At 61.5% G+C, this 44,133-nt stretch carries 47 protein-coding genes; 32 read left to right on the top strand and 15 right to left on the bottom strand.

The features are described from left to right. The first annotated feature begins 464 nt into the window (after nucleotides 1-464). A complete protein-coding gene (locus VKV28_11585) occupies nucleotides 465-1,931 on the top strand; it encodes an oligosaccharide flippase family protein (protein ID HLH77438.1) in 1,467 nt (488 codons plus the stop codon). 650 nt (nucleotides 1,932-2,581) lie between these two features. On the opposite strand, the gene VKV28_11590 is transcribed toward VKV28_11585, so the two are convergent. After that, nucleotides 2,582-2,818, bottom strand: coding sequence for a DUF4911 domain-containing protein (locus VKV28_11590; protein ID HLH77439.1), 237 nt, complete (start codon nucleotides 2,816-2,818; stop codon nucleotides 2,582-2,584). A gap of 44 nt (nucleotides 2,819-2,862) precedes the next feature. Here VKV28_11590 and VKV28_11595 point away from each other — a divergent pair, with 44 nt between their 5' ends. Beyond that, entirely contained in the window at nucleotides 2,863-3,738 is an 876-nt protein-coding gene (locus VKV28_11595; GenBank protein HLH77440.1) for an ArsA-related P-loop ATPase, read from the top strand. Beyond that, nucleotides 3,738-4,808 carry an ArsA-related P-loop ATPase gene (locus tag VKV28_11600; GenBank protein HLH77441.1) on the top strand — a complete coding sequence of 357 codons (1,071 nt, stop codon included), beginning with the start codon at nucleotides 3,738-3,740 and terminating at the stop codon, nucleotides 4,806-4,808. The genes VKV28_11595 and VKV28_11600 overlap by 1 nt, the downstream gene beginning before the upstream one ends. Before the next feature lie 63 nt (nucleotides 4,809-4,871). Here the strand turns inward: VKV28_11600 and VKV28_11605 are convergent, their stop codons facing one another. Next, on the bottom strand, nucleotides 4,872-5,222 hold the full coding sequence (locus VKV28_11605) for a hypothetical protein (protein ID HLH77442.1): 351 nt from the start codon (nucleotides 5,220-5,222) through the stop codon (nucleotides 4,872-4,874). 29 nt (nucleotides 5,223-5,251) lie between these two features. On the opposite strand from VKV28_11605, the gene VKV28_11610 reads away from it, so the two are divergent. From VKV28_11610 to VKV28_11625, 4 genes are all read left to right on the top strand, one after another. Continuing rightward, nucleotides 5,252-5,548: a hypothetical protein gene (locus VKV28_11610; GenBank protein ID HLH77443.1), complete on the top strand. Its 297-nt coding sequence runs from the start codon at nucleotides 5,252-5,254 to the stop codon at nucleotides 5,546-5,548. 33 nt (nucleotides 5,549-5,581) lie between these two features. After that, nucleotides 5,582-6,505, top strand: coding sequence for an LLM class flavin-dependent oxidoreductase (locus VKV28_11615; GenBank protein HLH77444.1), 924 nt, complete (start codon nucleotides 5,582-5,584; stop codon nucleotides 6,503-6,505). 34 nt (nucleotides 6,506-6,539) lie between these two features. Further along, complete coding sequence (locus tag VKV28_11620; GenBank protein HLH77445.1) at nucleotides 6,540-7,466, top strand: LLM class flavin-dependent oxidoreductase; 927 nt, start codon at nucleotides 6,540-6,542, stop codon at nucleotides 7,464-7,466. A gap of 201 nt (nucleotides 7,467-7,667) precedes the next feature. Beyond that, nucleotides 7,668-8,522 carry a hypothetical protein gene (locus VKV28_11625; GenBank protein ID HLH77446.1) on the top strand — a complete coding sequence of 285 codons (855 nt, stop codon included), beginning with the start codon at nucleotides 7,668-7,670 and terminating at the stop codon, nucleotides 8,520-8,522. A 4-nt stretch (nucleotides 8,523-8,526) separates the two neighbouring features. On the opposite strand, the gene VKV28_11630 is transcribed toward VKV28_11625, so the two are convergent. The 4 genes from VKV28_11630 to VKV28_11645 all read right to left on the bottom strand — a co-directional run bounded on the left by VKV28_11630 (nucleotide 8,527) and on the right by VKV28_11645 (nucleotide 12,106). Continuing rightward, nucleotides 8,527-9,525, bottom strand: coding sequence for a hypothetical protein (locus VKV28_11630; GenBank protein ID HLH77447.1), 999 nt, complete (start codon nucleotides 9,523-9,525; stop codon nucleotides 8,527-8,529). 105 nt (nucleotides 9,526-9,630) lie between these two features. After that, a complete protein-coding gene (locus VKV28_11635) occupies nucleotides 9,631-10,287 on the bottom strand; it encodes a TVP38/TMEM64 family protein (GenBank protein HLH77448.1) in 657 nt (218 codons plus the stop codon). A gap of 355 nt (nucleotides 10,288-10,642) precedes the next feature. Beyond that, nucleotides 10,643-11,818 carry an aminotransferase class I/II-fold pyridoxal phosphate-dependent enzyme gene (locus tag VKV28_11640; protein ID HLH77449.1) on the bottom strand — a complete coding sequence of 392 codons (1,176 nt, stop codon included), beginning with the start codon at nucleotides 11,816-11,818 and terminating at the stop codon, nucleotides 10,643-10,645. Nucleotides 11,819-11,908: 90 nt separating this feature from the next. Beyond that, the gene (locus VKV28_11645) at nucleotides 11,909-12,106 is read right to left on the bottom strand and encodes a hypothetical protein (protein ID HLH77450.1); all 198 of its coding nucleotides are present in this window, start codon (nucleotides 12,104-12,106) and stop codon (nucleotides 11,909-11,911) included. A gap of 151 nt (nucleotides 12,107-12,257) precedes the next feature. On the opposite strand from VKV28_11645, the gene ada reads away from it, so the two are divergent. Next, entirely contained in the window at nucleotides 12,258-13,388 is a 1,131-nt protein-coding gene (gene ada, locus VKV28_11650) for a bifunctional DNA-binding transcriptional regulator/O6-methylguanine-DNA methyltransferase Ada (GenBank protein ID HLH77451.1), read from the top strand. Here ada and VKV28_11655 read toward each other — a convergent pair. Then, entirely contained in the window at nucleotides 13,369-14,154 is a 786-nt protein-coding gene (locus tag VKV28_11655; GenBank protein ID HLH77452.1) for an enoyl-CoA hydratase, read from the bottom strand. The genes ada and VKV28_11655 overlap by 20 nt on opposite strands. A 283-nt stretch (nucleotides 14,155-14,437) precedes the next feature. On the opposite strand from VKV28_11655, the gene VKV28_11660 reads away from it, so the two are divergent. The 8 genes from VKV28_11660 (at nucleotide 14,438) to VKV28_11695 (ending at nucleotide 20,868) form a co-directional block, all read left to right on the top strand. Next, nucleotides 14,438-15,724 carry a nucleotide sugar dehydrogenase gene (locus tag VKV28_11660; protein ID HLH77453.1) on the top strand — a complete coding sequence of 429 codons (1,287 nt, stop codon included), beginning with the start codon at nucleotides 14,438-14,440 and terminating at the stop codon, nucleotides 15,722-15,724. Between the two features lie 53 nt (nucleotides 15,725-15,777). After that, nucleotides 15,778-16,419: a protein-L-isoaspartate(D-aspartate) O-methyltransferase gene (locus VKV28_11665; GenBank protein HLH77454.1), complete on the top strand. Its 642-nt coding sequence runs from the start codon at nucleotides 15,778-15,780 to the stop codon at nucleotides 16,417-16,419. A gap of 222 nt (nucleotides 16,420-16,641) precedes the next feature. Then, a complete protein-coding gene (locus VKV28_11670; GenBank protein HLH77455.1) occupies nucleotides 16,642-17,199 on the top strand; it encodes a M23 family metallopeptidase in 558 nt (185 codons plus the stop codon). Between the two features lie 66 nt (nucleotides 17,200-17,265). After that, nucleotides 17,266-17,787: an adenine phosphoribosyltransferase gene (locus VKV28_11675; protein ID HLH77456.1), complete on the top strand. Its 522-nt coding sequence runs from the start codon at nucleotides 17,266-17,268 to the stop codon at nucleotides 17,785-17,787. 64 nt (nucleotides 17,788-17,851) lie between these two features. Then, entirely contained in the window at nucleotides 17,852-18,727 is an 876-nt protein-coding gene (locus VKV28_11680) for a cation diffusion facilitator family transporter (protein ID HLH77457.1), read from the top strand. Nucleotides 18,728-19,143: 416 nt separating this feature from the next. Next, a complete protein-coding gene (locus tag VKV28_11685; GenBank protein ID HLH77458.1) occupies nucleotides 19,144-19,458 on the top strand; it encodes a hypothetical protein in 315 nt (104 codons plus the stop codon). 147 nt (nucleotides 19,459-19,605) lie between these two features. Continuing rightward, entirely contained in the window at nucleotides 19,606-20,091 is a 486-nt protein-coding gene (locus VKV28_11690) for a hypothetical protein (protein ID HLH77459.1), read from the top strand. Nucleotides 20,092-20,214: 123 nt separating this feature from the next. Then, nucleotides 20,215-20,868 carry an isochorismatase family protein gene (locus VKV28_11695; protein HLH77460.1) on the top strand — a complete coding sequence of 218 codons (654 nt, stop codon included), beginning with the start codon at nucleotides 20,215-20,217 and terminating at the stop codon, nucleotides 20,866-20,868. Between the two features lie 40 nt (nucleotides 20,869-20,908). Here the strand turns inward: VKV28_11695 and VKV28_11700 are convergent, their stop codons facing one another. Further along, entirely contained in the window at nucleotides 20,909-21,751 is an 843-nt protein-coding gene (locus VKV28_11700) for an SDR family oxidoreductase (GenBank protein ID HLH77461.1), read from the bottom strand. Between the two features lie 140 nt (nucleotides 21,752-21,891). Between VKV28_11700 and VKV28_11705 the strand changes: the two genes are divergently transcribed. Beyond that, entirely contained in the window at nucleotides 21,892-23,331 is a 1,440-nt protein-coding gene (locus VKV28_11705) for an amino acid permease (protein HLH77462.1), read from the top strand. On the opposite strand, the gene VKV28_11710 is transcribed toward VKV28_11705, so the two are convergent. After that, nucleotides 23,321-24,232, bottom strand: a complete 912-nt coding sequence (locus VKV28_11710; protein HLH77463.1) for a L,D-transpeptidase family protein — start codon at nucleotides 24,230-24,232, stop codon at nucleotides 23,321-23,323. The genes VKV28_11705 and VKV28_11710 overlap by 11 nt on opposite strands. Nucleotides 24,233-24,504: 272 nt before the next feature. On the opposite strand from VKV28_11710, the gene VKV28_11715 reads away from it, so the two are divergent. The 14 genes from VKV28_11715 (at nucleotide 24,505) to rapZ (ending at nucleotide 36,592) form a co-directional block, all read left to right on the top strand. Next, nucleotides 24,505-24,981: a flavin reductase family protein gene (locus tag VKV28_11715; protein HLH77464.1), complete on the top strand. Its 477-nt coding sequence runs from the start codon at nucleotides 24,505-24,507 to the stop codon at nucleotides 24,979-24,981. Between the two features lie 169 nt (nucleotides 24,982-25,150). Beyond that, entirely contained in the window at nucleotides 25,151-25,882 is a 732-nt protein-coding gene (locus tag VKV28_11720) for a glycosyltransferase family 2 protein (GenBank protein HLH77465.1), read from the top strand. Between the two features lie 153 nt (nucleotides 25,883-26,035). Next, on the top strand, nucleotides 26,036-26,254 hold the full coding sequence (locus tag VKV28_11725; protein ID HLH77466.1) for a hypothetical protein: 219 nt from the start codon (nucleotides 26,036-26,038) through the stop codon (nucleotides 26,252-26,254). A 462-nt stretch (nucleotides 26,255-26,716) separates the two neighbouring features. Further along, on the top strand, nucleotides 26,717-27,331 hold the full coding sequence (locus VKV28_11730) for a tetratricopeptide repeat protein (protein HLH77467.1): 615 nt from the start codon (nucleotides 26,717-26,719) through the stop codon (nucleotides 27,329-27,331). 44 nt (nucleotides 27,332-27,375) lie between these two features. Beyond that, nucleotides 27,376-28,641: a serine hydrolase gene (locus VKV28_11735; protein HLH77468.1), complete on the top strand. Its 1,266-nt coding sequence runs from the start codon at nucleotides 27,376-27,378 to the stop codon at nucleotides 28,639-28,641. Beyond that, a complete protein-coding gene (locus tag VKV28_11740; protein ID HLH77469.1) occupies nucleotides 28,638-28,760 on the top strand; it encodes a hypothetical protein in 123 nt (40 codons plus the stop codon). The genes VKV28_11735 and VKV28_11740 overlap by 4 nt, the downstream gene beginning before the upstream one ends. A 32-nt stretch (nucleotides 28,761-28,792) precedes the next feature. Next, entirely contained in the window at nucleotides 28,793-29,539 is a 747-nt protein-coding gene (gene kdsB, locus VKV28_11745) for a 3-deoxy-manno-octulosonate cytidylyltransferase (protein HLH77470.1), read from the top strand. A gap of 1 nt (nucleotide 29,540) precedes the next feature. Continuing rightward, on the top strand, nucleotides 29,541-31,205 hold the full coding sequence (locus VKV28_11750; protein ID HLH77471.1) for a CTP synthase: 1,665 nt from the start codon (nucleotides 29,541-29,543) through the stop codon (nucleotides 31,203-31,205). Then, entirely contained in the window at nucleotides 31,202-32,035 is an 834-nt protein-coding gene (gene kdsA, locus VKV28_11755) for a 3-deoxy-8-phosphooctulonate synthase (protein HLH77472.1), read from the top strand. The genes VKV28_11750 and kdsA overlap by 4 nt, the downstream gene beginning before the upstream one ends. Before the next feature lie 57 nt (nucleotides 32,036-32,092). Continuing rightward, nucleotides 32,093-32,692, top strand: coding sequence for an LPS export ABC transporter periplasmic protein LptC (gene lptC, locus VKV28_11760; protein ID HLH77473.1), 600 nt, complete (start codon nucleotides 32,093-32,095; stop codon nucleotides 32,690-32,692). 76 nt (nucleotides 32,693-32,768) lie between these two features. Further along, a complete protein-coding gene (locus VKV28_11765) occupies nucleotides 32,769-33,359 on the top strand; it encodes an LptA/OstA family protein (protein HLH77474.1) in 591 nt (196 codons plus the stop codon). Nucleotides 33,360-33,382: 23 nt separating this feature from the next. Next, nucleotides 33,383-34,909: an RNA polymerase factor sigma-54 gene (rpoN, locus tag VKV28_11770; protein HLH77475.1), complete on the top strand. Its 1,527-nt coding sequence runs from the start codon at nucleotides 33,383-33,385 to the stop codon at nucleotides 34,907-34,909. Between the two features lie 183 nt (nucleotides 34,910-35,092). Continuing rightward, nucleotides 35,093-35,554 carry a PTS sugar transporter subunit IIA gene (locus VKV28_11775; GenBank protein ID HLH77476.1) on the top strand — a complete coding sequence of 154 codons (462 nt, stop codon included), beginning with the start codon at nucleotides 35,093-35,095 and terminating at the stop codon, nucleotides 35,552-35,554. A gap of 159 nt (nucleotides 35,555-35,713) precedes the next feature. Beyond that, a complete protein-coding gene (rapZ, locus tag VKV28_11780; GenBank protein ID HLH77477.1) occupies nucleotides 35,714-36,592 on the top strand; it encodes an RNase adapter RapZ in 879 nt (292 codons plus the stop codon). A 30-nt stretch (nucleotides 36,593-36,622) separates the two neighbouring features. On the opposite strand, the gene VKV28_11785 is transcribed toward rapZ, so the two are convergent. Further along, complete coding sequence (locus tag VKV28_11785; protein HLH77478.1) at nucleotides 36,623-37,297, bottom strand: class I SAM-dependent methyltransferase; 675 nt, start codon at nucleotides 37,295-37,297, stop codon at nucleotides 36,623-36,625. Nucleotides 37,298-37,363: 66 nt separating this feature from the next. Between VKV28_11785 and VKV28_11790 the strand changes: the two genes are divergently transcribed. Next, entirely contained in the window at nucleotides 37,364-38,743 is a 1,380-nt protein-coding gene (locus VKV28_11790) for a glycosyltransferase (protein ID HLH77479.1), read from the top strand. Here VKV28_11790 and VKV28_11795 read toward each other — a convergent pair. The 5 genes from VKV28_11795 to VKV28_11815 all read right to left on the bottom strand — a co-directional run. Beyond that, the gene (locus tag VKV28_11795) at nucleotides 38,671-39,453 is read right to left on the bottom strand and encodes an FkbM family methyltransferase (protein ID HLH77480.1); all 783 of its coding nucleotides are present in this window, start codon (nucleotides 39,451-39,453) and stop codon (nucleotides 38,671-38,673) included. The genes VKV28_11790 and VKV28_11795 overlap by 73 nt on opposite strands. Then, nucleotides 39,450-40,700, bottom strand: a complete 1,251-nt coding sequence (locus VKV28_11800; protein HLH77481.1) for a glycosyltransferase family 9 protein — start codon at nucleotides 40,698-40,700, stop codon at nucleotides 39,450-39,452. Before VKV28_11800 ends, VKV28_11795 begins: the two co-directional genes overlap by 4 nt. After that, nucleotides 40,697-41,647: a hypothetical protein gene (locus tag VKV28_11805; GenBank protein ID HLH77482.1), complete on the bottom strand. Its 951-nt coding sequence runs from the start codon at nucleotides 41,645-41,647 to the stop codon at nucleotides 40,697-40,699. Before VKV28_11805 ends, VKV28_11800 begins: the two co-directional genes overlap by 4 nt. 101 nt (nucleotides 41,648-41,748) lie before the next feature. Further along, nucleotides 41,749-43,230 (bottom strand): bifunctional heptose 7-phosphate kinase/heptose 1-phosphate adenyltransferase, encoded by a 1,482-nt coding sequence (locus tag VKV28_11810; GenBank protein HLH77483.1) that lies wholly within the window; start codon nucleotides 43,228-43,230, stop codon nucleotides 41,749-41,751. A gap of 82 nt (nucleotides 43,231-43,312) precedes the next feature. Further along, a partial coding sequence (locus VKV28_11815) for a hypothetical protein (GenBank protein HLH77484.1) occupies nucleotides 43,313-44,133 on the bottom strand: 821 nt, incomplete at its 5' end.

A 44,133-nucleotide genomic window follows, 5' to 3' on the forward strand; every position in this document is an offset into this window, starting at 1 on the left:
TCGGCCCATCCGTCGCCGTCAGTCGATCAACTGCCAGTCTGAAACGGGTCCTACGCTTTAGCGGTCTTTCCTTGGGCTTGGGCTTCGATGCGGTGGGCACTCAGCAGCTACTCGGGAAACACGCGCAACGCTGGCCATCGCCTACTTGTGTAAAACCTTGAACAGCAGCCCAACGCCCGTGGCCTCGACCAGCGTATTTGCAATCCGAATTTAAAATGGCAGTTAGGATGATAAATCGCCATAGGCACGCGCGGGGACCGGTGGCGTCTTATTTTGTACTTGCAAGTACGACACCCTGCGCAGCCCTCTGCGCCACCCACCCCAGTCTCTGGCGCTGAAACTTGTTCGCTGCTGACCGGACAACATGTCTGGCAGGTGCTCCTCCGCACTCCCCCCACCATGATTTTGCTCCAAGCTGACCTTTGCCCAGAAATCGGGGGGCCTGGGTCTGGGAGCACAAAACCATGTCAGTTGACAATCCCGGCCAGGACACAAATCAAGTTCTCAAGGCAGCTTTCGCGCTCGGAGTGCTCAGCAACAGCCTGGGAGAAGCCACCGCCCAGGCCCTGCGGCTGGTCGGAATGGCAATTCTCGCCCGCGCCCTGGATCCCAGCGATTTTGGCCTTTACCGATTACTTCTGGTGGTAATAGGCATAAGCCAACTGCTGGTGGAACTGGGCGTGCCAGAAGCAATGATTCAGCGCCGTGAATTGGAACCCGATCGTCAAGCTGCCGGATTCTGGCTGATCGGGGCTGGCACTATTTTAGTGGTATGCGGCCTGGCCAGTGGCGGCGGGCTGCTAGCCCGCATACTTGGCACCGCCGATCAGGCTTGGCAGTACCGAATTCTCGCAGTGCCCGCCGCTTTTTGGGGTCTGGGCGCGCTGCCCAGCGCCAATTTGCGCCGCCAGATGCGCTTTGGCGCGCTGGCCCTAGCCGAGGCCACCGGCGAGGCGGCCTTTTTGATGGCCGCCCTAGTCGCGCTTTTTGTGATTCATCGCCCGCGCGAGGCCTTGCTGACAGGCTTGTGCGCCCGTTTTATCACCGAAGCATCCATGCTGGCGATGGCCGGCGCAATGTGGCCACAGGTGCCCCCCAGCGGCCTGGGCATCCGGCAAATCGGAGCGTTTGCTGCCCCGGTCTGCGCCGGTCGACTGTTCGTCAACCTCTCGGCCAACCTCGATTTTGTGCTGATCGCGCGCCTGCTCGGCACTGGGCCACTAGGCTATTACGCTATCGCCTGGGACTTATTGCGCTTTATTCCCAACCGACTTTATCGAATGGTAGTGCGATTGACTCTGCCACTGTTCTCGCGCTTGCAGGACGACAACTCGGTGTTGCGTACCACCTATCGCAATTTTGTGGGCACGCTGGCACGACTGGAATTGCCCTTGATGGCTTGTCTAGCGATTCTCGCCGATCCTATCGTCAAGCTTATCTACTCAGCCCGCTGGGAACCGGCCGCGCCCCTTTTGCAACTTTTGACTCCGGGACTGACCTTCGCCGCGCTGTCATTGGCAATGGGCTCGGTGTTTTGTTCCAAAGGTCGCCCCGCCATGGATATCTACCTGAACGGCCTGCGTATCGCCCTGATTGCGCTGACCGTCGTCACACTAGCCCGCTTTGGCCTGCTCGCGATCAGCGCCGGAATGAGTACGGTAGAGGGACTGACCGGTCTAATGGGTCAGTTTGTGGCTTGCGCACTCATCGAAGAGCGGTTGGCGCGCTTGATGAAGGAAGTTCTTCCCGGACTAGGCCTGGCGCTGGCCTGTGGTGGGCTATGCTGGGGCGCCAGCACGCTATTGGGTACCAACGTTGGCGCCTGGGTGCGTATCCTGATCAGCCTAGGCCTTGCCGCAGCCGCTTACGGTCTGTTGCAACGCGCGGCGATTCGCCGTTTTGCCAACCGAATCAGTCCTCTGATCGCCTGATTGATCGCACCCCTCACATATGCCTTAAGCTGTTCCCCACAAACTAACTGCCATTGGCTCATAGCTGCATTATAATTTAGCGTAGGCATTGAGCGGTTTGTTCCAAGTCTTCCGGCCACGGGGTCACTCAATCCAATCCGGAGGTCGAAGCTCTTCACCTCCAACGCGAGCTCAGCCAACTCCAAGCCAACAGCAAGGACCTGATGGACGCACGTTATTATCAGCTCGATGGCGAGCGGAGCCTGGAGCGTGGCGACGAGCAAGCAGCCATGCACGATTTTCGCGCTTCCGAACGCGCTTTGAGCATAGAGCAGAGCCCGACCCAAACCAACCAGTCTAGTCAATAGCCACTACGCGTCGGGTAAGTTAACTATGATATGGAGGCTCCATAAGTGTGTATCCATACCTGTGACTGACTTAGTTGATTCGAAATGAGGCAATTATCGTCAATCAGAAATTCTGCGTGCAAATCCTCGACAATAAGTTATGTACGGCGTTCACACGTCCTGATGCTCACTTCTGTCATGCTTTGGGTGTAAAGGATTTTTTCGCGCGGGTAGGGCCGCAACTTTGCGTTGAATGTGGAGCGACGTGTAGTGAGGGTATGAAAGGGAGCGGCGCGCTATCCCGCAAGCCGAGTCGAGCGCATGCTAATTCGCCGCCTCGTCGGCAAGCTCCAGCCGTTGAATCATCTGGATCGGCCCCAGCGCCTTCAACTCCGAAAGTAAGGCTTCAATCTCGCCCTGCTGCTCGCGCCCATACCACAGCCGCAACCGATGAGTGGCTGGGTCCGCGGTGCGCAAAGTGGCCAGGTTGTCGTAGGACTCCACCAACGCCTTGAACAAGGCGATCTGTTCAGGTGCGATTCGCAGATCTATTCTGACCATCGGCCTCTCCGCTCCTCTCGGTCGATCCGCTAGGATTTTAGCCGATGAACTGGCCGCGCCTAATACTGACCCTGGGCAAGGGGGGTAGCGGCAAGACCACCGCGGCCTGCGCGCTGGCTTTGCATCTGGCGCGCAGCCATCCTACGGTGCTGGCTGGACTGGACCATCGCCGTTCGGCGGCACGCCTGTTGGAGCTTGAAGGCAACGATACGGGAGTGCTGAGCCAGGAGCGGCTTACGCTGATTACGCTGGACGCCCGTGGTGAATTGGAACGCTTTATCGAGCGATTGGTGCCGCTGGCCGCGGTCTCGCGACGACTGATCGCAAGCCGAACCTTCGGATACGTGGCCGCGGCCCTGCCTGGGTTGGAGTCCTTTGTGTTGCTCAGTCGAATGGCCACGCTGGCATGGCAGGCTGCGTGCGAGGATCGCTATGTGGTGGTCGACGGGCTGTCCACCGGCACTACCCTGGAACTGTTGGCAGTGGCACCGGGGATGCGCCGGGTTGCTAACCGTGGCACGCTTAATCGGCTTGCGCTTGACTTGGAGGGCTTCCTCGCTGATCCAGCACGCTTCGGTGCGGCGGTAGTGATCGAGCCTCAGGAATTGGCGCTCAGAGAAGGGCTGGCTGCGGTCAACCAGCTCCGCCAGCACTTAGGAGTTCAACGGGTGAGTGTGATCCTAAACGGCGTACCGGCCCCCTTGTTTGCCGCCGCCGATCTGCGCGCCGCGCGCCCGCTGGGAGCCTCTAGCGCTCGCCTGATGCGCCGGCGGACCCAAATCGACGACGCGGTCCGTCGTGCCCGCCGGCAATTGCGTGCCGCCGTGCCTGACCTGATCGAGCTGCCGCTACTCTTCAGTCCGAGCTTCGGCCAAGCCGAGGTCCTCCAGCTCAGCCGTGCGCTGAGCGCGACATCCTGATGTGGAAGCGCGAGGACGGGCGGGTGTTGCTGTGCCTGGGCGCGGGCGGGGTAGGCAAAACCACCACTGCCTGCGCGCTGGCTATCCAAGCCGCCTACACCGGTCGCGACGTGGAGGTGTTAACCGTCGATCCGGCGCCACGCTTGCTTGATGCCCTGGGCTTGGACCAGCGCAGCGCCGCGCCGCAAGCGGTCGAGCTTGGCGCCGGCGCCGGTCGCCTACGCGCGCTCAAACTCGATCCCAAGACCACCTTCGACGCTGTGATCAGGCGCCATGCGCCGTCGGTTGCCGTGGCTGAGGGGATTTTGGCCAATCGGCTCTATCGCGACCTCTCCACGGCCCTGACCTGGGTGGGCGATTTCATGGCGATGGAGAAGCTGCTGGAGCTTTATAGCGAATCCGCCACCGGCCTGATCGTGATCGATACTCCACCGGCCGAGGAGGCTTTTGCCTTCCTGGACGCACCGCGCCGCCTGCTCGACCTGCTCAATTCTCGCGCCACCACGCTGCTGGGCAGCGGCCTGGACCGAGGGCTACGGTTGTCCGACCTGGCCGCACGCGGGGTACTGAGCGCCTTCGACCGGTTCAGTCGCCTGCATCTGCTCGCCGATGTGCAGAGCTTTGTCCAGAGTTTCGCCGGAATGTACCAGGGCTTTGCTCAACGCGCTGCGCGAGTTGCCGAACTTTTGCGCAGCGAGCAAGCAGCGGTGCTGGTGGTGACCAGTGCTACCACGGTTCGGATTCAGGAGACTGCGGACTTTCTCAGCGCGCTACGCGCGGCAAATATCCGGGTCAACGGCGTGCTGGTCAATCGGATCACCGCGCCGATTGGCGATCCTCCACGCATGGCCGGTGATCTCGCCCCCGCGTTGCGCCGCAAACTTCTGCGTAATTGGCGTGACTTCGCGGCCCTTAAGCAGCGTGAAGAGCGCGCTCTGAGCGGGCTGCAGGCGCTCATTCCGTCCGATATTGAATTACTTTGCGCGCCTGAACTTGGACACCAGCTGAGCAACCTGGCGGATCTGGCGAAATTGGCCAGGGCGATAGCCCCGCTGCGGCCATCAAGCTGATGCGACGGGCAAAAAGTTTCCCCCAACGCAACACAGCATCCGTAGATAAACCAACCACCCTCTTCAGCTGGGTTTTTTGCGAGTACCGGCACCACCGCGCGGACGAGGCGCGCGCGGCCGCTCGCTGATCAGGCGATCGACTTTGAGATTTAGGTTGAGCAGTTGGCCGTTGAGATGATCGATGCGGGCCTTCAACTCGCGCAGGTCGCGTTTGGAGGGGATGTTGACGAAGTCCAACACCGTCTCGACGTTGCGATCGAAGCGCCCTTTATTATCCATCAGACGCTCGCCCGCGCTGGCCAGAGCCTGGCGCAAGGCGTCGCTGGCCATTACTTCGCCGAAGAAGCTGCTCAGCCCTTCTTCGCTCATTCGGCGCAACATTTCCACCAGCTTTTCGGCTTCCCGGCGTGCCATAACTGGCGTAACCATATAGCATAACTACCATGAAAGCGATCCAGACCTGGGCCACTATGGCAGGCTTGGCTTCAGGCTTTGCCCTGATGGGCCACAAGGAGCCACCGCTGGATCTGCTTATTACCTCGCTCGCGATCAATCTAACACTGGCGCCGCTGACCGCGATCGTGGCCAGTCGGCGTAGCCGTTCCGCCACCACCTGGGTGTTGCTCGGTTTGGTGTTCGGGGTGTGGGCTCTGGCTGCCAGCCTGTTGCTGGCGAGCTGGCGCAAGGCCCCGCGCGCACCTTCCGGGCCCGACCAATGTCAACCGCCGCGCGCGGCTTGAACGCGCCGATTTGTCCGCCATGGAGGAGCTGTGATGGCGCAAGCCAAGACCCAATTCGCAATTTTTCTGATCCAGACCGGCCGCTCCTTCGAAGCGATGCTGGAGGCGGCGCGAGCCAGCGAGCAGCTCGGCTACCATTCGTTATGGGTGGCCGACCATATGTGGAACCTGGCCAATCCCAATAGCGACTACCTGGAGTGCCTGTCCCTGATGACGGGCCTGTTAGCCAAGACCGAACGGGTGCGAATCGGCGCCCTGGTCATCTGCAGCCTGTATCGCAATCCAGCGCTGTTGGCCAAAGCCTTGGCTAGCCTGGACCATGTTGGCCGGGGCCGGCTGGAAATTGGTCTGGGAGCGGGTTGGATGCGTCCAGAGTTCATCGCCTACGGCTACGACTTTCCACCGATCGGGGTACGGCTCAAGCGACTGGAAGACACCTTGCGCATCGTCAAGGCGTTGTTCAGCGAAGAACCCGCCGCCACGGTGGCGGGGCATTTCCATCGCGTGACCGAGGCCTACAACTTCCCCAAACCGATTCAAAAACCCCATCCCCCGATTACCATCGGCGGCAACGGCAAGCGGGTGATGCTGCGAATCGTGGCGCAGTATGCCGATCGCTGGAATATTACCGCCGGTTACGACAATCTCGACGAACTGATCGCCATCCTCAAGCAGCATTGCCAGAGCGTGGGCCGCGATTTCGGCTCGTTGCAGCTCTCCGAGCAACTGCTGGTGTGCATCGGACGCGATCAGGCTGAAGTGGCCCAGCGCTGGCAGAGCGCTGCGCGCCTGCGACCGTTTTCGCTGACTGGGATCAAGGGCACGCCAACCGAGATCGTCGCCGCCCTGCGGGCTCGAATCGCCAAAGGAATTAGCATGTTCACGGTGATCCCGGCCGAACCCGTGGCCGATACCATGAAGCTGTTCGCGGAACAGGTAATGCCCGAATTCAAATAGCCGGGCGGACGATCAATTCAGGAGAACCAGTGCAGTGGCAGTACAACAACGACCAATCGAGTTCGGCCTGTTCCTCCATCAGATCGGTTACAGCGTGGACCAGGCCCTGGCCAAGGTGCAGGCGGCGGAGCGACTGGGCTACCATTCGGTCTGGTTCGCCGATCACTTTTGGGGTAGTGCGGATCCCAAGGCAGACCACCTGGAATGCCTGACTCTGATGACGGCGGCGGCGGTTCACAGCCAGCGGCTGCGGATCGGATCGCTGGTCATCTGCAATGGTTTTCGCAACCCCGCGCTGTTGGCCAAGACTTTGACTAGCATGGATCACATCAGCGGGGGCCGCATAGAAATCGGCCTGGGAATAGGCTGGAAGAAGGAGGAGTTCCTGGCCTATGGCTACGAGTATCCCGATAACCCCGTCCGCTTGCGCCAACTGGAGGATTCCCTGCGCATCATGCAGGCGCTGTTTCATCAGCCCAAAGCCACCGTGGAAGGCCGCTACTTCCGCATCGACGAGGCGCTCAACTTTCCCAAGCCCCTCCAGCAGCCCCATCCGCCGATCACTCTGGGCGGCGCGGGCAAGCAGGTAATGCTCAAGCTGGTGGCCAAGTATGCCGACAACTGGAACATCCCCGGCGGCCACGGCGACCTCGATGATCTGATCGCCACTTTGCGCGGCCATTGCCAAGCCGTGGGACGCGATTTCGCCTCGCTGGGAATCGCCGAGACCGTGCTGGTAGCGCTGGGCGAAAGCGAACGCCAGGCTCGCGACAAGTGGCTGGCGGTGCAGAAAGACCCCTTCGCACCCAACGCCATCAAGGGCACGGCGGAGCAGGTGATTGCGGCCTTCAAGGCTCGTATCGCTAAGGGAATCAATCGCTTTGTGATCAAATTCGCCGACGGCATGACTCCGCCGGTGTTTGAGGATTTCGCTCGCGCCGTGATGCCCGCCTTGCGCTAAGCTGGAATGCTTCCTGAGCAAATTTCACGGCGCTGGGATTGTCAGGCGGCAAAACCAAACCGCTCATCTTTGTGGACGGCGAGCAGAGCGATCTTGTGGGCTCGCGCAGCTTGGCGAGCCTGGGCAGCAGTACGCCAATTTGGTACATCTCACGACGGCGGCTCGATTGGAGCGGGCTGGGGTGAGGTGTAGACAACTCTGATGGAGCACTTGCTGTTTTATCCGTTGTGGGGCCAGATTCTGCTGGTTCTCCTGATTTTTTGCTTACCCAGCGTGCTTGGCTTATACCTGGTGCGCCGATTGGTCCCACTGGAGCGGCTTGAAGAAAATCACGAAGTCGCTGGTTTCACGTTCGGCGTCTTGGGTGCGTTTTACGGCTTGTTGCTCGCTTTTGTGATCGTCGCCGCCTGGGAACGCTTTGATCTGGCCAGTCAGGAGACTCAGAAAGAAGCGGTTTCACTGGCCGAATTGTATCGCCTGACCACCGAGCTGCGCGATCCGGCGCGGGCCGAAATCCATCGTGACATCCGCCAGTATATCGCCAACCTGGAAGATTACGATTGGCCGGCAATGGCCCATTCGCGTTATGAATTTTCCCAAGCGCGCGCCAATTCGTTGCCCATCTGGCACCTCATTTCCAGCTACAAGGCCACCAACGAGCGCGAGAGTCTAGTGTTGGACAAAAGCCTGGATCAACTCGACCAGATCACTGATTCCGGCGCCGATCGAGACCTGTTCTATGCCGAGAGCCTACCCACCATGGTCTGGCTGATCATCTACCTGGGCGGCATCATCGTGATCGCTTTCAGCTATTTTTTTGGCCTAAAGGCTTTCAAGTCGCAAGCTTTAATGGTGGCGATCTTTTCCGGGCTGCTCGGGCTGACCATCCTGGCGGTGCTGGAACTGGCCCACCCCTATCAAGGGCGCCAGACGGTTTCCATCATCCCGATGCGACACGCCCTGCTTCAGATCGATGCGATCGACGCCCAACAGGACGGCGCTAACCACTCGACCCAAAGTCAGGCTCAGCCGCAGCTCTCCAGCCCTCCCAGTTGATCGCCTAAAATAGGGTACGGCCGAAGATCGGATACAGTTCGTCCAACGCGATATCGATCAGCCCCATGAAAATCACATGGTTGAATGGGACGCTGGCTTGGTTGAGCGCGAACATGCTGGCGAAGCTGTATTGGAAGGCCCCCTGTGAGTAGGCGATGCCGGGCAGGAGCGTAAATTGCGGGGCCACTCCGACGCTGCCGTTGAATTCACCTGCGTAACTGAATTCTGCAAATGGCGTCAGCGCGCTCAACCATTGCGGCACGCCCGCCATGCCACGGACGAAGTCGTGCAGGTAGGAAAGCTGGTAGGACAGGTCGGCATCGCTATACACGATGTTAGCGGTGGCGCCAGAGGTCTTGGTCAGCGTGCCGCCATCGGCCTGCAGCGCGAAAGGGCGCAGGAAGCGCAGCCAACCGCGATCGGGAAGGTCTCCCATCCCCTTGGCTAGCATTAAGACTGGACCAACATAATTGTGGGTGTTGGCGCCCGCCTCGTAATTACCCGCGGCGATGATCGCGTCCACTCCAATCGCCAAACGCAATTCATGCCGGTCCGAGGCGTAAAAGGCCCATTTGCCAAGAAATTCGGGATTGCCGAATCCCGCGGCGAGTTCCTGCGGGTTGCCAATAGCGGCTTTCTTCTTGGTCTCCGACCTTTTGCGCGTGCGGGTGATTTTGCGATGTGAACGGCGGCCAATCGGGGTCGGCGTGCATCCGGTGGTGTGGGGGTTATCACAGGTCGGGTATACGTAATTGAACGCAGCGTCGATGCTCAGGTTGGCGCTGAACTGTTTCTCCATGTCAGCTTCCAAGCTGAAGGCATGCAGTTGGGCGTCGGCGTAGGCCATGGGGGTGATGTCCAGCTCGTTGCTGGGATTGGGATCCTGGGTAATTATCGGATCGATGAAATTTCGATTACCGACCTGAGCAAAGGCTGAATCGGCCCAAGCTAACATCGAGGCCAAAAAGCCACAGAACAGGATGCTGCGCCACGATAATTGCATATGCGAGCTTTAAATTGTCTATTAAAAGTGGGAAAAGCAACTCTCGCTGCTCGGGCGAAGCGGCGAAACTTGCTTTAGGGGGTGGGAATCAAGATTAGGTTTACTTCAGACCGGAGAGCGCACTAGCCTCCATCGCCGATAAAACTCACCTCCGGCGAAGCACAAGATGATCAGTCCGACGGCCAGCATGAAACGGGGCGAAGTGGGATGCCATAGCTCGTTGCCCAAAAAGGCAAACAGCACGGTGCCGGGAATCATCCCAATGACGCTGGCCCAGAAGTAATCGCGAAAGCGGATAGGCGAAGCACCGGCGAGCAGATTCAGGGCATTGTAGGGGATAACGGGGAAAATCCGCAGGTAAAAGATAATTTGAAAGCCGTTGCGGGCGATCCGTTCCAAGGCACCCTGAAAGCGCTGGCCAACTACTCGGCTAACGAAATCTTTGCCCAAAAAACGGCCGGCACCAAACGCCACCAGCGCCCCAACGTCCGCGCCGGCGACCGCGAACAACGCGCCCTTGATTGTGCCGAAAGCCAACCCCGCCGCCACCGTCATTACCGCTCCCGGAACCAGCAGCGAGGGACCAAAAGCATACAGCAACATGAATCCGACCGGACCCCAGGCACCCCAACCCACGATCTCAGTGCGAATTCGGCGGGGATCGCGAAACCACTCCTGATGCGCCACCAGCAAATAGGTGATTGCAGCTACAATGGCCGCAACCAACAGGATCTTTACTACGGCAAGCAACCGTTGATTCATGAATGCACGCGTTTTGCGGCACACCACCGCACCTACGGGCGGCGAGCCGGCTTTCCCCGCACCCGAAATTATAACCCCCTAGGATTGGGGTCGGACGAGGTGGAAGCAAGAGCTTGCTGTCGGCAACCTCAGCCAGTCGCCAAATCAGCCTGGCGTCAGCTCAGTCAGCGCTCGGCGGCACGGGTGGTTTTTTATCAAGCGCGACGCCATCACTTTATGCGAGGTGCGCTTTCAGCACCGCCTCGACTGCCTCCAAAACCAGGTTTTCAACATTTTTGTTAGTGGCGTAGGCCGCCCCGCCCGCGCCAGCCATACGGGGCATGGCGCCCCGTCCCACCAACCGTAAGCGCAACCATCAGCGAGCGCGCAGCTTATCGGGCAGTAGGGCCAAGCGTGCGGCGGCCTGGCGCAGCGTCTCTTCGCTCTTGGAAAAGGTAAAGCGCAGGAGATGGCGCCCGAGCTCGGGCCTGCTGAAGAAGCTGCTGCCCGGTACCGCCGCGATCCCGGCGCTCTCCAGCAGAAAGTTGGCGGCCGCAACGTCATCGGCAAAGCCCATCCCATCCACTTCCGCCATGATGTAATAGGCGCCCCGCGGCTGGCGGCAGCGAAACCCTGCGGCGCTGAGAGCCTCAAACAGGGCCGCGCGTTTGAGCGCATAAGAGCCGCGCAAGTCGGCGTAAAACGACTCCGGCAAGCCCATCGCCAGCGCACCCGCCTCCTGCAAGGGATGAGGCGCACAAACAGTAAGAAAATCGTGGACTTGGCGGATAGCGCCGGTGAGCCGAGGCGCGGCCAGCGCGTAGGCCAGCCGCCAGCCGGTAATTGAATAGGTCTTGGAGAGGCCGCTAATCGTAATCGTGCGGTCGGCCATCCCGGGCAAACTGCCCAGCGAGATGTGCCGCGCATCGTCGTAGGTTATGTATTCGTAGATTTCATCGGTTATCGCTAAGGTATCAAAGTGCTGGCACAGTTCGGCAATCAATTCCAGCTCGTCAAATGAGAAAACCTTGCCGCTGGGATTGTGCGGGGTATTAACGATAATCGCCTTGGTGCGAGCGGAAAAGGCCGCACGCAACTCCTGCGGATCGATGGCGAAGTCGGGCTCGCGCAAGGTCACATAGCGTGGCGTGGCACCAGCGATCAGGATATCGGGGCCGTAATTTTCGTAATACGGCTCGAACACCACTACTTCGTCGCCCGGATTGATCACCGCCAGCAAGGTGGCGATCATTGCTTCGGTCGAGCCGCAAGTCACCGTGATTTCGCGCTCCGGGTCATGCACGATACGGTTGAAGGCGGCAGCCTTGGCGGCGATCGCCTGGCGCAGTCTGGCCGTGCCGTAGGTGACCGCATACTGGTTATAATCCTCCTCGATTGCCCGTTTGGCTGCCTCCTTGAGCATCGTCGGGGCGGGAAAATCGGGAAAGCCCTGGGCCAGGTTGACGGCGCCCAGGGCCACTGCGCGGCGGGTCATGGTGCGAATTACGGATTGAGTGAAATGCTTGGTTTTGACGGCGATCTGAGTCGGCATTAGCGCGCGCTTGGCTCCCCTGAGAATTCGAGCAAAGCTTAGCAAGCGCCGATGTCGCAGTCGCCAACGCCCGCGTCGCTTAAAACTGGATTATCGGGCACGGCGCGGCAGTGCGGCTTGAAAATGGCCAACGGCAGCGCGGATGAGCCGTTGATGGAGCGGCAACTGAAAATCCTCGAAGCAGGCGCGCGGCAGCCGGGGCACGAAGTGTTCCAACCCAATGGTCAAGCACATCCGGCTCCATGGCCAGCGTGCAGTCCACCACTGATGTTGAGCGTGCTCGGTCACGATAGCTCCAGGCGCAGCACTCCTTCGCTATCGTAACGCCGAATCCAATCTCTCGCAGGGCAATTTGAGCGCAAGAACCGGAGTGCAGAGTATGCCGCACCGATCTAGATTACGGACCTGAAGGCGGCCCTCTGACAAAAGGACGTGGTGAATGGCGACATCGATGATATCCGCTCAATCCGAGGCGAGTGAGGCTGTAAGCAACGGTGATACAGAACGCTGGCAGGCAGTGGTCACTCGCGACCGTGAAAGCGACGGCCGATTTTTCTACGCCGTGCGCAGTACCGGAATTTACTGCCGCCCTTCTTGTCCGGCCCGCCGCCCGCGCCGGCCGCAGGTGGAGTTCTATGCCACTTGCGAGCAGGCCGAGCACGCCGGGTATCGGCCATGCAAACGCTGCCAGCCGCGCCATCGCGCTTTGAGCCAGCGCTGGAGCGAGATTATCGATGCGGCCTGCCGCACGATTGAGCGCTCGCCCACTCTCCCCTCGCTAGGCGAGTTGGCGGCTGATTCGGGACTCAGCCCGGCCTATTTCCATCGCTTGTTTCGCGCCGCCACTGGCGTGACGCCCAAAGCTTACGGCGAGGGCTGCCGCTCCCAGCGACTGGCGCTAGCATTGCAAGCTGGCGCCTCGGTGACCGACGCTATCTACGCCGCCGGCTTTAATTCCAGCGCTCGCTTCTATGCCGGCAGCAAGCAGCGGCTGGGGATGACGCCGCGGGTGATGCGCGCGGGCGCCGAGGGCGAGCTGATTGAGTTCGCGCTGGGACGATGCTGGCTTGGACGGGTGCTGGTCGCGACTACCGCGCAGGGGCTGTGCGCGGTCGCGCTGGGCAACAGCTCCGAGGAGCTGACCCATGACTTGCGGAGGCGTTTTCCTAAGGCCCGAATTCAACCCGGCGGCCCGCGCTTGCGCCAGCAGGTTGACGCGGTGGTGCGATCGATCGGGCAGCCCTCTTTGGAGTTGGCCCTACCCTTGGATCTGCGGGGCACTGCTTTCCAACAGCAGGTGTGGCGGGCGTTGCGCCACGTTCTTCCCGGCACCACCGCCAGCTACGGCCAGATCGCGCGTCAAATCGGGCGCCCAGCTGCGGCGCGCGCCGTCGCGCGGGCATGCGCGGCCAATCCCCTAGCAGTGATAATTCCCTGCCATCGGATCGTGCAAAGCGACGGCCAGGCGGGCGGCTATCGGTGGGGGCCCGAGCGCAAGCGGGATTTGCTCGCCGCGGAGGGCGCAAACCGCCGAGCGTCACCGCGGTACGCTAACGACCCTGGAAAGTGATTTTGCGCTTGGCAATAAAGGCGCTTACCGCTTGGTGGAAATCGGCGCTGCCATAGGCCTGCGCGAGCAGATCTTCATCAGCAATCTGATGGCGCCGATGGCGAAACAACCGCAGATGGGCTTGCTTGGTAATGGCTAGGGTCAGCGGCGCGCCGGCGGCGATTTCTAAGGCTACGCGCCGCGCGTGAGCGTAAGCTTCATCCGCTTCGACTACGGCATTGAGCAGACCGCTTGCGAGGGCATCGTGTGCGTCCAGGGTCAGGCCGCGAAAGATGATCTCTTTGGCCCGCGCCGCGCCTACCACATCGCACAGCCGCGCATAGTTGGCCACCGTTAGGCAGTTGGCCACGGTGCGGGCGATAGGAATGGCGAACTTGCTGCCCGCACCGCCATAGCGCAGATCGCAGGCCAGCGCGACCATCGCGCCGGCGCCGATGGCGTAGCCTTCGATTGCCGCGATGATCGGCTTGGGGAGCGCTTCCAGCGCCTCCAGTGCCCGCTCCAGGCGTCGTTCGTAAACCAATCCGTCCTCGGCGTCGTGAAAAGCTTCGAACTGAGTGATGTCGGTTCCCGTGCTGAAAGCGCGGCTGCCGCCTCCGCGCACGATCATGACTCGCACAGAAGGGTCGCGTTCAATTTGGCGGCACAGTTCGGGGAGCCAATCGTACATCGCCCAGGTAAGCGCGTTATGTGCCTGGGGGCGATTGAAGGTAAGTGTGGCCAGGGGTGGAGCGATTTCCAGTAAAATTTCGCTTGATTCCATCATCGACGCGACCCAATCCAGGCGCGATCCGAGTTGTAGCCGAGAACCAGGCGCGGGGGAATCGGGAGGGAGGGAGGGTGTGTAGGCCAACGGCTATTCAAAGCAGGCCAAAGGGCCAAAAAATGTAAATAAGACCACTTATCCAGCGCTATTTTTTTATCAACTCTTTCATTGCGCTCTTGCGTTCCCTTAGGGGATTACCAACCCTCCAAAAGACGCAACTTTTAACCGTTGTTGGCTTTTGCCCCCGCTATAAGGGTGAGGTCCGAGATAGGGCGGACCAGCAATGGAAGTAGCGGTAATCGGCTTGGGCTATGTAGGCTGCGTGACCGCGGTCGGCTTGGCCAGCATGGGTCATCAAGTGACCGCCTATGATATCGACCGCGAGCGGGTGGAACGGGCCACGCAGGGCGAGGCCCCGGTGCCCGAACCGGGGCTGGAGCGGGCGCTGTGGAAAGCAGTTGATAGTGGAATGTTGCGGGCACGCTGCGAAGCGATGCCACAGCCCGCGGAGCTGGCGTTGATTTGCGTGGGCACCCCTTCGGCCGGCGACGGCGCTCCCGACCTGAGCGCGCTGTTGGCGGCGGTGGAGGGGGCCGGGCGAGCGATGCGTAAGGATCGGGCTCGGCGCGTGGTGGCAATTCGCAGCACCGTGCTACCCCATTTGATTGGCGAGGTGTTGGAACCCGCCTTGCACCAAGCGGCGGGACGGCGCGAGGGGGTAGGTTTGTGCGCCAACCCGGAGTTTTTGCGCGAGGGCAGTGCGTTGGCGGATTTCAGCGACCCCCCTTTCACCTTGATTGGTACCGACGACAACTTCAGCGCGCCGATGCTGGCTCGCATCTTCGGCCATTTACGGGCGCCGCTGATTGAAACCACCCCCGGCCTGGCAATGATGGTCAAGTACACTTGTAACGCCTTTCACGCCGCCAAGATCAGTTTTGCCAACGAAATCGGTAACCTGTGCCATCGCGCCGGCCTGGATGGCCGTCAGGTGATGGCAATCATGGCGCGCGACACCCGGCTTAACCTCTCGCCTGCCTATTTGGCCCCGGGCTTTGCCTATGGCGGTTCATGCCTGCCCAAGGACTTGCGCGCGCTGCTTGCCTTGGGGCGGGCGCAGGCGCTGGAAACCCCCTTGCTGGGAGCCATCGAACGCAGCAATGACTGGCAGTTCCGCCACGGCCTCGGACTAATCATGGATAGCGGCGGACAGCGCATCGCGATGCTCGGGGTGGGCTTCAAGACACACAGCGGCGACGTGCGCGAAAGTCCTCTGCTGCGGCTTTGCCAGGAGCTGCGCGCACGCGCGCTGGCGGTGCGCGCCTACGACCCCGATTTGGCGGACAGCACCAATCCCGACCTCGCCCATCTAGGCGTCCAGTCTGATGGATTGATGGTGAAGGATCTCACGGCATTGCTGGAATGGGCCGACGTGGTGGTGATGGGCAAGCGGATGGCGTTGGGACCGGAGGCGATCGCTCGCTTGGCCACCAAGCCGACGGTTATCGATCTGGCTGACGCCGGCTTGCCGCTAGCCGCGCTGGCCAATTGCCAGGGCTTGTGTTGGTAAAGAACCGCGGTGGGGGCCTATGGACGCGCCCCGCGGGCGGGTATAATCGTCTAATGGATTGGACCCATGCGCGCGAGCGGATGGTGGTCGAGCAACTTCAGCGCCGCGGTATTCGCGACCGCCGCGTCTTGCAAGCAATGGCGCGCACTCCGCGCGACCGCTTCGTGCAGCCCCAGGACGCCGAACGCGCGTACGAGGACAGCCCCCTGCCGATCGGCGCGCAGCAGACCATTTCACAACCCTACATGGTCGCGCTCATGAGCGAGATCGCCGAGCTGGATGAAAACGCCAGGGTGCTGGAAATCGGCACCGGCAGCGGCTATCAGAGCGCTATCCTGAGCCAGCTCGCGCGCGAGGTTTACACCGTCGAGCGCATCGCCCAATTGCACAGCCGCGCGCTCGCAACGCTTAACGAAATGGGACTCACGAATTGCCACTTTCGTCTGGGTGACGGCGCCGAAGGCTGGCCCGAAGAGGCTCCCTTTGACGTTATCATCGTGACCGCCGCGATGTCGTCGATTCCGCGCCCATTGCTTTCCCAGCTTACTCCCGACGGCTGCCTGATAGCCCCGGTGGGCGAAGAAGAATTGCAGACCTTGGTGCGAGTGGAACGCGAGGGCGAACATTGGCGCGAAGAATATTTCGGCGAATGTCGATTCGTGCCTTTAGTAGGGAAATACGGCTTCCAAACTTAGAAGACGGACGCCGGCGGAGGCTTTCCCGCTCAAGCGCCGGAGCCACGCTTGGCAAAGTGCCGGCGGGAAGGTGACACAAAGGAACAGTCGCCGCACACCCTCCTCCTTTTCTCCAGCGCGAGGGAGGCGAATTAGAAGCGGACGGCGTGCTTTTTTTATGAATTAGCGAACCTCGCAACCGCGCGGCCGCTTGACCTTCCAGAGTAGCGGCTGGCGAGGCGGATGATAGAGGTGGTTGTGGTGGGTGGGGCGAAGCTGAACTGGCATACCGGGCTCGCGTTGAGCGCGCTGTTGGTCGCCGTAGCGACCTGCAGTTGTGCCACCCGTCACCCCGCCCCTTACTCCTACGCCACGCCAAGCGCGCGCCCGCACCTGGCCTGGCCGGTCCCAAATGGCACCTTTTCCTCGGGCTTCGGCCTGCGCCATGGAGTGATGCACGAGGGCATCGACATCGCCGCGCCCAGCGGCAGCCCGGTTGAGGCGGCCGCCGCCGGCCAGGTGATTTTCGTGGGACGCCTGCGTGGCTATGGCAAGGTCATTATCGTGGCCCATCGCGACCATTACGCTACCGTATATGCGCACAACTCCGTCGATCTGGTCGAGCGCGGACAATGGGTGGCGCGCGGTCAGATGATTGGGCGAGTGGGACGCACCGGCCATACCACCGGTGCCAATTTGCATTTCGAAGTGCGCCACAACAATGTGGCTACCAATCCATTGGCCTATCTCTCGCCGCCCCGAACCGAGCCCACCCGGCTCGCGCGCCGACTCGGCTTTTAGTAAGGATCGCCTTCTAGTATCTTGGCGGGACGAGTCTGCTTTGCACAAAAAGGTGAACTTGGATTTATGACGAGCCAACAACTTCACAGCTTGGTACGCGATATCCCAGACTTTCCCAAGCCCGGAATAGTTTTCAAGGACTTAACACCGCTGTGGGCCGATCCACGCGCACTGGCGGCAATCGTGGACCAGCTGGCCGAGCCCTTTTTAGGCAAGGTCGATAGCGTAGTCGGCATCGAATCGCGCGGCTTCATCATGGGAGCGCCGGTGGCCTATCGGCTGGGCGTCGGACTGGTAATCGCGCGTAAACCGGGCAAGCTGCCCTATCAGTGCATATCGCAGGAGTACCAGCTTGAATACGGCACCGACAAGCTGGAGATGCACAGCGACGGCATCATCGCCGGTCGCCGGATCCTGATCGTCGACGATCTGCTGGCCACCGGGGGAACGGCAAAAGCGGCGGTGGGCTTGGTCGAGCAACTGCACGGCGAGGTGATTGGGTGCGCCTTCGTAATCGAGTTGAACGTGCTTAAGGGGCGAGAGTTATTGGCTCCGATCCGATGCCATTCGCTGCTCCAATATGACTGATCCACGAGGGTGGCCGCGACCGGCCGCGGCATGCGAGCTACCGCCCTGAAGCGGATCTAGTGCAGTGGACGCCAATCGCGCGGATTCTCGTCGGCTGACCATCATCTTGCTGGTGACGCTGAGTTATTTCGTCATCGAGCTGGTTGGCGCCTACTTTACCAACAGCTTGGCCTTGCTGACCGACGCGGTACATCTGCTGACCGACATCGGAGCGATCGGGCTTAGTTTGCTCACCCTGCGGATCGCTGCCCGTCCGCCCGGCGCGGGCAAGACCTTCGGCTACCTGCGCGCGGAGATCCTAGGTGCGGTAGCCAACGGCCTGTTTTTGTGGCTGCTGGTGGCTTTTCTGCTGGTCGAGGCGGTCCATCGCCTACGTGTGCCCGAGCACGCCCGGGGAGCCGGAATGATGGCGGTAGCGGCGATCGGGGTGGGGGTCAACTCGCTGGCCGCCGCCCTCAGCAATCAGCACACGGAACGCGGGCACGGCATGGCGCTGCGAGCGGTCTTCGTCCACGTGATTTCCGACCTGATGGGTTCGCTCGGCGTATTGGCGGGCGGCGCATTGATTTACTTTCTGCATTGGCAAGCGGCCGACCCGATCGTCAGCTTGGCTATTGGAATCCTCATCCTAGTTAATTCGTGGGGCCTTATTCGCGAAGGGGTGGACATCCTGATGGAAGCGGTCCCGGCCCACGTCGACGTCGAGGAGATTCGCCACGAACTGTTGCTGGTGGCGGGCACCAAAGAGGTCCACGACTTGCACGTATGGTGCCTGACCGCGCGCGAATTCGCCCTATCTGCGCACGCGGTGGTGATGGAGCAAGCCGATTCCGATCGTGTGCTGTCGGATATGTCGCACGTTCTGGAACGTTTCGAGATCCGTCATATGACGGTCCAGTTGGAGCGCGATAGTCGGCGCTCTCGCGAACCGCACTACTAAGGACATCGTCTGCTCATGACACCTCTGCCGTCGGCGTCCTAAACCCCAGTGCTTGTGCTCGTCCCGCCATCGTGGGGATTCGTCCCTGCCCCGCTTGGCGACGCTCGCGCTGGCTTAGAATGCTTTCACAAGCCGTCGCTATCCGGTTAAGGACGTCCCCAGATTAAACCAGAGGTTCAATAAAGGCACCGACCGTTTAATTCCGGGGGGATCCCCCGCGAAGCGGGAAAGAGATTCGTCGTTTCGCTATGCAGGTGGGACGCCCACGGCTTCAACATACATACAAGGGAATCCGAACAGTCTGGCCTTGTCGGGAACCCGCTTGCGCCCTGTAACCAAACCAACCCGTCGAGCGTCTTTATCGGCAGAATGAAGACTTTGACCGGCCCGAGCACAAAGACGGGAGGACTCGATTCATGGCAGATGAAACGGATGGCAATCGCGATCGCGGTTCTCAGGAAGCGCGGCTACGGCGCCGACTCAAACGAATGCGTCGGCGCGTGCGCAACGAGGAGCGCTGGTGGCGAGGGGCGATGATCGCGGCGCTGGTGCTGATCGCAATCGCGATTTTCGTCTCCGGCCACCACCATAGGCGCCATTTCCCGCGCCCGCCCTTCGCGCTTTCGTTCATGGGGCCGCAGCCAGTGCCGCCATGGTACTGGCGCTCACGCCCCTGGGAAGGTCCTGGTGGCGGCGGCCGCCCGGTGCCTCCTCCGCCACCCAACGGCTAGGCCGTCCGTCTGCGCATAATGCGAAGTAGATTGGCAAAAGTTAGCCGAGAGAGGTAGCGGTCGAGTGCGGTATATTGGACGATTATGTTCAATATTACGTTTATTTGGAATTAAACTACTGGCACACAGATTGCTGGAGATACACTCATGATAGTTCCAGCGATATCACTCGGCCACTACCTGCGCTTAGGACGGCATATCGTCGTTTTAGGTTTGGGCTGGTTGTGGCCGGCGATTGACAGCCGGGCGGCGGTGCGCCGCACCGCCGCATTTGGTTCCCTGGCCTGTGGTCTGATCGGCGCTGATTATCTGGGAGTGCGCGGAACCTGGAGCGAACAGTTGACCGGCAGCTTATACGCATTGGCTCTGATCCTGCCCTTCGTTAGCGGCTCGCTGTGGTTGGCCCTGGGATGGAAGATTTACAGCCTGTCTCGGCTGGCCTCATTGGGCGCGCTGGGGTTGTACATCGGTGAGCGGGCCGAGGTGGTCGGGTTTCGCTACTTTAGCGGATTGCCCCTGATGACCACGACCGAGTTGCTAACCAGCGCGCTTATCACTGTCATGCTGCTAAACGGCGTGCGGGCAACTTTTGCCAATTGGCGTCGCCACTTCGTCCCTATCGAAAGCGCATAGCCGCAACCCAACGCGGCGGGGGCCAGCTCCTCGCCGCGCTCCCTGGCAAAGCCGTATTTCCGCCGACGAGCAGGCTTTCTATATTATTAAGTTGATAGTAAAGCCTCTTTCGAGGAATGGGCGATGCCAGCCAAGCAGCTTGCTCCCAATCGTATCTTCTTTTATGACGTCGATACCCAGCGCGATTTCCTCCTGCCCGGCGGCGCCTTATATGTGACCGGGGCGGAGCGGATCGTGCCCGCTTTGGAACGTTTGACCCTCCTGGCCCGCCGTCTTCATATACGCCGACTCTGCTCCACCGATCGCCACTTCGCGGGCGACGCCGAATTGAAGCGCAACGGTGGCGACTGGCCCGATCACTGCATGGACGGGACGCCGGGTCAGCTAAAAGTAGAGCAGACCGCTCCCATCCACCCCAGCATTCTGCCTAACGAACCTATCGAGGAGGCGCGCTTCAAACAGATCCTCGAGGCCGACGGCGACTTGGTGATCGAAAAACAGGATGTCGATTTGTTGCGCGGCAACCGCTACGCCCAGCGAACTTTGGAGTGGCTGGTGCGTCGCTACGATCAGGCCATCGTCTATGGGGTGTTCACCGAGATCTGCGTCGACCGCGCAGTGCAGGCTCTATTGCTATGCGGCCATCGCCCACTCGTGGTCAACGATGCCATCTATCCAGTCAACGCTCGCGCCGCGCAGGGCGTGCTGGCGCGTTGGCAGCAGGCTGAAATCAAGGTGCTCTCGATAGCACAACTGGAGTCGCGCCTGGCGCAATGATTTACCCCAGCCCCGAGGCTATGCTTTTTGGCGAAAGAGCTTACTGTGGATTGACCGCCTGACGCCCCAACTGCGGCCAAGCCGCCGGCGCGCTGGCGTTGGCCAGCCGCTGGTCCAGCGGCAATTTCTCATCCCAGCGCTGGGCGATAATTCGGCGGCCGTTGAATTGCGCCGCAGCGTCCGAACATAGCCACACCGCTGGTGGGCCCATCACCGAAGGTGCGATCAGCTTGCTGCGATCGAATTCGGTGTTGTGGGTGAGCAAGTTGGTGTTGGCCGCGCCACCTGGTACCAGCACGTTGGCGGTGACTCCCGAGCCCTCCAGTTCTTGCGCCATCACTGCGATGAAAGCTTCATGCCCAGCCTTGGAAGGACCGTAAGGCGCAGTGCGCGGCCGGTACATCGTGTCCAGACTAGTGGTGACGCCGATGATCCGACCCCAGCGTTGAGCCCGCATATGTTCGGCCACCGCCCGCGCCATCAAAAAGGGGCCAGTAAAGTTGATCGCGATCACCCGTGACCAAGCCTGCGGCGAGAGTTCCCAGAAGCGGCTCGTATGCTGGGCCAGGCCCAGCACACTAGGATTGGCGCCGGCATTATTGAACAGGATGTGCAGGCCGCCCAGGCGCTTTATGGTGGTTTGCACGGCCTGCTCAACGGCCTCGGGATCGGTGACGTCGGCAGCCGCCGCGATGGCGCATTCGCTACCTCCCAGGGCATGCATTTCGCGCAGCCGCTCCTGCAGCCATTCCTGATTGATATCGACCATTGCCACCCGCGCGCCTGCTCCAATCAAAGCCAAGGTAATCGCCCGCCCCAGTCCAATTGGACTGCCGGCCCCGGTAACAATCGCGACCTTGCCCGCCAAGACTCCCTGCGACATTGCTTTTCCTCTAGTTCGTGATTCGAAATCCTATTTATTCCGCTTGCGCGCGTTTGTCGAATTGTCGGTGCCTAAGATAACGTGAATGCTCATCCAAAGGCCGCTTTAGCAAGCGAGCCTGGCAAGAAGGATCTATTTGCTTGGGAATTGCAACTAAATTTTGCGCTGATACGGCGCAGTTGAAGCCGGATTTGACCGCGTTCAACGCCGCGATGATCGTGGCGGGCTCGATGGTGGGTTCGGGGATATTTATCGTTCCCGCCGAAATCGCGCGTCAGGTTGGCTCTCCCGCCCGCCTCCTGCTGGTGTGGCTGATCAGCGGTTGCATGACAGTGATGGGGGCATTGGCCTATGCAGAGTTGGCGGCGATGATGCCCCAGGCAGGCGGCCAATACGTCTATCTGCGCGAGAGTTACGGCAAGCTGGTCGCCTTCCTGTTCGGTTGGACCCTGCTTTTGGTGATTCAAACCGGCACGATCGCGGCGGTCGCGGTCGCCTTTGCTCGCTTTGCCGGGGTGCTCTTTCCCGCCGTCGCGGCCGGCGCGGTTACGATGCATGTGGGCCTATCGCGCGAACGAGGCCTGGCGTTGGCGGTAATCGCTTTACTGACTGCCAGCAATTGGTACGGACTGAATTACGGACGACTGGTACAAAACAGCTTCACCGCGGTCAAACTCCTGGCCTTGGCCGCCCTGGCCGCGGTTCTGCTGATGCTGCCCGATCACGCCGCCATCACCGCCAATTTCGGCCACTGGCCAAGCTTTTGGGGCGCGCAGGGATGGTCGAGGGTGGGACTGATGGGCTTTGGCGCGGCGATGGTTGGTGGCTTGTTTTCCGCCGACGCGTGGGCTTCGGTCACCTTTGTGGCCGCCGAGCTGCGCCGGCCCACCCGCGATCTGCCGCTAGCGTTGGTAGGAGGCACTCTGGCGGTAATCGTTTTGTACCTACTGGTCAATCTGGGCTACCTGGCTCAGCTTCCGATGCATGGCCACGCCAACGCTCTTTCAGTCATGGGCCAGGGTATCGCTCATGCCCAAGCCGATCGCGTGGCTGCCGCCGCGATGCGCCAAGTGTGGCCCGCGGGGGGTGGTACCGCTGTCGCGCTGCTGGTCATGATCTCCACCTTCGGTTGCGCCAACGGTCTGATCCTCACCGGCGCGCGGGTCCTGTACGCGATGGCGCGCGACGATGTGATTTGGCCGGCGATGGCGCGGCTCAACCGGGCTCAAGTGCCTGGCTTGGCTCTGCTCGCACAAGGGGCATGGGCGGGGATGCTGACCCTATCGGGCAGCTATGGCGACCTGCTGGATTATGTGATCTTTGCCCAGCTGCTCTTCTACCTGCTCACGGTGATGGCGGTCTTCAAGCTGCGGCGCGCTAGCCCCGACGTCGCGCGACCTTACCGAGTCTGGGGTTATCCCTGGCTGCCTGCATCGTACATCGGCGCGGCCGCCGTGCTGATGGCTGATTTGCTGGTAACCCGACCGCGCTTTACCTGGCCCGGGCTGCTAATCGTGCTGGCAGGAATTCCAGTTTACGCCTTGCTTGGCCTAACCGCGCAGGCGCGGGCTACGGCTTAATTACAACCAACGTGCCCACCGGCAGCAGGCGCTCCAGCACGTCGATGGCATCGTTGTCAATCGAGATGCAGCCCAAAGTCCAATCCAAGCCCAGTTTGTTGAAACGCGGTCGATCGGTACCATGGATTCCGATATCGTCACCCACCGGGCGGCGTCGGCCGCCGACCACCGGCACCTCGCCTGCGCGTAGTGCCGCGCGATAGCGTTGGAGATCCAAAGCGTTGGGATAGTTGATCCGCAAAAACCATTTCCAGCGGCTGCTGCGGTATTTGGAAATCAATTGGTAGACACCCTCAGGCGTCTTCAGGTCACCCGCCCAGCGCTTAGCCCCAGGTTCCCGGTTACGGCCGAAGACGGCAGCATAGCTGGCGAACAGGTAGCCCCGGTAATACACCCGCATCACGTGCGCCGATTTATAGGCCATTACCGACCACATCACCGGATCGCGAAAGCTTTCATCCCGGGTGCGGCTGAGCGCTTCGACGCCTGGGGTTAGGGTATGCAGCAGGCCCAGACTGGCCAGCAGAGCGGCACCCGGGGTGGCCTCTTGAGGCGCACTAGGCAAACTGGCGCTTGCCACGGTCAATGGCTTGGATGAGGCGGCGGCGCCAACTGGAATAATGAGCTGGTGGTCGATCGGCGAGAGCGTTGGCGGGAGTTTGGCTGGCGACGAGCCCGCGGCAACAGGGGTCAGCACTAGAACGTGATCGATGGGGGATAACGGCGGGCTTGTAGTCACCGCCGCTGGCTGTGCCGAGAGCGTCGTAGCCACCGCATCGCGCGACTGCCGAGCGGCCAAGTCAGTCGGCGGATGGAGCTGAGCCTGCACCGGAAGGGCGATGCCAATGACCACGGTTGCGGCCGCACCCGTCAACCACCGCAATCCACGCTGCCTGTCCATCGAATTCCTTGGTCATTGTGAGGCTTTGGCCCAAGTTTGGTCAAGTCTGCGGCCGACGGTAAGTTAGGAGCAATTCCTTGCCACCGAGTTAGCTCCACGCGTTTTTCCCACCGATCTTCGCTCGGGCTCACCGCCGGCTTTATCAAGGAGTAAGATTAAATTGGCGGGAGGTAGCCGTGGCTTTATTTGCAGCCGGGATGGCCTCGATAGCCGTTGTAATTGACCCTGAGCGGTGGCGTTGGTAGCATCGGGCCGCTTAATAGCCTAAGCCGATGCCGATCGAAAGGAACGAATTACGCCGCGTGATGGGGCATTTTGCCACCGGCGTGGCGGTCATCACCACCTTCTCATCGGAAGGCGTACTGCATGGCATGACCGCCAATTCTCTAACCTCGGTATCGCTCGATCCGCCCTTATTACTGGCCTGCGTGGACAAGCGAACGGAAAGCTACCCCTGCTTCGAGAGCAGCCGCGTATTCACTGTTAACATCCTGGCCGAGGATCAGGAAGACCTTTCGCGGCGCTTTGCCACCAGCGGGACCAATAAGTTCGAAGGGGTGGCTTATCAGCGCGGGGCCAACGGCTGCCCGATTATTCACGGCGCGCTGGCCTATCTGGAGTGCAAGCTTTACGGCGCCTGTGACGGTGGCGATCACACAATTTATATAGGCCAGATCGAGCAGGCCGAAACGCGCGAAGGGCGCCCGTTGTTATTTTTTCGCGGCGGCTACCGGTCCGTGGGTGACTAATCCCGCATAGGCTCCGACACGATCTCCATGGCAGGGCGATCGATTATTGGCGTAGGTTTGTGGGGATGTCCTCAAGGAAAGCTGGGCACGCCTGCCTAAAGGCGGCCTCGGATCACGTTGAGGTAAGCTCCTTTTCGATGGAGATCAAGCTATGAGTGGGGCGCCGCCCATGGCGGAATGGACAGCGGTCCGGTTGCCCTCGCTCAGCGTCTTCCTGCCCTGTCATAATGAAGCACTTAATCTGCGCCGAGTGGTGGATAATTTCCGGGCCGAGCTACCCAAAGTAGCGGACCGCTACGAAATTATCGTGGTCGACGACGGCAGTCGCGACCAGACTGGCCAGATCGCCGATCAGTTGGCCACGGCCGACTCCCACTTGCGTGTGGTTCATCATAGCGTCAACCGCGGCTATGGCGGGGCGGTGACCTCGGGCTTGAGCGCGGCGCGGATGGCGTGGGTGCTGTTGTGCGACGGCGATGGTCAATTCGATGCCGCCCAGATCGCGCGCTTGGTAGCTCAAACACCGGGAGCCGATGTGGTCGTGGGGCGGCGCATCCGGCGTGCTGACCCTTTGATGCGTCAAGTCAACGGCAAGGCCTGGACGATGCTGGTGGGTTTGTTGTTTGGTCTGCGCCTGCACGACATCGATTGCGGTTTCAAGTTGTTTCGGCGGGAGTTTATCGAGTCACTGGATTTGCGCTCGCAAGGGGCGATGATCTCTACCGAATTAATGGTTAAGGTGGGAGCGCGGCGTGCTCGGATCGTGGAAGTTGAGGTCGATCATCTGCCGCGGCTGGCGGGCGAACAATCGGGGGCCAGCCTGAAGGTCATCGCGCGCGCCTTCGGAGAATTGTTCCGGCTCTATCGGCAATTGCGTAATACCCGTCCACCAGAGCAGTGATTTGAGCGCTCCCCGGCGAGGGGCGGGCGGCTAAGCGCGCGGATTTTCCTTTAGCTGATTAATAGCTCGGGTTTGCCAATCATCTTCAAATGGCTATAGTGTTGCCCTGACCATCGGCATTTCGTCGACGGCGGAGGAAAAGGGACAAAGATTATGAAACGGCTTCTAGCAATCGCGGCGGCATGTGCATTCTTGACGGCCTTGGCGACACCGATGTTGGCGCAAGAGGGCAGCACGGCGGGCAGTGGCACGATGTCGGCGCCGACCACGACCAAGGCCAAGACCAAAAAAACCAAACACCATCACGTGGTCAAGCGCAAGCATCGCAAGTCCTCTAAGACCGGGAGCGGTTCGGCCAGCAAAGCCTCCTAGTAGTCTGTGCTCAAACGGCTGTTCCGAAGGCCACCAAGGCGGTGCTGAAACGCAGCACGCTGCATAAAGGGCTTCTTTCCTTAATTGTCTCCTCCTGACCAGGTGGGGATCAAAAGAAGGGGAGCAGGCTGCGGAGAGGCTTTCCGCAGCCTGCCGGCATGAGCAGGCAGCGCGGCGGCCTGGATCGGGCCGCCGCAGGCCTTGAGCAAGTGTGTCGGCAAACCTAAAGTTGTCATTAGGGCTGGCGAAATTTTCACCCGATTGAAAGAAATAGCTGCCGGTTAGGTGATCGTGGCATTCTAATCGCCGGACAGTCCTGCTACACTAAGCCCACGAGCGCACGAGGGTAGTTGAGCTCCGGCTACAGTGGGTAAACGTCTCTTCGCGTGGGGCTTGATATGCGCGTTTTTGGCGGGGCTGCCGGCGGCGCGTCCCCTGCAGGCGGCCATCGCGGAGCTTCCAATGGCTAACGCGGATAGCGAAGTTTGCAATCCGCTGGCTGATTATTTTCTTGGCATGGAGGATTACCCCGAGGCGATCCGGCGCCACCGTGAGGTTATCCGCGAGCATCCCGACAACGCTTTGGCCCATTACCATCTGGGCTTTGCCTATGGCATGCTGGGCGACCACGAGGCTGAACTGACCCAATATCGGGATGCAATCGACCTGGGGCTCAGTGACTGGGCGCTGTTTCTGAACCTGGGGTTGCTTTACTTGGAAAATCACAGCTTGCGCGCAGCCACCGACGTGCTGCAGTTAGCGACCTTGCTGGGACCGGATAGGCCCGAAACTCATTTCAACTTGGCACTAGCTTATGAACGGCGCGGGATGCTCGGGCAAGCGCAGCAGGAGGTGTTGCTCTCACTCCAGCTCGATCCCGCGCAGCTGGACGCTCTCAATACCCTGGGCGTGATCTACGCCGAGCAGGGGCATTATGAGCGCGCCCGCCGAGAATGGAGCGATCTGGTACGGTTGTGGCCGGCGTACCAACCGGCACGCGACAACTTGGCGATCCTGGAGCAGGCTCAACACGACCAGATTAAGAAGGTTAAGACGAGCTTTTCACATCCTCGCTGAACGGGCGCCGTTCGGCGAGCAAACCGCAAGCAGGAGATGGGGCCGTGTGGCGGAGGGTATCGGTTTGGTTGACAAGCCTGGGCAGCAGTGCCGTGCTCATCCTGGCGGGGGCGGTGGGCGCACCGGCCGCGATAAGCCAGACGCATAAACATCACCATCATCATCACCATGCGGCAGCTAGCGTGGCGCCCTTCAAGGCGGCGCTGGTGGAGGATGCTGATACCGGCCAGGTGCTGTACGCCTATAACGCCGACATGCCCTGGCCGCCAGCCTCGATGGCGAAGATGATGATGCTGCTGGTAGCCGAGCAGCAGATTCAAGCCGGCCGCTTTTCCCTCAACGATCCGGTGGTGATTTCCCCTCTGGCCGCTGCCACCGGCGGCACCGGGATTGCGTTGCGGGCAGGCCAGGTCTACCCACTGGGCGAGTTGATGAAAGCAGCGCTGATTCGCTCGGCCAACAATGCCGCGGTCGCGGTCGGGGAAAAGATCGGCGGTTCGGTACCCGGCTGCGTACGCCTGATGAATCAAGAAGCGCGTCGGCTGGGGCTGACCTCCACCCATTACAACACCGTCAATGGCTTGCCGCCCACTCCCGGCCACGATGTCGATGTAACCGACGCGCGCGATCTGGCGATCGTGGCGCGTGCGCTGATCCATCGTACCGATTTGCTGCGCTGGTCCAGCCTGGAAAGTTGCCCCTTCGATCACGGCGAAATAATGCTCCACAACACCAATCATTTGATCGGCCATTTCGAAGGCTGCGATGGCCTCAAGACTGGCTTCACCTTTCATGCCGGCTTCGGTCTGACCGCCACCGCCAAACGGGGCGATTTGCGCCTGCTCAGCGTGGTTTTGGGCGCGCCCTCCAATCCCGAACGCTTTCGTCAATCAGCGCGCCTGCTGCAGTGGGGCTTTGACAATTGGACCGCGGTCACGATGTTGCGGCGCGGGCAACCGTTACCGGTCACGGTGCAGGTCGCCTCGGGAATGCGGATCAAGCCGGTGGCAGGCCAGTCGGTGCGCTTGCTGGTACCAAAGCGCACGGCGTCGGATCTGCATCTCACTTATGATATACCTCCAGTCATCAACGGTCCGTTGTTGACCGGCAGCCCGCTGGGAGTCGTGCAGGTGCGCGAGGGCGCGCGGGTTCTGACCACGGTGGCGGCTCTCTCGCCACTGGCGGTCGGGGTCAACGACCAAATGATTCCGGCGACCGAAGCGCGGGCCGCCGAGGGACGCAACCCGGCGCTGGACGGTTATCCAAAAGCGGTGGCCGCGGTTCGGGGCGCAGTTGAAGGAGCACAATGAAGATAGCCGCTCGTCAGCGCAATCGGCGCAACGCTCGCTTGGGTCGCAAACGACGCAGCAGTCCGCAGCAGGTCAAAGCGCGCCAACGGCGCCTGCGCCGCAACCGCACGCGCGCCTGAAGCCGAAGCAGGGCCGGCGCCGAGAGCAGACGATGGCGGTAATCGCGGTGATTCCCGCCCGCTACGGCTCCAGCCGCCTACCGGCCAAGCCGTTGCGCGAAATTGGCGGCGTGCCGATGGTGGTGCGGGTCTGGCGCAGCGTGTGCGCCTGCTCCGCCATCGATCGAGTCGTCGTCGCCACCGATCATGACCAGATCGCGGCGGTAGTGCGCCAAGCCGGCGGCGAGGTACGCATGACCTCGCCCGATCATCCCAGCGGCACCGACCGGGTGGCCGAAGTGGCGCGCTCGCTGCGCGCCGCTATCTATCTCAACGTCCAAGGCGATCTGCCTTTCGTGGCGGCCGCCGACCTCACGGCGCTGGTAGCGCCGATGCGGGCCGAGCCGCGCTTGGCGATGGCCACGCTGGCTACTCCGTTGCTGAATCAGGCGGAGTGGAGCAATCCCAACGTGGTCAAGGTGGTGTGCGACAGCCGTGGCAATGCCTTATACTTTTCTCGTGCCGGGATCCCCTTTCCTCGCGAGGGCAGCCTGCCTGTCAACGCCCGCCGGCACCTGGGGGTATATGCTTACCGGCGCGGCTTTCTATTGAAGTTTGCTAGCTTGCCCCCCGGAGTTCTGGAACGCATCGAGATGCTGGAACAGCTGCGCGCGCTGGAAAACGGCTTTGCGATTCGGGTCGCGCCCGCGGCGCACCCCTCGTTGGAAATCGATACCCCCGAAGATCTAGCGCGCGCCCAAGAAGCGGCCCGCCCCAGCGAGGGTAGAAACGGAGCTTAGGATGGCGGAAAAGCGCAGCACGACCAAATTTATCTTTGTCACCGGTGGAGTGGTCTCCTCCCTGGGCAAAGGGCTGGCGGCGGCCTCGTTGGGAGCGCTGTTGGAAGCGCGCGGATTGAAGGTAAGCTTCCTCAAGATGGACCCTTACATCAACGTCGATCCAGGCACCATGAGCCCGCTTCAGCACGGCGAGGTCTATGTTACCGATGACGGCGCCGAGACCGACCTGGACTTGGGCCACTACGAGCGCTTCGTGCAGACCGGAATGAGCCGGCGCAACAACTGCACCACCGGTCAGATTTACGACACCGTGATCCAAAAGGAACGCCGGGGCGATTACCTGGGCGCCACGGTTCAGGTCATTCCTCACATCACCGACGAGATCAAGCGACGGATCGACGAGGCCGCGGTCGGCGTCGATATCCTGATCGTCGAGATAGGCGGCACGGTGGGCGATATCGAGAGTTTGCCCTTCCTGGAAGCGATTCGGCAGTTTCGCTGGGATCGCGGTCGTGAAAATGCGCTGTACATCCATCTGACCCTGGTCCCCTTTATTCCCGCCGCAGGCGAACTCAAAACCAAACCCACCCAGCACAGCGTCAAGGAGCTGACTGGAATGGGAATTCAACCCGACATCCTGCTCTGTCGCAGCGACCGCGCGCTGGAGAAGAAGGTCAAGGCCAAGATCGCGCACTTTTGCAACGTCGAGGACGAGTGCGTGATCGCGGCGCGCGACGTGGAAACCATCTATGAAGTGCCGCTGGCCTTCCGCGAGGAGGGACTGGATCAGCGCGTCGTAGACAAGCTCAATATCTGGACCGGAGCACCCAATCTGGGGCGCTGGCGGCGGATCGTCAAGGTGGCGCAAAATCCCAAGCTGGCAGTCAATATCGCGGTGGTGGGTAAATACGTCAACTTGGTCGATTCCTACAAGAGCCTGCACGAGGCGATCGCCCATGGCGGGATTAGCAACGACGCACGGGTCAAGATAGACTACATCGATGCCGAGGAATTGGAGCAGGGCGATCCGGTCGCGCTTTTGCGCAATGCCGACGGGCTGATCATTCCCGGCGGTTTCGGCGAGCGTGGGATCGAAGGCAAAATCGCCGCGGTGCGCTGCGCGCGCGAAAACGCACTTCCGATTTTGGGCATCTGCCTGGGCCTGCAGGTGATGGTGATCGAGTTCGCGCGCAACGTGCTGGGGCTGCGCCGCGCTAACTCACGCGAGTTTGACCCCAACGCTCCCGAGCCGGTGATCGATTTGATGGAGGCGCAGCAGAACTTGACCCAAAAGGGCGGCTCGATGCGGTTGGGAAGCTATCCCTGCGCCCTGCGGGCCAACTCGCTGGCGGCCCGCCTCTACCGCCGCAGCCAGATCTCCGAACGCCATCGCCATCGTTACGAGGTCAACAATCGCTACCGCGAGGCCTTGGAGAAGGCCGGCTTGGCCGCCACCGGAACCGCGCCCGACGGCAGCTTGGTCGAGATTATGGAGCTTACCGGACATCCCTGGTTTTTGGGCTGCCAGTTCCATCCCGAGTTGCGCTCGCGCCCGCTGGATTGCCATCCCTTGTTCCGCGGCCTGGTGCGAGCCGCGATTGAGCGACGCGCACAGAAGTCCGAACCTCCCAAGGTGCGCCAGTTGCGGCCGGTGGCGGCATCGTGAGTATCACCCCGGTAAAGGCCGGAAGTGTGCTGTTCGGCGGTGAGCGCTTGGCGATCATCGCCGGTCCCTGCGTGATCGAGAGCGCTCAAGCCTGCCTGCGTCACGCCCACAAGCTTAAAGAAATTGCCCGTCAGGCCGATTTGGAGCTGGTCTTCAAGTCTTCTTTCGACAAGGCCAATCGCACCAGCCACGGCTCCTTTCGGGGACCGGGCCTGGAGGAGGGGCTGCGAATCCTGGCCGCGGTCAAGCGTGAGACCGGACTACCGGTGCTGACCGACGTGCATGAGCCCTGGCAAGTGCAAGCGGCGGCGGCGGTGGCCGATATCCTGCAGGTTCCGGCGCTGCTGTCACGTCAGACCGACCTGGTGCAGGCGGTTGGGCGCAGCGGTTGCGCGGTCAACCTCAAGAAAGGACAATTCTCTGCGCCCTGGGACATGCGAGCGGCGGTGGCCAAGGTCGAAGCCACCGGCAATCGGCGCATCATCCTGACCGAGCGCGGGGCCAGCTTCGGTTACAACAATTTGGTCAGTGATTTCCGCTCCCTGGTGGTGATGAGGGAGCTGGGTTACCCGGTGGTGTTCGACGCCACTCATTCGGTGCAGTTGCCCGGCGCGGGCGGAGACCGCTCCGAAGGCCAACGCCAGTTTATCGCGCCGCTGGCGCGAGCTGCGGTGGCGGCCGGGGTGGACGGGGTATTCATGGAAGTGCACGAGGAGCCCGAGCGCGCGCTCAGCGACGGGCCCAATTCGCTCGCCTTGGCCGAGTTGCCGGGCCTGCTGGCGCAACTGCGCGAGTTGGACCGGGTAGTCCGCGCGCACTGCTTGCCCTGAGTCAGCCGCGCGGGCCCAGTTTACCGGGGCTTGAGCGGCCTGATAGCTTTGTTACCAATGAGCCCGCGCTCCATTGCCAAGGCCTTGGCTGGGATCGGAATCGGCGCACTGCTGGTGATAGTCATCAGCGCGGTGTGGGTAGTGGGCAAGCGCGACCGCCAACAACGATTGTTGGCGCGCGCGGTTAAATTGGTACCCGGAACTCTGTTGGACGCCCACAATTTCCACTGGACGCAGATGAAAGGCGATCACGAGCTGTGGCAGTTGCAGGCCAAAGAAGCGGCCTATAGCAATGACCGCGCCTCAGCCCGCCTCAGCGGGGCCGAGCTAAGCATGAAATTAGATGATGGCAAGGACATGTCGGCACATGCCCAACGCGTATTGCTCAAGCTGCAAGGCAATCACGTGCTGCAAGCCGACTTCTCCGGCGGACTGGTGCTCAATTACAAAGGGATGGTGATTACTACCGACAAGGCCACTTTCTTTCCCGATCGCGACGATCTGCAAGCCGCCGGGCCGGTTACCATCGACGGTCCCCAATTCAGTGTTCGCGGAGTGGGTCTGGACGCGCATCCCCGCGCACAGACGTTTACCTTGAAGGCGCAGACCGATACCCAGGTCACGATCAAACAAAATGGCGCAGCGCAGCCCTCGTAGCCCACAGACGAAAGCCCCTCGGGGGATTGCAAGCATACGTGGAAGGAGCTGGCTGCTCGCCTGCGTAATCGCAGGCGTGTTGTGGACGCCCGCGATCATTCCGGCCGCCCAGGGCTCGCCGGCCTCGGCCAAGACGAACGCGGTTGCGAAAAGTGCCGTGGGTGCTGTCTCCAAGCCGGCCCGCGGGGCCGATGCGGCGTCGATGGTGGCCACCCAGCAGGCGGCAACCGCGCCGTTCAGCCCTTTTCGCTTTACCGCCGGTAACGGCCCCGTCAGGATCAAGGCTGACACCCTGAGCGTCGATTATAAGGCCCGCTCGGTGCTCTTCAGCGGAAAGGTTCAGGCCACCCAAAGCGGCGCGACCTTGACCAGCCAGACCTTGCGCGTGTTCTATGCCGACAAATTTACCGGCATCGACCGCATCGTGGCCGAAGGCGACGTACGTGTGCGTCAAGGCGGACGCTGGGCCACCGGTGAGCGAGCCGTGCTGGACGAGATCCATCACACCTTGGAAATGACCGGACAACCGGTTTTGCACGACGGTCCCAACCAAGTGGCTGGCAACCGAATTATCGTATATCTTGATAGCCAGAAAAGCGTGGTCGAAGGAGCCAACGCGGTGATTTTTCCGCGCGCGGCCGACCAGCAACAAGTCAGTACCCCCTGAACTGAAGCGATTGATTTACCCAGATGGCCCTTGAGGTAAAGCTCGGACAAGATTTACGCCTGCGTCAGCAGCTGGTGATGACGCCGCAACTCCAGCAGGCTATCAAGATCCTGCAGTTGGCGGTGCCGGAGCTGGAGCTGGTGGTCCAACGTGAGCTGGAACAGAACCCAATGCTGGAGCTGGCCGAACCCGGCAGCAGCGAGAGCCCGGTGGAGAGCGGCGAGGCTGCGGTCCACGGCGACGGCGAACCACTGAATGAGCTTCCCTCCGAGGCGGAGGAGTCGAATTTGCCCGCGCCTGAGACGCCGACGGAGGCGCCCTCACACGACGCGGCGGTGGAGTTGCGCGAGCTTGGGGCGCTGGAGAAGCTGGACTGGAAGGAGTATGCCGAGAACTATTCCAATAACTGGCAGGAAGGTTCGCTAGGGGGTGGCGAAGACGAGGAACGGCGGCCAACGGTGGAGAACACGCTGACCCGCAAAACCTCGTTGGAAGACCACTTGATTTGGCAATTGCGGTTGGCCTCCTTCAGCCCCCAGGAAAAGCAGATCGCCGCCGCCATCGTGTATAACCTCAATGAGGACGGTTATCTGGAAACGCCGCTGAGTGAATTGGCCAGTTTACTGGAATGCGAGCCAGCTCGGATCGAAGCAGTGCTCAAGCGGGTTCAGCGGCTAGACCCGCCGGGAGTGGCGGCTCGCGACTTGAGCGAATGCCTTAATTTGCAACTGGCCAACCTGGGGATGGAGGACTCGCTCGCCGCCCGCCTGGTGCGCTCGCATCTGGATCTGCTCGAGCGCCATCGGTATGCCGAAATCGCTAAGGCGCTCAATGTGCCAGTGACCCTGGTATCCCAGGCTGCCAAGGTGATTTCGCTGCTGGAGCCCAAGCCGGGGCGCGATTATGGTGGCCAGGAAGCGGTCTATATCGTCCCCGACGTAATCATCCACAAGATCGATGACGAATACGCGGTCTCGCTCAATGAGGAGGCGGTGCCACGGCTGCGCCTGTCGAGTTACTACCGGCGGGTGCTGCAGGATGGCGAGGCCAGCGCCGAGACCAAGGGCTATTTGCAGGAGCGGCTACGTTCGGCACAGTGGCTGGTCAAGTCGATTTATCAGCGCCAGCAGACGATCTACAAGGTCGCCTGCTCGATCGTGAAATTTCAGCGCGATTTTTTCGATCACGGCATCAGCCATCTGCGCCATCTGGTGCTCAAGGACGTCGCCGACGACATCGGGATGCATGAGTCCACCATCAGCCGGGCCACCGCCAACAAATACGCGCACACGCCCCAGGGAACTTTCGAGCTGAAGTTTTTTTTCACCTCGGGGGTCAAGGGGGCCAGCGGCGAGGACGTCAGCGCGGAGACGGTCAAAGACAAGATTCGGCAGATGGTGAGCCTGGAAAACCGGCGCGACCCGCTCTCGGACCAGGCCATTGCGGAAAGTTTGCGCCAGTCGGAGATCAATATCGCCCGCCGCACGGTGGCCAAATATCGTCAAGCCCTGGGCATTTTGCCGTCGGCACGGCGCAAGCAAGTCGATTAGAGGAAACCGCGCGAGGTAGCGGCACAACCACCAGGACGCCGAGCGATCGGGACCAGGGCGCCCCTTGCCTCATGGCCGCACCCTAAGCCAATGTATGAAGAACCGAAGGGCCTTGGGCTGCGAGCGCAGCGACGCCGAGCGTCGCGGCCGCGGTCGACGCAGGTCTGAACGGCAACTCAAGCGATGAAGATAACTGAAATTCTTTCTGCTGAAATGATCGTTCCCGAACTGCGCGGCACCACCAAAAACGAAGTCCTGGCCGAATTGTCCGCCTGCCTATGCACCGCCCATAAAGAAGTAACTCCAGCGCAGGTAACAGCGGTTTTGAGCGAGCGCGAAAATCTGGGCTCAACCGCCATTGGCGATGGCATTGCTATCCCTCACGGCAAGCTTAAGGGACTGAACCAAATCCTCGGGGTGTTTGGCCGCAGCCGCCAGGGCGTTGATTTCAATTCGCTGGATGGGCAACCCTCGCACCTGTTTTTTCTGTTAGTCGCGCCCGAGGACTCTGCCAGCTTGCATCTGAAGGCTCTGGCACGGGTGTCGCGCCTACTGCGCGATCCGAGTTTCCGCAGCCGTCTGATGGAAGCCGGGAAGCGCGAGGAATTGTTCGACCTCATCTGCGAGGAGGACAGCAAGTACTAGGTTGCGTTAAGGATCGCACTAGATCGGAGGCCCGGCCACCGCGCCAGTCACCCGCACTCTACCACTGCAATGTCCCTCCCGCGGAGCTTGACCAGGTGAACTGCGGCATCTCACCGCTGCCCTTCGCGCCCGAGTGACCGTAGCGGCTTTGCGTAAGCCATGGCGCAGGAGAAATATCCCAGGGTCCTGATCGTAACCGGGGTCGCCGGCTCGGGCCGCTTTACCGCGCTGCGGATGCTGGAGGATCTGGGGTTTTACTGCATCGATAATCTACCCGTGGTGCTGATGCCCTATGCGTTGGAGCTGGCCTTGCAATCCGGTCTGCCCCATCTCAAGGGGGTAGCGCTGGGGATTGACGCTCGGGAGCGATTGTTTTTCCCGCAATGGCCGCGGGTCTTCGCCGAGCAGGAACAGCGCGGCTATCGCCTGGAGGTGCTGTTTCTGGACGCCGCCGACGAAGTTTTGCTGCGTCGCTATTCAGAATCGCGCCGCCCTCATCCCTTGGCGGCGGGAGAAGTCAATCCGGCCCAGGGCATCCGGCGCGAGCGGACCGCCTTGGCCGAGTTACGCGAGCGGGCCACCCGAGTGATCGACACCAGCACGATTAGCGTGCACGAGCTGCGTGAGCTGATCGCGGGTCTGGCCGTGGATGCACCGCCGGGGTCGCGGATGGCGACTGAGCTGGTCTCCTTTGGCTTCAAGTATGGCATGCCCATCGGTCTGGACATCGTGCAGGATGTTCGTTTTATCCCCAATCCCTATTTCCGTGACGATCTGCGTGCGCTCAATGGACTGAACGAGCGGGTGAGCGCCTTCGTGCTGGCACAGCCTGCCGCCCAGACTTTTCTCACCCAATTCGAGGGGTTGTTGCGCAACCTCCTACCGCTCTACGAGCGCGAAGGGCGCAGCTACCTGGCAATCGGAGTAGGTTGTACCGGCGGGCGCCATCGCTCGCCGGCGCTGGTGGCCGAACTGGCGCACAAGCTAGGCGAATGGGGCTACAAGCCCAGCGTTCGCCATCAGCATATAGCCTTGTAAAACACCCATAATACGCCCGTGTGAATTTCCTTAGCGGCGCTGGGCCAAAACGAAATTCGCCATCCCTAAAAGATCCCATAATCCGCGCCCATAGAGCTGGCGGTGCAGCGGGTAGTAGCCAAGATTGAAGAGAATCACCGGCGGCGCCATCAGCATAACTCGCCGCCAATCACGGCGACGCCCCCAGCGTTCGATGCGGTATCCCCCGGCGGCCAGCCGATCGATAATCGCGCGGATATCGTAGACCCGCACATGGGTGGGATCGTCGTAAAAGTTCAGCACGCCATGGGCAGACGGAAGATTGTAGCTGCGATAGGAGGGGGTCTCCAAGTAAAACCAGCCCTCGGGCTTGAGTTTGTCCATCAGCCGTTCAATCACGGCCAGACCGTCGTGCAGATGCTCGACAACATGGCTCATGACGACGGCGTCGTAATAGACCGCGGGAATTTCCGCCAAATCGGATCGATCCAGGTCAGTAGCGAAAAACCGATCCATCGCGGCGCTCGCACAATTCGGTTGGCGATCCAAGCCGTGATATTCGGCAACATTAAGCCAGCGCCGGGTCAACCCACATGACTGGGTCCCACAGCCAACGTCAAGCAGCGCCAGTGGCCGTCGCCCGCAGCAACGGGCCAACATCCGCAAACCGAACGGACTCAGCCGGCGGCGTAACAGATTGCCCGTCGGAATTATCAGCTTTGACAATTCGGCTACTTGCCTTGGCGGTCAAGAGGTCGCTTAATCGACCAATCCATCGAACCTTCTTGAGCAATGGCAGCTCAAAGCCCCAGCATCACGGCGCGCGAAAGGCACCGCCCCCGCCTGGTCCTGATCGCCTCGCGCGATCTGTTCGAGCCCGGGATCCCCACGGTCTGCGCCCTGATGACCCGCGCGACCTGGCTGTGCCGCTTCTATCAGGTACATCTGGTCTCGCTGAATACGACCAAGGCCGCGCCCGCTTGCGCGCCGGTGCCCTTCGCCAGTCTGACCCTGGTTCCGCCCGCCACGCTTTTGCGCATGGTCGTTAATTGCGCACGCGCGCGGCTCGCGGGACAACCGATGCAGGAATGCTTTCATGGCAATCGCGTGGCGAGAGAGCGGGTCGGCCAACTGCTGGACTGGCTGATGCCCGACGTGATCATGCTTGATACCTTTCGCGCGCTTGCCTTTTTGCCCGCACGTTGGCGTGGGCGCGGCGCGCAGATTCTGGATCTTCACGACCTCCTCTCGGAGCGCTATCGTCGATTTTTAGAATCCCGGACCAGCGCCAATTTTTACGGCAAGGCGCTGGAATCGCATTGGGCGCCGTGGAGCGCTGTCGCCAACTGGCTCGCGCGCCCAATCCTGAGCCATGAGGCACGCGCACTAGCGCGGCGCGAAGCCATCGCGCCCTCGCAGTTTCGCGCGGTCACCCTGTGCTCGCCTCAGGAAGCCGAGGCGTTGCGCCGGCGCACCGGCGCCAGCAACATCCGGGCGATCCGACAGATGCTGGCCGAACTGGATTTGGAACAACCCGTGGCCCCACCCGATTTCGCCGCACACAGCGCTTACTTCGTGGGGATTCATCGCTATCCGCCCAATCTTGCGGCGTTGCGCCTGCTGCTCGACGAGATCCTGCCCGAAATCGCGCGGCACCATCCTGATTTTGTGCTGCATGTCGTGGGCAACGGCCTACCCCCCGAACTGGCGCATGCGCACGCGCGCAATCCCAACCTCCGCTTCGAGGGTTTTGTCGCCGATTTGAAACAGCATCTGCGCGCGATCCCGCTTTTGATCGCTCCCTTCGTCTCGGGCAGCGGAATCAAGACCAAAGTGGTTGAAGCGATGGCATGGGGCAAGGCGGTGGTGTCCAACGAAATTGGCTTCGAAGGACTGGAGCCGCGGCCCGATCACGAAGCCTTTCTGGCCGGTGACAGCGCGTCTTTCGCCAGCGCCACGCTGCGCGCGCTGGCCCATCCCAAGCGCACCGCGGCGATCGCCGCGCGCGGCTGCGCCATGGTGCGCGAAATGTACAACTGCGAGCGGCTGCTTGCGCAATGGCACGACCTGATCGAAACTGCGCGCCTGCCGCCGTCCACTCAACCCTCGCCGCAAGCTGCCTCGCCTTCGTCTCGACCCGGCTGGGGCAGAAACACGAACATGTTGGCATAGCCGCGGCCGAGCACACGCTGTTCGAGCGCGGGATCGAACAGCTCCAGCGCGCGCAATGCACCGCCCGCGCCCAGCAGAAAACCGCGGTACCCGCTGCGGGCGAGAAAGGCGAAGCGCGTTGCAATGGGTTCGCGCGCGTGGCGCTGCTCGATTTCAACCAGCAACACCGGCCGCGCTTGCGCCATCAGCAGGCGCGCGCCGCGCATAACTTCCAGCTCGTGCCCTTCAACATCGCACTTGATGAAAGTCGGGCGCCCCAGGCCGTTCAGCAAACTGTCCAGTCGCTGGCAGCGGACTTCGAGGGCGGCGCTAAGACTGTGGCGATGGATATCCTCCAGCGAGCCCAACGCATCGCGCAGCCGGCCGTTGGACTGCGCGGGAACGCGCATGGTCGCCCAGCCCTCGCGCGAGGACAAGGCCACGGAATGCAGCACCACGCGTGAATCGCGCGCAAAATTGGCGCGCAGCGCGGCCAGATTTTGCGGCAAGGGCTCGAAGGCATGTACGCAGCCGGTACGACCCACCAAAGCGGCCAGATAGCCGGTGAAGAGGCCACGACGAGCCCCGATATCGATCACCGTATCGCCCTTACGCACATACTTTCGCATCACCGCCATCTCGGCCGCGCGACCCAGTCGATACTTGAGCAGGCGCAGCTTCAGGGCCAGGGTCGGAACGCGATCATCAAGCACGGCGAGCAATGCATTCATGGGTCGAGCACCGAGCGGCGGGCGCTGATCGCGCGCAAGTCGGGGACATGGGCAAATTTTCCCCGCCATGGCGGGCCGCCACCTGACGCATCGGGCGCCGGCGAGCGCAGCTTGCGTAGCGCCGCGCCAATTACTTCTGCAACGCCAATCTCGGTCAGGCAGCGCTGATGGGCACAGCTGGTGCGATTGCAGGAATGGCACTCCACCCAGCGTTTGAGCACGGTATGCGCCGAACCCCACGGATGCCAGGTACCGTGCAGATCGGCGAAATGGAACACGGCCACGCAAGGCGTGCCCACTGCTGCGGCCAGATGCTGCAGGCCGGAGTCGTTGCAAATCAGCAAGCTCATATGCTTGAGCGCGGCTGCACTTTCCAGCAACGAGCACCGCCCGGCAAGGTTGAGCGCGCCCGCACCGATAGCCTCCGCTACCGCCCGCCCCAACTCGGCTTCTTCCGCACTCCCCAGCACGACCACTCCGTAGCCGACCTTGGACAATTCGCGTCCCACCGCCGCAAAGCGCGCCGCCGGCCAGCGTTTGAGCGCGACCAAGGCGCCGGGTGCGAGCGCCACCAGCGGCAGACCCTCCAAACCCGCTTGCTCCAGCCAACCACAAACGGCGCGGTGATGTTGCGAACGCACCGGCAGGGGAAAGCGAGGCGTGCCAATTCCGACCCCAGCGTGGGCCAGCACCGCGAGCAGGCGCTGGGACTGATTGGGAAAATTCAAGAACTCCGATTGCGCGGCCATTGCCCAGCGAATTTTCGCCAGCCCAAAGCCACCAGCCCACCGCGGCCGCGCCAGCCGCGCCAGCGCGATCGCCAACAATACTTGACGCAAGGTGTAATGATGACGCGGGAGATGAAACCACAAGTCGAACCGACGCCGGCGCAGCGCCACAATCATACCAATCAGCGTTCGGGCATTTTGGGTAACGTCGGGCGGATAGACCATGAATTCATCGATCCAACCCGCCCCCTCCAAAAGCCGCCAGCTTTCGGCCTTACGCGTGCGCTCGGGCCAAGTCAGCAGGCACAGGCGGGCGCCGGGATAAGCCTTGCGGATAGCGTCGAGGGCAGGCAAGCCTACTACGAAGTCGCCCACTCCGGCGGGGTAACAGACACAGATGGTGTTGACGGAGGCGGGGTGACGACGGGGCCACAGCGATCGGGCCAAAAGCCAAAGCCCGCCATTGGCCAGCAGGTATAGTAGCCGGATGCAGGCGGCGATTTGTCGCCGCGGTTTCATGCCAATGAGTGGCCGTTGGCGCTTAGAGAAAGCTCTTGGCGCAGGAGAGCGCGCGTTAGCAAAATGGCGGCGGCAGTCAACAGAGCAAGCAGTCCAGCCGCCACCGTATCGACACCGCGACGTGGACGAACAGGGGAATCCGGCGCGACTGGAGCCTCCAGCACCCGGAAGGCGAAATTAGCTTCGGCCTGAGCCAACTCCTGGCGCTGGATCTGGGCCGCTATCAACTCCTCAATCTGATTGAGCAATAAGGGGTCCACCGCGCCGGTGGCATCGCCCTGCAACACCGTGACCGCGGTACGTGCCTCGTCGGCCTGCTCGCGGCTCAACTTCATCCGCAAATCGTCGATGTAATAGCCTAGGATGCGCTCGGCGTCGGCCACGCTGAGGTCGTCGTAAGTGATGGTCAGGTTGCGGGTCTTGAGTGAATAGTCGCAGCTTAACCGCCGGCTCATCAGCTTGTATAGCCGGTACTGGTCATGCCAGCTCAAGCTCGACGGTCGGCCATTTTTTGCCCCATTCCCACCGGCGAGCAGATGGCCGGTCAGATGATGTTTATGGATCAATGCGCTGGTGAACTCATAGCTTTGCAAGATGGCGATGTATTCTTCGGCGTCGGCGGAATTGTCCGAACTGCCACGACCCTCCAAACCCATCAGGGCGGTCAATTGCGCCGAGGCCTGGCTGCCCAGCGCCGCGCGATCCAGCGGCCGCAGCACCGCGGTGGCCCGATACTGCCGGGCAATCGCGAAGGAAGTGACAAACCAACTCACCAGCATCGCCAACCCTGCCGTCAGGCTTAGCGCGCGCCAATGGCGCGCGAGGTAGATCAGATGGGGGCGTAGGTCAAGCGTTACTTCGTTTAGCGGGGTCGCCAAGCTCGGCGCAGGGGCAGCGCTCAGATGCGCGGGTTGGGCGCGCGCGGTCTCCTTAACATGTTGGCTCATGAACGTTAGGTCAGAAATCAGCGATTTGAGAAAAAATCGCGCGGCGCACTAGCGCCGCATCGGCCAGAGGAAAAGAAGGCTAAAAACTTGCGGTCTGACGGTCAGCCCGTGGCGCGGCTCAGTCGCGCCACCGTGTTGCTGGTGGCGCGGCCATCCAACAGCGGCGCCAGCACCACGCGGCCGCCGTAGCTTTCGACAAACTGAGCACCGTCGAGAACTTGGCCGCGGTAATCTTCCCCCTTGACCAGCACATCGGGGCGCACCAGGCGAATGATGCCCTCGGCCCGCGGATGATCGAACAAAATGACGTAGTCAACGGCGGCGAGTGCCGCCAACAGGCGCGCCCGATCCAGTTCAGGATAAACCGGCCGGCCGGGTCCTTTGAGCTGCGCCACACTGCTGTCGCCATTGAGCCCCACGACCAGCAGGTCGCCCTGCGCGCGGGCGAATTCCAGCAATTCGACGTGCCCAGCGTGAAGCAGATCAAAGCAGCCGTTGGTAAAGCAGATGCGCTGGCCAGAGCGTCGATGCTGCTCCAGGCGCGGCGCCAGCTCCTCGAAGCCCACGATCTTGTGGACCGAGGTCTGGTGGTTGAAGTGCAGGGCCCGTTCGATATCCGCACGCGATATGATTGTCGCGCCTTGGCGCGACACCTGCACCCCGGCCGCCACGTTGGCAATCCGGGCGGCGTTAAGAGCGCCGCCACCGCCGACCATCAGCAGGCCAAACACCGTCAGCACCACGTCGCCCGCCCCCACCACGTCGTAGACCTCGCGCGGCTGAGTGGTGATATGGCCACCTTCACCGGTGCGCGTGCCGATATACATGCCATCGCGATCCAAGGTGATAAGGCAGCAGTCCAGCTCCAACTGCTCGATCAAGCGTGCCGCTGCTTGCGGCCATGCCGCAGGTCTGGATAAGTCCAGTCCGGTAGCACGCTGCGCCTCGAAGCGATTGGGAGTAAGCGCAGTGGCCCCACGATAGATGGAAAGGTCGTCACTCAGCCGAGGATCAACGATCACCGGCTTGCCCGCACGCCGGCCGCCGTCAATCAGAGCGCGCAGCAGCGCGGGGGTCAGCAGTCCCTTGTTGAGATCCGACACCAGCGCGCCGTCCATGGCGGCGATCTCGGCCTGGAGTAGTTCCAACAGGCGCGCCTCAATCGCCGGTTCAATGGGACGAACGTCTTCGCTGTCCACTCGAAGTAGTTGCTGCGTGGCGCGCTGAGCCGACATTACCCACCCCAGCATTCGCTCCTTAACGATGGTGGGTCGGCGCCGATCCTGCAGCACCGAGCGGGTGTCAACGCCTAAGTCCTGGAGGGTTTCGACAATCAGACTGCCATTAAGATCTTCACCGGTCAGACTGAGCAGCGCGGGCTTGGCGCCCAACGAAACCAAGTTGGCGCACACAAAGGCGGCGTTACCAGGCCGCTCCTCGCGCCGCTCCACGCGCAGGACGGGAATGGGGGCTTCGGGCGAGATCCGTTCGACGCTGCCCCACAGGTAGCGATCCAGCACGCTTTCGCCCACGACCAGCAGACGCAGCGGCTGGACCGCGGGCAGGGCAATCCCGCTGCTCATAGCGCTATACACCGCGCTGCGGCGACCATTGCTCTACAATGAGCGACCTTAAAAGCACGCGCAAGGGCGTTTGTGCCGCATCTCATCGGCCCAGTTCCGTCGCCACGGCTGCGGCCAATAGAGGAAACATAATCTCGTGATGGCCGGTAAGCGCGATCGCGCGCCCGTCACCGGCGGTGGGACGCTGCAGGACGTTGACCCGGGGCCGATACTGACGAATGAAGTCCAGGTCGGCGCTGGTCAGGCGCTCCACTCGCCGGCCCAGATTACGGGCCAGATTGAGCGCTTTGACAAACACCTCGGGCAGAATCACCGCTGAACCCAGGTTGAGCACCACGCCGCGCGAAAGCGTGGCGACCACCTCGGTCAGGCGATGGAAATCCGTAAGGGTGGCTTGTCCGATGGCACCACCGTCAGCCTTGGGATGCATATGGATGATGTCGGTACCCAAAGCCACGTGGACGGTTACCGGCGCGCCCGCTTCATAGGCCGCAGCCAATACGCTGAGAGCACGGAATTTCAGTTTGGCTGCGACAATTTCGCGACCAGCCACTTCGCCCAAACCGCGTCCTTCTGCTGCCGCCTTCTGCGCCACCGAACTGAGAAAGGCGCCGGTCTCCTCCGCCATTCCGAAACTGCCATCGGCTAACCCCGCACCGACATCCTCTGAAGTACGCCCAGCCCAGGCCAACTCGAAATCGTGAACCATGCCGGCCCCGTTGAGCGCCAAGGCACTGAGCACGCCGTCACGCAGCCATTGCACGATGAGTGGGCTGAGCCCGGTTTTGAGCGCGTGCGCACCGCTCATCAGCAACACGGTACGGGCGGCTCGATGGGTCTGGGCGATAATGCGCGCCAGTTCTCGTAATTCGCGCGCGGCCAAAATCGCCGGCAGCGAATCCA

This window comes from Candidatus Binataceae bacterium (genome assembly GCA_035294265.1).
GTDB lineage: Bacteria > Desulfobacterota > Binatia > Binatales > Binataceae > DATGLK01.

Coding starts and splice junctions, on each gene's coding strand:
- VKV28_11585 (HLH77438.1), top strand. CDS start 465: ATGTCAGTTGACAATCCCGGCCAGGACACAAATCAAGTTCTCAAGGCA.
- VKV28_11590 (HLH77439.1), bottom strand. CDS start 2,818: ATGGTCAGAATAGATCTGCGAATCGCACCTGAACAGATCGCCTTGTTC.
- VKV28_11595 (HLH77440.1), top strand. CDS start 2,863: ATGAACTGGCCGCGCCTAATACTGACCCTGGGCAAGGGGGGTAGCGGC.
- VKV28_11600 (HLH77441.1), top strand. CDS start 3,738: ATGTGGAAGCGCGAGGACGGGCGGGTGTTGCTGTGCCTGGGCGCGGGC.
- VKV28_11605 (HLH77442.1), bottom strand. CDS start 5,222: ATGGCACGCCGGGAAGCCGAAAAGCTGGTGGAAATGTTGCGCCGAATG.
- VKV28_11610 (HLH77443.1), top strand. CDS start 5,252: ATGAAAGCGATCCAGACCTGGGCCACTATGGCAGGCTTGGCTTCAGGC.
- VKV28_11615 (HLH77444.1), top strand. CDS start 5,582: ATGGCGCAAGCCAAGACCCAATTCGCAATTTTTCTGATCCAGACCGGC.
- VKV28_11625 (HLH77446.1), top strand. CDS start 7,668: ATGGAGCACTTGCTGTTTTATCCGTTGTGGGGCCAGATTCTGCTGGTT.
- VKV28_11630 (HLH77447.1), bottom strand. CDS start 9,525: ATGCAATTATCGTGGCGCAGCATCCTGTTCTGTGGCTTTTTGGCCTCG.
- VKV28_11635 (HLH77448.1), bottom strand. CDS start 10,287: ATGAATCAACGGTTGCTTGCCGTAGTAAAGATCCTGTTGGTTGCGGCC.
- VKV28_11640 (HLH77449.1), bottom strand. CDS start 11,818: ATGCCGACTCAGATCGCCGTCAAAACCAAGCATTTCACTCAATCCGTA.
- ada (HLH77451.1), top strand. CDS start 12,258: ATGGCGACATCGATGATATCCGCTCAATCCGAGGCGAGTGAGGCTGTA.
- VKV28_11655 (HLH77452.1), bottom strand. CDS start 14,154: ATGATGGAATCAAGCGAAATTTTACTGGAAATCGCTCCACCCCTGGCC.
- VKV28_11660 (HLH77453.1), top strand. CDS start 14,438: ATGGAAGTAGCGGTAATCGGCTTGGGCTATGTAGGCTGCGTGACCGCG.
- VKV28_11665 (HLH77454.1), top strand. CDS start 15,778: ATGGATTGGACCCATGCGCGCGAGCGGATGGTGGTCGAGCAACTTCAG.
- VKV28_11670 (HLH77455.1), top strand. CDS start 16,642: ATGATAGAGGTGGTTGTGGTGGGTGGGGCGAAGCTGAACTGGCATACC.
- VKV28_11675 (HLH77456.1), top strand. CDS start 17,266: ATGACGAGCCAACAACTTCACAGCTTGGTACGCGATATCCCAGACTTT.
- VKV28_11685 (HLH77458.1), top strand. CDS start 19,144: ATGGCAGATGAAACGGATGGCAATCGCGATCGCGGTTCTCAGGAAGCG.
- VKV28_11690 (HLH77459.1), top strand. CDS start 19,606: ATGATAGTTCCAGCGATATCACTCGGCCACTACCTGCGCTTAGGACGG.
- VKV28_11695 (HLH77460.1), top strand. CDS start 20,215: ATGCCAGCCAAGCAGCTTGCTCCCAATCGTATCTTCTTTTATGACGTC.
- VKV28_11700 (HLH77461.1), bottom strand. CDS start 21,751: ATGTCGCAGGGAGTCTTGGCGGGCAAGGTCGCGATTGTTACCGGGGCC.
- VKV28_11710 (HLH77463.1), bottom strand. CDS start 24,232: ATGGACAGGCAGCGTGGATTGCGGTGGTTGACGGGTGCGGCCGCAACC.
- VKV28_11715 (HLH77464.1), top strand. CDS start 24,505: ATGCCGATCGAAAGGAACGAATTACGCCGCGTGATGGGGCATTTTGCC.
- VKV28_11720 (HLH77465.1), top strand. CDS start 25,151: ATGGCGGAATGGACAGCGGTCCGGTTGCCCTCGCTCAGCGTCTTCCTG.
- VKV28_11725 (HLH77466.1), top strand. CDS start 26,036: ATGAAACGGCTTCTAGCAATCGCGGCGGCATGTGCATTCTTGACGGCC.
- VKV28_11730 (HLH77467.1), top strand. CDS start 26,717: ATGGCTAACGCGGATAGCGAAGTTTGCAATCCGCTGGCTGATTATTTT.
- VKV28_11740 (HLH77469.1), top strand. CDS start 28,638: ATGAAGATAGCCGCTCGTCAGCGCAATCGGCGCAACGCTCGCTTGGGT.
- kdsB (HLH77470.1), top strand. CDS start 28,793: ATGGCGGTAATCGCGGTGATTCCCGCCCGCTACGGCTCCAGCCGCCTA.
- VKV28_11750 (HLH77471.1), top strand. CDS start 29,541: ATGGCGGAAAAGCGCAGCACGACCAAATTTATCTTTGTCACCGGTGGA.
- lptC (HLH77473.1), top strand. CDS start 32,093: ATGAGCCCGCGCTCCATTGCCAAGGCCTTGGCTGGGATCGGAATCGGC.
- rpoN (HLH77475.1), top strand. CDS start 33,383: ATGGCCCTTGAGGTAAAGCTCGGACAAGATTTACGCCTGCGTCAGCAG.
- VKV28_11775 (HLH77476.1), top strand. CDS start 35,093: ATGAAGATAACTGAAATTCTTTCTGCTGAAATGATCGTTCCCGAACTG.
- rapZ (HLH77477.1), top strand. CDS start 35,714: ATGGCGCAGGAGAAATATCCCAGGGTCCTGATCGTAACCGGGGTCGCC.
- VKV28_11790 (HLH77479.1), top strand. CDS start 37,364: ATGGCAGCTCAAAGCCCCAGCATCACGGCGCGCGAAAGGCACCGCCCC.
- VKV28_11795 (HLH77480.1), bottom strand. CDS start 39,453: ATGAATGCATTGCTCGCCGTGCTTGATGATCGCGTTCCGACCCTGGCC.
- VKV28_11800 (HLH77481.1), bottom strand. CDS start 40,700: ATGAAACCGCGGCGACAAATCGCCGCCTGCATCCGGCTACTATACCTG.
- VKV28_11805 (HLH77482.1), bottom strand. CDS start 41,647: ATGAGCCAACATGTTAAGGAGACCGCGCGCGCCCAACCCGCGCATCTG.
- VKV28_11810 (HLH77483.1), bottom strand. CDS start 43,230: ATGAGCAGCGGGATTGCCCTGCCCGCGGTCCAGCCGCTGCGTCTGCTG.